Raw genomic sequence first — 57,671 nt, forward strand, 5'->3', positions numbered from 1 at the left:
CCGTGAACTGGGAGAAAGCCTGGCCTGCGGTAATGATTGCTTTCCTGGCGGGCTTACCGCTGCTGCTGATTGCCGGTCTGATCCGCTGGCGTTTGAAATGGCTGAAACAGTACCAGGCGAAGCTGGCCTCGGAAGTGGGGCAACTGCGTAACGACAGCCAGCTCCATACGCCAAAAGCGATTCTGATCGATCTCATTCGCGCGCTGCCGGTGTGCCTGATTATTCTGGCCGTGGGCCTGATCCTGCTCACGATGCAGCTTAACGTCAGCGATCTGCTCTGGGCGTTCAGTAAAAAACTGGCGCTGTTCTGGCTGGTATTTGGCGTGTGCTGGAAGGTGCTCGAAAAAGACGGCGTGGCGGTGCGTCACTTCAACATGCCTGCGCAGCTGACCAGCCACTGGCGTCGCCAGATTGTGCGCGTCAGCCTGGCGCTCCTGCCGCTGCACTTCTGGTCGGTAGTCTCCGAGCTTTCCCCGCTGCATCTGATGGATGATGTGCTGGGTCAACTGGTCATTCTGCTCAACCTGCTGCTGATTGCGATCCTGATGTGGCCGATGTGCCGCGACAGCTGGCGTGATAAAGAGTCCCACAATATCCGTCTGGCCACCGTGACGGTGCTGGCGATCATTCCGCTGGCGCTGATGGTGCTTACGGCAACGGGCTACTTCTACACCACGTTGCGCCTGTCCGGGCGCTGGATCGAGACGGTCTATCTGGTGATCGTCTGGAACCTGCTCTATCAGACCGTGCTGCGCGGCTTAAGCGTCGCGGCCCGCCGCATTGCTTACCGTCGTGCCATTGCGCGTCGTCAGCATCAGGTGAAAGAGGGGGCTGAAGGCGCGGAGCCGCAGGAAGAGCCGACCATCGCGCTGGAGCAGGTTAACCAGCAGACGCTGCGTATCACCATGCTGGTGATGATCGCGCTGTTCGCGGTGATGTTCTGGGCGATCTGGTCTGATTTAATTACCGTCTTCGCCTATCTCGACAGTATTACCCTCTGGCAGTACAACGGTACCGAAGCCGGCGCGGCGGTGATGAAAAGCGTCACCATGGGCAGCCTGCTGTTTGCGCTGGTGTCGTCGGTGGTGGCCTGGGCGCTGATTCGTAACCTGCCGGGTCTGCTGGAAGTGCTGGTGCTCTCAAGGCTGAACCTGCGCCAGGGGGCGTCTTACGCCATCACCACCATCCTGAATTACGTCATCATTATCGTCGGGGCGATGACGGTATTCGGCTCGCTGGGCGTCTCGTGGGATAAACTGCAGTGGCTGGCGGCGGCCCTCTCGGTCGGTCTTGGTTTTGGCCTGCAGGAGATCTTCGGTAACTTTGTCTCCGGCCTGATTATCCTCTTCGAACGTCCGGTGCGTATCGGCGATACCGTTACCATCGGTACGTTCTCCGGGACCGTCAGCAAGATCCGAATTCGTGCGACCACCATCACTGACTTCGATCGTAAAGAGGTGATCATCCCGAACAAAGCGTTCGTGACCGAGCGTCTGATCAACTGGTCGCTCTCGGATACCACCACGCGCGTGGTGATTCGCCTCGGCGTGGCCTACGGTTCCGATCTGGATAAAGTGAAAGAGGTATTGCTTAAAGCCGCTAAATCGCATCCAAAAGTCATGCACGATCCTGCGCCAGACGTCTTCTTCACCACCTTCGGGCCAAGCACGTTGGATCACGAGCTGCGTTTATACGTGCGTGAACTGCGCGATCGCAGCTACACCGTTGATGAACTGAACCGCGCGATCGACCGCCTGTGCCGTGAAAACAACATTAACATCGCCTTCAACCAGCTTGAGGTTCACCTGCATAATGAGAAAGGTGATGAGCATACGGAAGTGAAGCGCGACATTAAGGGCGACGACCCGACTCCGGCTTAATCTATTTTCCCTCTCCCACAGGGAGAGGGTTAGGGTGAGGGGGAAGTTTCCCCTCAAAATCCCGCCGCACAATCTCCAGCGCTTTAAGCACCGTCTCGGCGGGGATCTCATGATTCTCCAGCAGCATAATTAAATCGACGGCCAGCTTGACCTCGTCGGGTGCATTTTCCAGTGACATAGATGTGGCTCCAGTTAACGGGTCAGGCGTGCAATCACGCGTTCAATCTCATCCAGCGCCTGACGGCAGCGGACGATGCGGCCTTCCAGCGCGCTAATCTCGCGCATCAATAGCTGCTGCTCTTCCAGCGTTTCGCTATTGTTCAGGCGGGCTTCGCGCTCGCGCTTCATCTCAAACAGACGCCGCTCAAACTCCTGATTCTCCAGCCGCTTGCGCTGCCATTTTCCCAGCCCAGGTGAGGCGCTGTCCCACGCCCGTAGCGGCCAGGCGGCGATTTCGCGGTGCAGGGCGGTGATCTGCTCGGTAAGATGCTCCGCAAGCCACACCACCTGTTCCTGCTGTTCACTCTCAACCGCGTGGCGAAGCTCATCGAGGTTGGTCTGCATCTCAGCAAGGTAATCCTGAATGACGGTGCTGCGGGTGCGGAAAAGCTGCCGGTCAAAGCGCGGTTTCAGCGTGGCGTGTCCCATCAGCGGCGTGGCCAGCGCCCGCAGAGCGATCAGCTGATTTTGCAGCTTCTCAAGAAGCAGTGCTGTTTTCAATGCGCTCTCCAGTGGTAAAGTAGCCGTTCAGTTTGATAACGATTCGCATTATGCAGCGTACTATTTTAATCATCATTGGCTGGCTCGCGGTAGTGCTGGGTACGCTAGGTGTGGTTTTGCCCTTGCTGCCGACCACCCCGTTTATCCTGCTGGCCGCCTGGTGCTTCGCCCGCTCGTCGCCGCGTTTTCACCACTGGCTGCTGTACCGCTCGTGGTTTGGCGGCTACCTGCGGCACTGGCAAAAACACCGGGCCATGCCGCCCGGGGCCAAGCCGCGCGCCATTGCCTTTATCCTGATCACCTTCGCCATTTCGTTATGGCTGGTGAACATGATGTGGGTGCGTATTCTGCTGCTGGCGATCCTGGCCTGCCTGCTGATCTTCATGTGGCGGATCCCCGTGGTTGATGAAAAGCAACAAAAGCACTGAAGCCTCATCATGGCGGTTGCAATTATGGCGCGCAGCCAGTAAATTCGACCGTTTTCGAGCACAGGTGCGCCTGGTCAAAGGTTAAACAACTGTTACTTTGACCGACTCGTCGCGCGCCGTGAGTAACACTGTTTCATTTAGGCACAAACCGATGACCGCAACTGCACAGCAGCTTGAATATCTGAAAAATAGCATCAAAAGCATCCAGGACTATCCAAAGCCTGGCATTCTTTTCCGTGATGTCACCAGCTTGCTGGAAGACCCGAAAGCGTACGCGCTCAGCATTGAACTGCTGGTCGAACGTTATAAAAACGCCGGGATCACCAAAGTAGTAGGTACCGAAGCCCGCGGCTTCCTGTTTGGCGCACCGGTTGCGCTGGCGATGGGCGTGGGTTTTGTGCCGGTGCGTAAGCCGCGCAAACTGCCGCGTGAAACCATCGCGGAGAGCTACGAGCTGGAGTACGGCACCGATCAGCTGGAAATCCACGTTGACGCGATCAAGCCCGGCGACAAAGTGCTGGTGGTGGACGATCTGCTGGCAACCGGCGGCACTATCGAAGCGACCGTCAAGCTGATCCGCCGTCTGGGTGGTGAAGTGACCGACGCGGCCTTCATCATCAACCTGTTCGATCTTGGCGGTGAACAGCGCCTGGAAAAACAGGGCATTACCAGCTACAGCCTGGTGCCTTTCCCGGGTCATTAATCCCGGTTTTCACAACCTCGCTCAATGGGTGAGGTTGTGATAGCATTCCCCTCCATAAATTCACCTTCCAGCGTTGCAGAGCCTGCCCATGAGTTATCAGGTGTTAGCCCGTAAATGGCGACCTCAAACCTTTGCTGACGTTGTCGGTCAGGAACATGTGCTGACGGCCCTGGCGAACGGCTTGTCGCTAGGTCGCATCCATCACGCCTATCTTTTTTCCGGCACCCGCGGCGTCGGTAAGACTTCTATTGCCCGTCTGCTGGCTAAAGGTCTCAACTGCGAAACCGGGATCACCGCCACCCCGTGCGGCGTGTGTGACAACTGCCGCGAGATCGAGCAGGGGCGTTTTGTCGATCTGATCGAGATCGACGCCGCCTCGCGTACCAAGGTGGAAGACACCCGCGATCTGCTCGACAACGTGCAGTACGCCCCGGCGCGCGGCCGCTTCAAGGTCTACCTGATCGATGAAGTGCACATGCTGTCGCGCCACAGCTTTAACGCCCTGCTGAAAACGCTGGAAGAGCCGCCCGCGCACGTTAAATTCCTGCTGGCGACCACCGATCCGCAAAAGCTGCCGGTTACCATCCTGTCGCGCTGCCTGCAGTTCCACCTGAAGGCGCTGGACGTTGAGCAGATCCGCGCGCAGCTTGAGCATATCCTTGATGAAGAGAAGATCGTTCACGAGCCGCGCGCCCTGCAGCTGCTGGCCCGCGCGGCTGACGGCAGCCTGCGTGATGCGCTAAGCCTGACCGACCAGGCGATTGCCAGCGGTGACGGCAAGCTCTCGACCGAAGCGGTCAGCACCATGCTCGGCACGCTGGATGACGATCAGGCGCTGTCGCTCATCGAAGCGATGATTGCCGCCAACGGCGAGCGCGTGATGTCGCTGGTGAACGCGGCCGCTGCCCGCGGTATTGAGTGGGAAGCGCTGCTGGTTGAGATGCTCAGCCTGCTGCACCGCGTGGCGATGCTGCAGCTGTCTCCGTCGGCCATCAGTGCGGACATGGCCGCCATTGAACAGCGGATGCGTGAACTGGCCCGCACCGTGCCGCCTGCCGACGTGCAGCTGTATTACCAGACGCTGCTGATTGGCCGCAAAGAGTTACCGTTCGCGCCGGACCCCAGGATGGGCGTCGAAATGACGCTGCTGCGCGCGCTGGCGTTCCATCCGCGCATGCCGTTGCCGGAACCGGAAGCGCCGCGGCAGTCTTTTGCGCCGGTTGCTCCGACCGCGGTAATGTCACCGCAGCAGGTGCCACCGCAGCCGACGCCGCCGCCACAGCAAAACGTACCGCTGTCGGATGCCACCAGTTCGGTGCTTGCCGCACGCAGCCAGCTGCAGCGTGCGCAGGGAGTAACCAAACCAAAAAAGAGTGAACCGGCAGCGCCAGGAAGAGCGCGGCCGGTGAACAACGCCGCGCTTGAACGACTGGCCTCGGTAACGGAGCGCGTACAGTCGCGTCCGGCACCGTCCGCGCTCGAGCAGAAAGCCCCGGTGAAAGAAGAGGCTTACCGCTGGAAGGCGACCACCGTTGTTGAAACGGTCAAGGAAGTGGTCGCCACGCCGAAAGCGCTGAAAAAGGCGCTGGAGCATGAAAAAACGCCGGAGCTTTCCGCGAAGCTCGCCGAAGAGTCCATCGCGCGCGACGCCTGGGCCGCTGAGGTCAGCAAACTCCAGCTGCCGAAGCTGGTGGAGCAGGTCGCGCTGAACGCCTGGAAAGAGCAGGACGGCAATCAGGTGCGTCTGCACCTGCGTCCGGGCCAGCGGCACCTCAATTCCCCTGGCGCGCAAAAGGCGCTGGCCGAGGCGCTTGCTGCTTTACAGGGTTCACCGGTTGAATTGACTATCATTGAAGATGATAATCCGGCAGTGAAAACGCCGCTTGAGTGGCGCCAGGCCATTTATGAAGAGAAGCTCGCGCAGGCGCGCGAGGCAATTATTGCGGATAACAACATTCAGACCCTGCGCCGGTTCTTCGACGCCGATCTGGATGAAGAGAGTATTCGCCCCATTTGATCGTGAGTCTGACTTACGGTTGTAATCCTTAAACGTGAAAGAAGAGAGAAGCCTATGTTTGGTGGAAAAGGCGGTCTGGGTGGCCTGATGAAGCAGGCTCAGCAGATGCAGGAAAAAATGCAGAAGATGCAGGAAGAGATCGCTCAGCTGGAAGTCACGGGTGAATCCGGTGCCGGTCTGGTCAAGGTGACCATTAACGGTGCGCACAACTGCCGTCGCGTTGAAATCGACCCGAGCCTGCTCGAAGACGACAAAGAGATGCTGGAAGATCTGGTTGCAGCCGCGTTTAACGATGCCGCTCGCCGTATCGACGAAACCCAGAAAGAGAAAATGGCCTCTGTTTCCAGCGGTATGCAGCTGCCGCCGGGCTTTAAGATGCCATTCTGATGCAAACCAGTCCGCTGCTCACGCAGTTAATGGAAGCACTGCGCTGCCTGCCGGGCGTTGGCCCGAAGTCGGCGCAGCGCATGGCGTTTACGCTATTGCAGCGCGACCGCAGCGGCGGGATGCGCCTGGCGCAGGCTCTGACCCGCGCCATGTCAGAAATTGGTCACTGTGCGGATTGCCGGACCTTTACCGAGCAGGACGTGTGTAACATCTGTACGAACCCGCGTCGTCAGGAGAACGGCCAGATTTGCGTGGTGGAGAGTCCGGCGGACATCTACGCCATCGAACAAACCGGGCAGTTTTCCGGCCGCTATTTCGTGCTGATGGGGCATCTCTCCCCGCTGGACGGCATTGGCCCGGACGATATCGGTCTTGACCGCCTTGAACAGCGTCTTGAATCCGAAACGATCAAAGAGGTGATCCTCGCCACCAACCCCACGGTGGAAGGGGAGGCAACCGCCAACTACATCGCCGAGCTGTGCGCGCAGTACGGCGTTGACGCCAGCCGCATCGCCCACGGCGTGCCGGTCGGCGGCGAGCTGGAAATGGTCGACGGCACCACGCTGTCGCATTCTCTGGCCGGACGTCACAAGATTATTTTCTGACCAAACGGAGGCCGCGCGCGCGGCCTCCGCTTGAAAATTTCCCCCCGTATCCCCATCTCTCACTCAACGTTTTAAAACCCCATTAAATGGCATTGTTGAGGTCGACATAGATGAAAGGACAAGAAACCCGTGGTTTCCAGTCAGAAGTAAAACAGCTTCTGCACCTGATGATCCATTCCCTGTATTCCAACAAAGAAATTTTCCTGCGTGAGCTGATTTCCAACGCCTCCGATGCGGCGGACAAGCTGCGCTTCCGCGCGCTGTCCAATCCGGATCTGTATGAAGGCGACGGCGAACTGCGCGTGCGCGTCTCTTTCAACAAAGAGAACCGCACCCTGACCATCGCTGATAACGGCATCGGGATGAACCGCGACGAGGTGATCGACCACCTCGGGACCATCGCCAAATCCGGCACCAAAGCGTTCCTGGAGTCCATGGGCTCTGACCAGGCGAAAGACAGCCAGCTGATTGGCCAGTTCGGCGTAGGCTTCTACTCGGCGTTCATCGTGGCGGACAAAGTCACCGTGCGCACCCGCGCGGCGGGTGACAGCGCCGAGAACGGCGTGCTGTGGGAATCCAAAGGGGAAGGCGAATACACCGTTGATGACATCACCAAAGCGGATCGCGGCACCGAAATCACCCTCCACCTGCGCGAAGGCGAAGATGATTTCCTGAACGACTGGCGCGTACGCTCCATCATCAGCAAATATTCCGACCACATCGCGCTGCCGGTAGAGATTGAAAAACAGGAAGAGAAAGACGGTGAAACCGTTGTTTCCTGGGAGAAAATCAACAAGGCGCAGGCGCTGTGGACGCGTAACAAGGCTGAAATCAAAGACGACGAGTACAACGAGTTTTATAAGCACATCGCTCACGACTTTACCGACCCGCTGACCTGGAGCCACAATCGCGTGGAAGGGAAGCAGGAGTACACCAGCCTGCTGTATATCCCGGCACAGGCACCGTGGGACATGTGGAACCGCGATCACAAGCACGGCCTGAAGCTGTACGTGCAGCGCGTCTTCATCATGGACGACGCCGAGCAGTTCATGCCGAACTACCTGCGCTTTGTTCGTGGCCTGATAGACTCCAACGATCTGCCGCTGAACGTCTCCCGTGAAATCCTCCAGGACAGCACCGTTACCCGTAATCTGCGTAACGCTCTGACCAAACGTGCGTTGCAGATGCTGGAAAAACTGGCGAAAGACGACGCGGAAAAATACCAGACCTTCTGGAAACAGTTCGGCCTGGTGCTGAAAGAAGGCCCGGCTGAAGACATGGCGAACGTTGAAACCATCGCCAAACTGCTGCGCTTCGCCTCAACGCACACTGACTCCTCCGCCCAGACCGTGTCGCTGGAAGAGTACGTCTCCCGCATGAAGGAAGGACAGGAGAAGATCTACTACATCACCGCCGACAGCTATGCGGCAGCGAAGAGCAGCCCGCACCTGGAGCTGCTGCGTAAGAAAGGCATCGAAGTGCTGCTGCTTTCTGACCGCATTGACGAGTGGATGATGAACTACCTGACCGAGTTCGACGGTAAGGTGTTCCAGTCCGTTGCCAAAGCCGACGAGTCCATCGACAAGCTGGCGGATGAAGTGGACGAAAGCGCGAAAGAAGCCGAGAAGGCGCTGGAGCCGTTCGTTGAGCGTGTCAAAACCCTGCTGGGCGACCGCGTGAAAGAGGTGCGCTTTACGCACCGTCTGACCGATACTCCGGCGATTGTCACCACCGATGCGGACGAAATGAGCACCCAGATGGCGAAGCTGTTCGCCGCGGCGGGCCAGGCCGTGCCGGAAGTGAAATATATCTTTGAGCTTAATCCGGATCATCCGCTGGTGAAACGCGCGGCGGATACCCAGGATGAAGCTCGCTTTGCCGAGTGGGTTGAACTCCTGCTGGATCAGTCCCTGCTGGCCGAGCGCGGCACCCTGGAAGATCCTAACCTGTTCATTAAACGTGTGAATGCGCTGCTGCTGGCGTAACTGACCACGTCTCCCCTGGTCTTCTCCCTCTCCCCGTGGGAGAGGGCCGGGGTGAGGGCACCAGACCGCACTCTCCCAAATTATCTCCCCCCATTAACCGTTTCAGCCTTCCCGCCTTCCTTGAGCCACGCCCGTTCTGGTGGTATTGTTTAGCGCTTTTGAAAAATTGAAACGACATTTGAGGGGATTTTCGCAATGCGTATTATTCTGCTTGGCGCTCCGGGCGCGGGTAAAGGAACTCAGGCTCAGTTCATCATGGAGAAATACGGTATTCCGCAAATCTCCACCGGTGACATGCTGCGCGCCGCTGTAAAATCTGGCTCCGAGCTGGGTAAACAAGCGAAAGACATCATGGACGCAGGCAAGCTGGTAACCGACGAGCTGGTTATCGCGCTGGTTAAAGAGCGCATTGCGCAGGAAGACTGCCGTAACGGTTTCCTGCTGGACGGCTTCCCGCGCACCATTCCTCAGGCTGACGCCATGAAAGAAGCGGGCATCAACGTGGACTACGTGCTGGAGTTCGACGTACCGGACGAGCTGATCGTTGACCGTATCGTTGGCCGTCGCGTGCACGCTGCCTCTGGCCGCGTTTACCACATCAAATTCAACCCGCCTAAGGTTGAAGGCAAAGACGACGTGACCGGCGAAGAGCTGACCACCCGTAAAGACGATCAGGAAGAGACCGTGCGTAAACGCCTGGTGGAATACCATCAGATGACCGCGCCGCTGATTGGCTACTACACCAAAGAAGCGCAGGCGGGTAACACCAAATACGCCAAAGTTGACGGCACCAAAGCCGTGGCTGACGTACGTGCAGAGCTGGAAAAAATCCTCGGCTAATCACGCGCCTCTCACCCGGGTTTCCGGGTGAGAAATATTCTCATCTTACCTATTACAGCAATGGGTTTCGTTTAAACGCATTTCCGCTACAATTGACAACCTATCAAATGGTTAAGAGGCGTGAATGAGTCAGGCGAAAACCGGCATCCTGCTTGCCAATCTGGGCACCCCAGAAGCACCCACTCCAGCGGCGGTAAAACGCTACCTGCGACAATTTTTAAGCGACACGCGCGTCGTGGATTTTCCGAGACTGCTGTGGTGGCCGCTGCTGCGTGGCGTCATTCTGCCGATTCGCTCTCCGCGCGTTGCCAAACTTTATCAGTCCGTCTGGATGGAAGAGGGCTCGCCGCTGATGGTGTACAGCCGTCGTCAGGAAAAAGCGCTGGCCGCCCGTCTGCCGGATATGCCCGTCGCACTCGGCATGAGCTACGGTAAACCTTCTCTGGAAAGCGCCGTCGACGCGCTGCTGGCACAGGGCGTGGATCATATCGTTGTGCTGGCCTTGTATCCGCAGTACTCCTGCTCGACGGTGGCCGCCGTCTGGGACGAGCTGGCGCGTATTCTGAAGACGCGTCGCCGCATTCCGGGCGTGACCTTTATTCGCGATTATGCGGATAACGATCTCTACATTAAGGCGCTTGCCAACAGCGCCCGAGCATCGTTTGAAAAGCACGGCGAACCGGATCTGCTGCTGCTCTCCTATCACGGTATTCCGCAACGTTTCGCCAATGAAGGGGATGATTACCCCCAGCGCTGCCGCGATACCACCCGCGAGCTGGTCTCCGCCCTTGGCCTGCCGCCGGAGAAGGTGATGATGACCTTCCAGTCGCGCTTTGGCCGCGAGCCGTGGCTGACGCCGTACACCGATGAAACCCTCAAAATGCTCGGCGAGAAGGGCGTGAAGCACATTCAGGTGATGTCGCCGGGCTTCTCGGCGGACTGCCTTGAAACGCTGGAGGAGATCGCGGTGCAAAACCGGGAATTTTTCCTTGAGGCCGGCGGCGAAAAGTATGAGTACATTCCGGCGCTTAACGACTCGCCTGAGCATATCGACATGATGGTCTCGCTGGTGACGAACAGCCGCTGATCGCACTCCGGGCCGGGTTTGTGCTACCATTCCCGGCCCATATTCTTCGTACAGTTCAGACCATGAAATTTCCCGGTAAACGCAAATCCAAACACTACTTTCCCGTCGATGCCCGCGATCCGCTTCTGCAGCAAATCCAGCCTGAAAATGAAACCAGCGCGGCCTGGGTTGTCGGTATCGACCAGACGCTGGTGGACATTGAAGCGAAAGTGGATGATGAGTTTGTCGCCCGTTACGGTCTGAGCGCCGGTCACTCGCTGGTGATTGAGGACGACGTTGCCGAAGCGCTGTACCAGGAGCTGGTGCGCGAAAATCTGATTACCCATCAGTTCGCTGGCGGCACCATCGGCAACACCATGCACAACTACTCGGTGCTGGCAGATGACCGCTCGGTGCTGCTCGGCGTGATGTGCAGCAATATCGAAATCGGTGGCTACGCCTACCGCTACCTGTGTAACACCTCCAGCCGCACCGATCTTAACTATCTCCAGGGCGTAGACGGGCCGATTGGCCGCTGCTTTACGCTGATCGGCGAATCCGGCGAGCGTACCTTTGCCATCAGCCCGGGCCACATGAACAAGCTGCGCGCGGAAAGCATTCCCGAAGAGGTGATCGCGGGCGCGTCTGCGCTGGTGCTGACCTCCTACCTGGTGCGCTGCAAGCCGGGCGAGCCGATGCCTGAGGCGACCATGAAGGCGATTGAGTACGCGAAAAAGTACGACGTGCCCGTCGTTCTGACGCTGGGCACCAAATTCGTGATTGCCGATAACCCGGAGTGGTGGCAGACCTTCCTGAAAGAGCACGTCTCCATTCTGGCGATGAACGAAGAAGAGGCCGAGGCGCTTACCGGTGAAAGCGATCCGCTACTGGCGTCCGACAAAGCGTTGGATTGGGTGGATCTGGTGCTCTGCACCGCGGGTCCGGTTGGGCTGTATATGGCGGGGTTCACGGAAGAAGAGAGCAAGCGCAAAACCCAGCACCCGCTGCTGCCGGGGGCGATTGCGGAGTTCAACCAGTACGAGTTCAGCCGCGGCATGCGCCACAAAGACTGCGTGAATCCGCTGCGTATCTACTCCCACATTGCGCCGTATATGGGCGGGCCGGAGAAGATCATGAACACTAACGGCGCGGGCGACGGCGCGCTGGCCGCGCTGCTGCATGACATTACCGCGAACGCCTATCACAAAACTAACGTGCCGAACTCCAGCAAGCACAAGTTCAGCTGGCTGACCTATTCGTCGCTGGCGCAGGTGTGCAAGTACGCGAACCGCGTGAGCTACCAGGTGCTGAACCAGCATTCTCCACGCTTAACGCGTGGACTGCCGGAACGAGAAGACAGCCTCGAAGAGGCGTACTGGGACAGGTAAAAGCAAAACGGCAACCTGTGGTTGCCGTTTTTAGTATTTGTTCCCTCTCCCTGTGGAGAGGGCCAGGGTGAGGGCATCAGGCCGCAGCAAACTTACCCCGTAACCGCCTCTTCAACTGGCGGCTTCGTCAGCAGCGTCAGCATGGTGTTCGCAATCTCACGCTCGCCCATCACCACCTGATTCGCGCCGCGCTCGGTAATGTACTCCACCTCGTCGTCATAGTGCGCTCGGGCAATGATCTCAATACCGGGGCACTTCTCACGCGCGGAGGCCACAATCTCACCCGCTTCATAACCGTTTGGAATGGTCAGCAGCAGCCAGCGGGCGCAGTCCAGATGCGCCAGCTCCATGATCTCTTCGTTCGCCGCATTGCCCAGCACCGCACGAATCCCGCGCTCGCGAAGCTCATCCACGCGGGTGCGTGACGTCTCAATCACCACCAGCGGGATCCCCTGCGCCATCAGCTTCTCGCCGAGCAGGCTGCCGACGCGGCCAAAGCCCACCAGCAGGGCGTGATTACAAATATCCACCGGGATCTGCTTCTCTTCTTCCGTTGCCTCTTCCAGCGTCTGCTCTTCGAGGGTTTCGGTCTTCTCGAGGTATTTTTCCAGCAGGGCAAACAATACCGGGTTTAGCATGATGGAGAGGATTGCCCCCGCCAGCACCAGATTTTGCCCCGCCTGTGGCAGCAGGTTCAGGGCCATGCCCAGACCGGCCAGAATAAAGGCGAACTCGCCAATCTGCGCCAGGCTGGCGGCAATGGTCAGCGCCGTGCGCGGGGAGTGGCCGAACATTCGCACCAGGAAGAAAGCCGCGAGCGACTTACCAAAAATAATGATCGCCAGCGTGCCCAGCACGGCCAGCGGCTGCTGGATCAGTACCAGCGGATCGAACAGCATCCCGACGGAGACGAAGAACAGCACGGCAAACGCATCGCGCAGCGGCAGCGTGTCGTGCGCCGCACGGTGGCTCAGCTCGGATTCGTTCAGCACCATCCCGGCGAAGAACGCCCCCAGGGCAAAGGAGACATCAAACAGCTCAACGGCACCGAAGGCGATGCCCAGCGCCAGCGCCAGCACGGAGAGGGTAAACAGCTCGCGGGAGCCGGTCGCCGCGCTGCGGGACATGATCCACGGCACCAGACGGCGGCCCACCAGCATCATGATGGCGATAAAGGCCACCACCTTACCGATGGTGATGCTCATATCCAGCGCCAGCGAGGCGAAGCCGATGTTCTCTTTTTCCATCATCCCGGCGACGGCGGGCAGCAGCACCAGCGTCAACACCATCACCAGATCTTCTACAATCAGCCAGCCAATCGCGATTTGCCCGCGCTGGCTGTCTATCAACTGCCTCTCTTCAAGCGCGCGCAGCAGCACCACGGTACTGGCGGTGGAGAGGCACAGCCCAAAGACGATGCCGGTCATCAGCGACCAGCCCAGCACTGCCGAAAGCGCCATGCCCAGCAGCGTCGCCACCCCTATCTGGGCGATCGCTCCGGGTATGGCGATCGACTTTACCGCCATCAGGTCCTTCAGCGAAAAATGCAGACCGACGCCAAACATCAGCAGGATCACGCCCAGTTCCGCCAGCTCTGGCGCCAGTTTGGTATCCGCCACGAAGCCTGGCGTGAAAGGCCCCGCCAGTACACCCGCTAACAAATAGCCGACAAGAGGAGAAATACGCAGCTTATTGGCAATCATGCCAAGGATGAAAGCGAGCACAAGTCCACCAACTATGGTGGTAATAAGCGGTGTGGCGTGGTGCATTCCGTCTCCTTTCGTGGTGAGTGTTCCATTTTTGGCGTGAATACCAAAAAGCCAGGTAATAGTTTATGACAATTTTTGCCCTTATGTTTATGAATAATTGTTGAAGTTTGAATAAAACGGCAATATGCGATTAAAAAGGCGCATATTGATAAATTCAGAGTGGGGATGAAGAGGAAACCCTTATCGCATAAGGGGGGAGGGTAGCCAAAGCATAACTTTAGCTACCCGTAAATCACGCTTTATGACGATTATCAGGCAGGAATATGGTCAACATCCCAAGAAGCGGCAGGAAAGCGCAAATTTTGTAAACCAGGAAGATGCTGGTGTGATCCGCAACCATCCCTAATACGGCTGCGCCAAGGCCGCCCATCCCAAAGGCGAAACCGAAAAAGAGCCCGGAAACCATACCTATACGGCCCGGCAGCAGCTCCTGAGCATAGACCAGGATGGCGGAAAACGCGGAGGCGAGGATAAAACCGATTATCACGGTTAAAATCCCGGTCCATTCCAGACTTGCGTACGGCAAAATAAGGGTAAACGGCGCCACCCCGAGGATAGAGCCCCAAATGACATATTTACGGCCAATTTTATCCCCCACCGGCCCGCCAATGACCGTTCCTGCGGCCACCGCGAAGAGGAAAGCAAACAGGTGAAACTGCGCGTTTTGTACCGATAATCCGAATTTTTGCATTAGATAAAAGGTGTAATAGCTGCTAATGCTCGCCATATAGAAGTATTTGGAGAAAATCAGCACCAGCAGCACGGAAACCGCAAGAATGACCTTATTACGAGGCAGGGGATTGATAACCTTCGCTTTAGGTTTCCCCTTGTTCACGCGATGCTGGGCGGCGTACCAGCGGCTGATTTGTGCCAGCACGACAATGGCGAGCAGGGCGGCCAGCACAAACCAGGCCACATTGCCTTTGCCATACGGGGCGATAATCACCGCCGCCAGCAGCGGGCCGAGGGAGCTACCGAAGTTGCCCCCTACCTGGAAGAGTGACTGCGCCAGCCCGTGACGGCCACCGGAGGCCATACGCGCCACGCGGGACGATTCCGGATGGAAGACGGACGAGCCGGTTCCCACCAGCGCGGCGGCGAGCAGAACCGCTTCAAAACTGCCTGCCATGGCCAGCAGCACCAGCCCGCTTAAGGTAAAGCACATGCCTATCGGCAGCGACCACGGCATCGGGTATTTATCCGTCCAGTAACCCACCACCGGCTGCAGCAGCGACGAGGCCAGCTGGAAGGTCAGGGTGATCATCCCGATCTGTACGAAGGTTAACGAAAACTCGGACTGCAGCAGCGGGTAGATCGCCAGAATCAACGACTGGATCATGTCGTTGAGCAGGTGCGAGAGGCTGATTGCGCCTAAAACTTTAAAAGAGGTGCGCGACGCCGGCGCGCCCGGAGCGGGCTGGGTTGATTCACTGATTGCCATAAATACCACGTCAATTTGTTATTAGAGATGCAGGGAGTAATTATTATCCGACTAACATACTCGTCCGTGACATTTGAAGAAAGTCGCAATTCTGAAAACTTATTTGTCTATTCTTGTTAGTCACTGTAATTTTTGCCTTTGTCTATTGGTCAGGGAGAGAGAAGATGAAGTTAATGAAGCGGGGCGTCGCGCTGGCGCTTATTGCCGCATGGGGCCTGGCAAGCCTGCCCGCGCAGGCGTATGAAAAAGATAAAACCTATAAAATCACCATTCTGCATACCAACGATCATCACGGTCATTTCTGGCGCAGTGAATACGGCGAGTATGGTCTGTCGGCGCAAAAAACGCTGGTGGACGGCATTCGCAAAGAGGTGGCGGCCCAGGGCGGCAGCGTGCTGTTGCTCTCAGGCGGGGATATTAATACCGGCGTGCCGGAATCGGATTTACAGGATGCTGAACCCGATTTCCGCGGCATGAATTTAATCGGTTACGACGCGATGGCCGTCGGCAACCACGAGTTTGATAATCCGCTGAGCGTGCTGCGCCAGCAGGAGAAATGGTCCAAATTCCCGTTCCTCTCCGCCAATATTTACCAGAAAAGCACCGGCGAACGTCTGTTTAAACCGTGGGCGCTGTTTAAGCGTCAGGATCTCAAAATTGCGGTCATCGGCTTAACCACCGACGATACGGCAAAAATCGGTAACCCTGAGTTCTTCACCGATATCGAATTCCGCAAACCGGCAGACGAAGCGAAGCTGGTGATTCAGGAGCTGCAGCAGAACGAAAAGCCGGACGTGATTATCGCCACTACCCACATGGGACACTACGATAACGGCGAGCACGGCTCCAATGCGCCCGGCGACGTGGAGATGGCGCGCAGCCTGCCAGCGGGCTCGCTGGCGATGATTGTGGGCGGTCACTCGCAGGATCCGGTGTGCATGGCGTCGGAGAACAAAAAGCAGGTGGACTACGTGCCGGGCACGCCGTGTGCGCCAGATCGTCAGAACGGGATCTGGATTGTGCAGGCCCACGAGTGGGGTAAATACGTGGGGCGGGCGGACTTTGAGTTTCGTAACGGTGAGATGAAGCTGGTGCGCTATCAGCTCATCCCGGTGAACCTGAAGAAGAAAGTCACCTACCCGGACGGGAAAAGCGAGCGCGTACTTTACACGCCAGAGATTGCTGAAAACCAGCAGATGCTCTCCCTGCTGACGCCGTTCCAGAACAAAGGCAAGGCGCAGCTGGAGGTGAAAATCGGCACGCTGAACGGTCGTCTGGAAGGGGACCGCAGTAAAGTCCGCTTCGTGCAGACCAACATGGGCCATCTGGTGCTGGCGGCGCAGATGGCGCGCACGAATGCGGACTTCGGCGTGATGAGCGGCGGCGGCATTCGTGACTCCATCGAAGGCGGAAACATCACCTATAAAGACGTGCTGAAGGTGCAGCCGTTCGGCAACGTGGTGGTGTATGCGGATATGAGCGGGAGAGAGGTCGTTGACTACCTGACCGCCGTGGCGCAGATGAAGCCGGACTCGGGTGCCTATCCGCAGTTTGCCAACGTCAGCTTTGTGGCGAAGGACGGCAAGCTCAACGATCTGAAAATCAAAGGCGAGCCGGTCGATCCGGCGAAAACCTACCGTCTGGCGACGTTAAGCTTTAACGCCACCGGCGGCGACGGCTATCCGCACATCGATAATAAACCGGGCTACGTAAACACCGGTTTTATTGATGCGGAAGTGCTGAAGCAGTACATCGAGCAGAATTCGCCGATTGACGTGAATGCCTATGAGCCGAAAGGTGAGGTGAGCTGGCAGTAGTGTTGTGCGGCCTGATGTCCTCACTCCAACCCTCTCCCACCGGGAGAGGGCGCGAACACAAAAAACGGTAACGCCTGTTACCGTTTTGCTTTTACCTCGTAGCCGCCACCCGGCTTTTTTACTCCCGGCGGGCAATATCCGCAAACTTCGCGTCCAGCATTTTCGCCAGATCGCCCGCGGCCAGTTCAATATCCAGCCCGCGTTTACCGCCCGAAATATAGATCGTCTCAAATTCCTGCGAAGGCGCATCGATCAGCGTCGGCAGGCGTTTTTTCTGTCCGAGCGGGCTGATCCCGCCCACCAGATAGCCCGTGGTGCGTTGCGCAACCATCGGGTCCGCCATATCGACCTTTTTCGCCCCCAGCGCTTTCGCTACCTTTTTGAGATCGAGCTGTCCGGCAACGGGCGTTACCGCCACGGCGAGGTGTTTCATATCGCCATTCACCGCCACCAGCAGCGTTTTATAGACCTGGTCAGCGTTCAGCCCCAGCTTGCGCACCACTTCATCACCAAAGTTGGTTTCGTTCGGATCGTGATCGTAGGTATGGATCCGGAAAGAAATATTGTTTTTTTCGAGTAATTTAACGGCGGGAGTCATAGCTATCCTTCTTACGACAGACAATTCATGCAGCCAGCATACGCCTGACGTTTGTCTAAAAAATAGCACCATCTTGCGCAATAGTGTTGGCAGTGATGGTCACTTTGAGCGACAATCGGCTCAGCCGAAGGTCACTTCGGTATAATAAAAACGATGAAATTCCTCTTTGACGGGCCAATAGAGATATTGGCCATTTTTTTATTTCAACAGCGACGGCAAATTCCCTTCGCCGTATAAATGCAGCGCCCCGACCGCGACCACGTACTCCCCCGCAGGTAAAGCATGCAGCGTCTCTCGCCAGGCTTTGTTGCGCGCATTCATCAGCACATCATAAAGCGATTCACTGAACGTCGACGGTAGCGCCAGCTTACCGTCCGCGGGCGGCGCATCCAGCCACCAGCCAATCATGGTTTGCAGCAGACGCGCGTTGGTGTGCCAGTGGGTCAGGGTATCATCCAGCAGCATCAGACCGTCGTCAGGAAGCTGGCGCAGGAGCGCAATCTGGCTGTCCGTCCCTTCAAGCTCGATGATGGGCATACGGCGCGCCCGCGCCACGTTCAGCAGCTGGTAATCAATGCCGTAGTCACCGCGCAGGCCCAGACGCTGCGCCTGCGTGGCCTGCAGCACCATTGCAATTTGCCACAGCGGCAGGGTGTCAATCATGGAGAGCGACACGCCGGTTTCTGCCGCCAAGCGCCTCAGCTCCGCGAGCTGGTCGTCGTTCAGGCGCTCCGCCAGCGGGAGATCGCTTTCAAGCCCGGCAAACGGCGACTCGTGGCCGGAAATGTCCGCCTCGACGACCAGCGCGTCGGCGCGCTTCAGGCGTTTTATCAGACCGGATGGCAGAGGAGACATTCCCTGCGTGCCCATATGGATGCTGCCGACCAGGTGCAGGTGTTGCCCGCCGGGAAGCGAAATATCCAGGCCGGGCCAGGCATAGCGGCGGGGGAAGAGGGCGCGAAACGATGCTTTTATACGATTAAACAGACTCATACGCGCTCCATGACCGGAAAGGGTCATGCTAGCGCGTACGAGAACAAGGTTCAATCCTTCGGTTTAAACCGCAGCAGACGGTTGGCATTGCTCACCACGGTAATGGAGGAGAGTGCCATCGCCGCACCCGCAACCACCGGGTTCAGCAGGGTGCCGGTCAGCGGCCACAAAATGCCGGCAGCAACCGGAATACCGAGAGAGTTATAGACGAACGCCCCGAGCAGGTTCTGCTTCATGTTGCGCAACGTAGCTTTCGAAATGGCCAGGGCGTCGGCCACGCCCATCAGGCTGTGGCGCATCAGCGTGATGGCCGCGGTTTCGATGGCGACATCGCTCCCGCCACCCATGGCTATCCCTACGTCCGCCTGGGCCAGCGCCGGGGCGTCGTTGATGCCGTCGCCCACCATCGCCACCTGGCGACCCTGACTTTGCAGGTTCTTGATGGCATCCGCTTTGCCGTCCGGCAGCACGCCCGCAATCACCTCATCAATACCGGCCTCTTTTGCGATGGCGTTGGCGGTGGTCGGGTTATCCCCGGTCAGCATCACCAGGCGATAGCCCGCGCGGTGCAGGCGCTGTAAGGCATCCACGCTGTCCTGGCGAAGCGGATCGCGCACGGCCAGCAGCGCGGCGGCTTTGCCATCCACCGCCAGCAGAACCGGGGTGGCGCCCCGAGACGCCTGTGCTTTCAGCTCTTCTTCCAGCGCGGACGTATCAACACCGTTTTCATTCAGCAATGCCTGATTACCCAGCAGCAGCGCGTGGCCGTCGGCTTCACCGCTGACGCCAAGCCCGCGCAGGGTACGGAAATTGCTGACCTGCGGCAGGGCTGCATCGCCCGCTTTGTCGAGAATGGCGCGGGCCAGCGGGTGGCTGGAACCTTGCTCCAGCGCGGCGGCAAGGCGCAGCGCATCCTCTTGCGCAATGCCTGCGGTGCTCACGGCCACTACCTGCGGTTTGCCTTCGGTCAGCGTACCGGTTTTATCAAAGACAATCGTATCCAGGGTGCTCGCCCGCTGCAGGGCATCCGCATCACGGACCAGCACGCCAAACTCGGCGGCACGGCCCACGCCGGAGATAATCGACATCGGCGTCGCCAGGCCAAGAGCGCACGGACAGGCGATGATCAGCACCGTGGTGGCGATGACCAGGGTGTAGACAATCTGCGGTGCCGGGCCGAAGAAATACCAGATCGCCGCGCTCAGCAGAGCAATGCCGACCACTACCGGCACAAAAATGGCCGAGATTTTGTCAGCAAGCTGGCCAATCTCCGGCTTGCTGCTCTGGGCCTGGCGGACCATGCGGATAATACGCGACAGCGTGGTGTGGCTACCGACGGCACTGGCGCGGAACAGCACGCTGCCGTCCTGCACTACCGTACCGGCATGAACCGCATCGCCCTGTGATTTTTGTTGGGGGATCGGCTCCCCGGTCAACATCGCTTCATCCAGCCAGGCGTCGCCCTGGGTGATTAAACCGTCGACTGGCACCCGGTCGCCGGGGGTCAGGCGCAGCGTCATGCCCGGCTGTACCTCCGCCAGCGGGACGCTTTTTTCCCCATCGTCCGTGACCACGCGGGCCGTCGGCGGGGTTAAATCGAGCAAGCGTTCCAGCGCTTTCGAGGAGCGCTGACGGGCGCGCGCTTCCAGCATGTGGCCCAGGTTAATCAGGCCGATAATCATGGCGCTGGCTTCATAATAGAGATGGCGGGCTTCCATCGGGAACCACTGGGGCCAGACGTTCACACTCATGGAGTACAGCCACGCCGCGCCGGTACCGAGCGCAACCAGCGTATCCATCGTCGCCGTGCGGTTTTTCAGGCTCTTCAAGGCGCTGGTATAAAAATGCCCACCTGCAAAGACCATGACCGCAAGGGTAATTAAACCAATCACCAGCCATAGCGTGCGGTTGTCTGCGGTGACCATCATGTTGTCACCCATCATGCCCCACACCATCACCGGAATACCGACCAGCAGGGCGACTATCGCCTGCCAGCGGAAGCGCTTCATGGTGGCAATAGCCGTTTCCTGCTGGCGTTCGCGGCGCTCGGCATCATCTTCGATGGCTTCCGCCCCGTAGCCCGCTTTTTCCACGGCCTGCACTAAATCTGCGGCGGAGGCACTGCCCATCACCAGCGCAGTACGCTCCGCAAGGTTGACCCGTGCCTGTGCGACGCCCGGTACCGCCTGCAGGGCGTTCTGCACGCGGGAGACGCAGCTGGCGCAGCTCATGCCGTTGATCAGCAGCTGTTGGCTGTCATCAATATCATCTGCTGCCGGAAGCTCAGGAGTGGCCGCTGTCAGCGCTTCCGACGGGGATGATGACTCTGCCAGCGGGTTAGCCTTTGGGTGGCTTAACTCCGCCCCATAACCGGCCTGTTTAATAGTATCAATCAGCGCGTCCGCGCTGGCGCTGCCGGTCACGGCGGCATGGTCGATAGTCACTTCAGCGCTTTCAACGTCAGGACGCTGTTCCAGGCTTTCTTTAACGCGTTTGACGCAGTGGCCGCAGGAGAGGCCGTCCAGCGTCAGGTCGATAGTGTGAGACATAACAAAACTCCCGTATAATATATTGGTCAGTTGTTGACCGGAGTAACGCTTTTCGCTAACTGTTATGAAGGTTAAACCTTCCATCAAGGGGAAGGTCAAGGGGGAAATGTGAATATCAGTGACGTGGCAAAAAAAACCGGCTTAACCAGCAAGGCGATCCGCTTTTATGAAGAGAAGGGGCTGGTAACGCCACCGCTGCGCAGTGAAAACGGCTACCGCAGCTACACGCAGCTGCATCTCGATGAGCTGACGCTGCTGCGCCAGGCAAGACAGGTGGGGTTTAACCTGGAAGAGTGCGGCGAGCTGGTTAACCTGTTTAACGATCCGAAGCGCCACAGCGCGGACGTGAAAAAACGCACGCTGGAAAAAGTGGCGGAGATCGAGCGCCACATCATCGAGCTACAGGCGATGCGCGAACAGCTGCTGCAGCTGGCGGAATCCTGTCCGGGTGATGACAGCGCCGACTGCCCGATTATTGATAATCTTGCCGGCTGCTGCCATCGCAAAACCCACGTCTAGCAGGCTTTTACCCGCAGCGTAATCCCTTCCACCGCAATGACCTCAACCTGCGTTCCGGCACTGAGGTCGTCGTCGGCCACCACCGGCCACGAGCTGTCGCCCACGCGCATGTGCCCGCGCCCGTTCACCAGCGCGGCGTCAAGCGTAAAGCGCTTGCCGACAATCTGCTGTCCGCGCTGGTTGAGATGCGCGTCCAGCGGTTTCTGCTCTTTGACCTGACGGTTAAGCCAGCGCCACCACAGCCAGGCGGCAACCAGCGTCAGCACGGCAAACAGCGCGCCCTGCCACGCCCAGCCCAGAGGAAGGATCCAGACCAGCAGGCCCGTAATGACAGCGGCAACACCGCTCCAGAGCAGGTAGCCGTTGCCGCCAAGCATCTCCGCCGCCAGCAATAAGCCACCGAGGCTTAGCCAGAAGGCATGAGGATGTGCAACGATGAGCTCAATCATTTTTTACGCTCGTTTCCGCTGTCTTTGATCAGTTCGGCGATCCCTGCGATAGAGCCCATCAGGCTGCTGGCGTCCAGGGGCATCATCACCACTTTGCTGTTGTTCGCGGAGCCGATCTCTTTCAGCGCATCGGTATATTTTTGCGCCACGAAGTAGTTCACGGCCTGGATATCACCGGCGGCAATCGCCTCGGAGACCATCTGTGTCGCACGGGCTTCCGCTTCTGCGGAACGTTCACGCGCTTCCGCCTGTAAGAACGCGGACTGACGGTCGCCTTCGGCTTTCAGGATCTGCGACTGTTTTTCCCCTTCCGCTTTGAGGATCTCCGCCTGACGGACCCCTTCGGCTTCCAGAATATAGGCACGCTTGGTACGCTCGGCCTTCATCTGCGCGTTCATGGAGGCGATCAGCTCTGCCGGTGGGCGCACGTCGCGGATCTCAATACGGGTGACTTTGATCCCCCACGGGTTCGTTGCCTCATCAACAATGTGCAGCAGGCGGGTATTGATGCTGTCGCGCTGGGAGAGCATTTCGTCCAGCTCCATCGAGCCGAGCACGGTACGGATGTTGGTCATCGTCAGGTTGACGATCGCCAGCTCCAGGTTGCTCACCTCATAGGCCGCTTTCGGCGCATCAATCACCTGAATAAAGCAGACGGCATCAATGGTAACGTTGGCGTTATCTTTGGAGATCACTTCCTGAGAGGGGATATCCAGCACCTGCTCCATCATGTTGATCTTGCGACCAATCCGGTCCATGAACGGCACAATCAGGCTTAGGCCGGGCTGCAGCGTGTTGGTATAGCGGCCGAAGCGCTCTACGGTCCACTGGTAACCCTGAGGGACAATTTTGACACCTGCGCCCACGATAACCAGCGCGACGAATATAAGGACGGGAACAACGATGAGCATAAAAACCTCCTGTTTTGCATGCTTTGATGAGAAAAAGCGCGTGTTTACTATTCGTAAGTATATCGGCTAATGGGCTAAAATTCGCCCCGTCCGACGGGCGGGGCAGAGCGTTAGTGGTAGCTGTAGGTAAAGTCAGCGATCAGCGCATCGTCACCCGCATCGGCGATGGCTTTCGACAGGCCGTGATAGAAGGTCTCCAGCCCAATCTCTTCGACCTGGCGCAGCTGCTCGCGGATCGGCGCGCAGAACAGTTCCGCATTGCCCGCGCCCACGCGCTTGTTGTTCGGCGGAAGCTGACCGGTGATCCCTTTAAACCAGGTGCGTACCGCGCCCTTCAGAGAGGTGGGTGCGTCGTTGACGGCGTCGTGTCCCGTCAGAATTTGCAGCGTCGGGAACTGGTCTGCACAGACTGCCGTTTTCATACGCGCATAAAACTGGCTGAAGAGTTCGAAAGACTGCAGATCGGTGACTTTGGGTTTGGTCGTTTTGCCCTGAACGTTGCCGGTCTTTTTCGCCGCGGGCTGCGCGGGCGCCAGCTTATTGAGCTGCAGATCGAACAGCAGGTTCGCGTGTTCGCGTCGTTTGCTTACGTCCGGGAAGCGTTCGATAAACGCGCGGATAAATTCCGGCGTCATCAAGTCCGCAAAATCATGGTTGACCAGCCACTGGCCGCGGGCAAACTCACCGGGAGACTGGAACCAGGCCGGAACCTTGCCCGGCTCGAACTCTTTGACATTCCCTCTGCCGTCGATTTCAACGAAGCGAGTGCCGTTATCAAACGCAAAGCGGCAATTCTTCAGCTGAATGACCGGCTTCATCTTCAGCAGGCCCTTAACGAACCGGACAAGCTCTCCCCCGAACACATAAGCCGTAACGGATTCTGAAGCAATGGCAGCAAGCAGCTGATCGATGGTTTTCACGCCGGGTTCAAGTTCAGAAAACTCATAAAAAGTGTGAATATTAGACATTCTTGTACTTCCTTATTGTGTTGCGGGCAGAGCTTAACACCACTTTAACGAATGTTCTAAACCAGGGATACGGAAGTGTCGCTAAGGTCACGGCGTAAACTGTAAAGCGAAAGTGTAAAGCATGTCTAATGAATGCACGGTAAACACAATCGGAAGTCTTGGTGGCGAAAGGGGGCGCTAAAACGCGTTGTGACGAACGTGCGGCACGGATTATGCTAATAACGCTCAGGAGTTACTGGAAAAAATATGAACAACGAAAATGCAGTTTTGCAGATAAAGGACGTCGGCTTTCGTGTCGCAAATAACACGATCCTTCAGCACGTCGGGTTTAACCTTTCTCCCGGTGAGTTCAAGCTGATAACGGGGCCGTCAGGCTGCGGTAAAAGCACCTTACTGAAGATTGTGGCCTCACTGCTGAGCCCAACGGAGGGAACCATTCTGTTTGAAGGGCAGGATATTGCGTCACTTTCCCCGGAAAGCTATCGCCAGCAGGTCTCTTATTGCGTCCAAACGCCCGTGCTTTTTGGCGACACGGTTTTTGATAACCTGATTTTTCCGTGGCAAATCCGCAATAAAACGCCGGAGCCGGAAAAATTCATCGACGATCTGGCCCGTTTTGGCCTGGCGAAGGAGACGCTGACCAAATCCATCAGTGAGCTCTCGGGCGGCGAAAAGCAGCGCGTCTCGCTGATCCGTAATCTGCAGTTCTTACCGAAGGTATTGCTGCTGGATGAGATCACCAGCGCGCTCGATGATGCCAACAAACGCAACGTCAACGAGCTTATTCATCGTTACGCCCGCGAGCAGAATATTGCCGTGCTGTGGGTGACGCACGACTCAAACGAAATTACCCATGCGGATGACGTGATTACGCTCCAGCCGCACGGCGGGAAAATGCAGGAGGCCAACCGTGGGTGAGCATAACATTACCAATGAATCTCTGGCGTTTTCGATGGTGCTGGTGCTGATTGCTATCGTCGTCAGCTACCGGGAAAAGCTGGGCCTGGAAAAAGATATTGTCTGGAGTATCTGCCGCGCGGTGGTTCAGCTCATCATCGTCGGCTATGTGCTGAAGTATATTTTCAACGTCAACCACGCGGTGCTGACGCTGCTGATGGTGCTCTTCATCTGCTTTAACGCGGCGTGGAACGCGCAGAAACGCAGTAAATATATTGATAAGGCGTTTATCTCGTCATTTATCGCGATTACCACCGGGACGGCGCTCACCCTGGCGGTGCTGGTACTCTCTGGCTCGATTGAGTTTACGCCGATGCAGGTGATCCCTATCTCCGGGATGATTGCGGGAAACGCCATGGTGGCCGTTGGCCTGTGCTACAACAACCTCGGCCAGCGTTTCAGCAGTGAACAGCAGCAGCTGCAGGAGAAGTTAAGCCTGGGGGCGACGCCAAAAGTGGCTTCAGCGCGGCTGATTCGTGAGAGCATTCGCTCATCACTGATCCCGACCGTGGATTCTGCCAAAACGGTGGGGCTGGTGAGCCTGCCGGGCATGATGTCGGGGCTGATCTTTGCCGGTATCGATCCGGTAAAAGCGATTAAGTATCAGATCATGGTGACGTTTATGCTGCTTTCCACGGCGAGCCTGTCAACCATCATTGCCTGCTATCTGACCTATCGGAAGTTCTACAACCCGCGCCACCAGCTGGTGGTGACGCCGTTGAAAAAGACGGGGTAATATCGGTTTTTTGTAGGCCCGGTAAGCGTTAGCGCCACCGGGCATTTTTTGTTAGTAGAGCAGCGCGTACAACTGACGACGATACTTCGACGCCAGCGCGTCTCCGGTGCCCAGCGCGGCCAGGATCTCCTGGAACATCTTGCGCGCCTGACCGTCTGCGGCAGCCAGATCTTTCTGCAGGTGGCTGAACAGCAGCTCCAGCGCCTCTTCGTTACGTCCCACCTGATGCAGCTGGAGCGCCAGCTGGCTTGCCAGCGCGGCATCCGCCGGGTTGTCGGCCACCTGCTGCTGCAGCTGCTGAATTTCCGGAGTGTCCGCCGCCTGCTTTAGCAGCTCAATCTGCGCCACCAGCCCCTGATAGCGAGTATCCTGATCCTGCATTGGTACCGTCTTGAGCACGGCTTCCGCGTCTTCTGAACGGTGCAGGGCGATCTGCGTTTCCGCCAGCAGCAGGCCGATCTGGCTGTCCTGGTTCGACAGCTGCCACGCCTCTTTCAGCAGCGGCAGCGCCTCGTCGTATTTGCCTTCCTGCATCAGCACCATCGCTTCCTGCGCTTTCAGCTCTTCTTCGCGCGGCAGCACTTTATCCAGCAGGGCGCGAATCGCCTCTTCCGGCTGGGGGCCCTGGAAGCCATCGACAGGCTGGCCGTTCTGGAACAGATAAACGGTTGGAATGGCGCGCAGACCAAACTGCGACGCCACCATCGGCTCGGCGTCACAGTCCAGTTTCGCCAGAATGAACTGACCGTTGTACTGCGCGGCAAGGCTTTCCAGCACCGGCGTCAGCTGCAGACAGTGCTGGCTGCGCTCAGACCAGAAGTAGAACAGTACCGGTTTAGCCATCGACTGTTCGAGGACCTGTTGCAGGTTTGCTTCTGTAATATTGACGATATTCTGTACGGACATGCGGCTTTCTCTTTTGTCGGTTTACTCTTTACATGGGGATGAGCGTCGTCGCTTCAACTCAGCCGTGCAAAATTTTGTCCATTATCCTGCCCGGCAGCAGGCGCTTTAACCAGCCGACGGCATGGGTGACCAGCGTCACCGGATAGCGCATTTTGGGATGCTCGCTCTCAAAAGCATGGCGCACTTTGGCAACCACCGCCTCTGGCCCGAGGGTAAAACGTGCGGCGATGCCGGGATTTTCGACCGGCTTGTCCGCCTGGGTCTGGTTCACGTTTTCGGTAAAGCGGGTGCGGATCGGCCCGGGTTCAATCAGGCTGACCTTGATGCCGCTGTGGCGCAGCTCCATGCGCAGGGCGTCGGACCAGGCTTCCAGCGCATATTTGCTGGCGGCGTAGGCGCCGCGGCCCGGGGTGGAAATCAGCCCCATCACTGACGATGTCATCACGATGCGCCCTTCGCCGTGCGGCAGCATGGCCGGGAGCAGACGCATGGTGAGCTGATGGACGCCAAAGAAATTGGTTGAAAACTGCTTCTCCAGCGTTTCGCGCGAGAGCGTATCCAGCGGGCCATACACGCCGTAACCGGCATTATTAAAGAGACCGTACAGACGGCCTTCGGTCAGGGCCATCACCTCGTCGGCGGCGCGTTCAACGCTCTCCGGCGAGTCCATATCCAGCTGTATGCCGGTAAAGCCCAGCCCGTTCATGCGCTCGACATCGTCAGGCTTGCGGCACGCTGCCAGCACCCTAAATCCCTGGCGCTTAAGTTCAAGCGCGCTCTCAAGGCCGATTCCGCTGGAACATCCTGTAATTAAGACCGATTTTTGCATAACTTTACCTGTCAGGAACTCCGCTGAATTACGAGTCATGTTTAACTAAAGGAGCCAGCCGCGTTGCCATCCAGTCGGCAATAAACGGCTGCGCATCGCGATTGGGGTGGATACCGTCGTCCTGCATCCACTGAGGTTTGAGATAGACCTCTTCCATGAAAAATGGCAGGAGCGGAATATCAAACTCTTTGGCAAGCTTAGGGTAGATCGCGCTAAAGGCCTCATTATACCGACGACCGTAGTTGGCGGGCAGGCGAATTTGCATCAGCAGCGGCTGGGCGTTTGCCGCCTTGATGTCCCGCAAAATGGTGCGCAGCGTTTGCTCGGTTTGCTGCGGCTGGAAGCCACGCAGGCCGTCATTACCGCCAAGCTCAACCAGCACCCAGCGCGGCTGATGCTGCTTGAGCAGCGCAGGCAGGCGCGACAGACCCTGCTGCGAGGTATCGCCGCTGATGCTGCCGTTGATAACGGTCGTCTTGCTTTGCCATTTGTCATTGAGCAGAGCCGGCCAGGCCGCGCTGGCCGCCATGCGGTAGCCCGCGCTCAGGCTGTCGCCAAGAATCAGTAACGTGTCCGCTGCCGCCGCGCGGAAGGTCATCAGCATCAAAAACAGGAAGGGCAAATGCCAGCGGAAAACAGTGTTGAAGTTCATCGTCTTAAGAAGTCCGTCGGTCAGGGGGAGCAGGAGCTTTCAATCCTTACCGGAGTTGAACTCGTTGTCAAACGCGCCGAAACCATCGCGCTGATTGGCGAATCCGGTTCCGGCAAGTCTACGCTGCTGGCGATTCTGGCCGGTCTGGACGACGGCAGCAGCGGCGAAGTCCACCTGGTCGGGCAACCGCTGCACCAGCTTGATGAAGAGGCGCGAGCCGCGCTGCGCGCGCGGCATATCGGTTTTGTCTTTCAGTCTTTTATGCTGATCCCGACCCTGAACGCGCTGGAAAACGTCGAGCTCCCGGCGCTGCTGCGCGGCGAAAAGAGTCGCGAAAGCCGCACGCATGCGAAGGCGCTGCTGGAACAGCTCGGCCTGGGCAAGCGCCTCGACCATCTTCCGGCACAGCTTTCTGGTGGCGAGCAGCAGCGCGTGGCGCTGGCGCGGGCGTTTAACGGCCGCCCGGAAGTGCTGTTTGCCGATGAACCCACCGGCAACCTTGACCGTAAAACCGGGGATAAAATTGCTGATCTGCTGTTTTCGCTTAACCGCGAACATGGCACCACGCTGATCCTCGTGACCCACGATCCGCAGCTGGCCGCCCGCTGCGACCGCCGCCTGCGGCTGGTGAACGGTATTCTTCAGGAGGAAGCATGATCGCCCGCTGGTTCTGGCGCGAATGGCGCTCGCCCTCGCTGCTGATTGTCTGGCTGGCGTTAAGCCTGGCGGTGGCCTGCGTGCTGGCGCTCGGCAGCGTCAGTGACCGTATGGAAAAAGGGCTCAGCCAGCAGAGCCGCGAATTTATGGCCGGGGACCGGGCGCTGCAAAGCTCGCGTCCTGTGCCGCCTGGCTGGATTGAGGAAGCGCGCAAGGAAGGGCTAAAGGTGGGGGAGCAGCTCACCTTCCAGACCATGACCTTCGCGGGGGACACCCCGCAGCTCGCCAGCGTGAAGGCCGTGGATGACATCTACCCGATGTACGGGGAATTACAAACCAGCCCGCCGGGGCTAAAGCCGACGCCCGGCACGGTGCTGCTGGCATCGCGCCTGATGGCACTTCTCAACCTGAAACCCGGCGACAGTATTGACGTTGGCGATGCCACGCTGAAAATCGCCGGGGAAGTGGTGCAGGAGCCCGACTCCGGCTTTAACCCGTTCCAGCTCGCGCCGCGCCTGCTGATGAACACCGCCGATGTCGCGAAAACCAACGCCGTCCAGCCGGGAAGCCGCGTCACCTGGCGCTACAAGTTTGGCGGCACGTCCGCGCAGCTGGAGGCGTATGAAAAATGGCTTCTGCCGCAGCTCAAGCCGGAACACCGCTGGTACGGGCTGGAGCAGGACGAAGGGGCGCTCGGCAAATCCCTCGAACGTTCCCAACAGTTCCTGCTGCTGTCGGCGCTGTTAACCCTGCTGCTGGCGGTGGCGGCGGTTGCCGTGGCGATGGGGCACTACTGCCGCAGCCGCTACGACCTGGTGGCGATCCTTAAAACCCTCGGCGCGGGGCGGGCGCAGCTGCGCAAGCTGATCGTCGGTCAGTGGCTGATGCTGCTGGCCCTCTCTGCGCTCACCGGCGGAATAATAGGCCTGCTGTTTGAAAAACTGCTGATGGTGATGCTGAAACCGGTGCTGCCGGCCGCTTTGCCCCCGGCAAGCCTCTGGCCGTGGCTGTGGGCGATGGGCGCGATGACGGTGATCTCGGTGCTGGTGGGGCTGCGCCCGTACCGCCTGCTGCTCGCCACGCAGCCGCTGCGGGTGCTGCGCAATGATGTGGTGGCGAACGTCTGGCCGCTGAAGTTCTATCTTCCGGCGATTATTGCTGTTGCGGTCGGGCTGCTGGCCTGGCTGATGGGCGGCAGCACCCTGCTGTGGGCCGTGCTGGCCGGCGCGGTGGTACTGGCGCTGCTGTGCGGCGTGCTGGGCTGGATACTGCTCAACGTCCTGAAAAGGCTGACGGTAAAATCCCTGCCTGTGCGGCTGGCGGTCAACCGCCTGCTGCATCAGCCCTGGTCAACGCTCAGCCAGCTGTCGGCCTTTTCGCTGTCGTTTATGTTGCTGGCGCTGCTTCTCGTGCTTCGCGGAGATCTGCTGGATCGCTGGCAGCAGCAGCTTCCGCCGGAAAGCCCGAACTATTTCCTGATCAACATCGCACCGGAACAGGTGACGCCGCTGAAGGGCTTCCTGTCGGAGCATCACATTATTCCCGAGTCGTTCTATCCCATCGTCCGTGCGCGTCTGACGCAGATCAACGGCCAGTCAACCGAGGGGAACAAGGACGAGTCGCTTAACCGCGAACTCAACCTGACCTGGCAGGAGAAACGTCCCGACCATAACCCGATTACCGCCGGTAGCTGGCCGCCGAAAGCGGGAGAGGTGTCGATGGAAGAGGGGCTGGCGACGCGCCTGAACGTGAAGCTCGGGGACAGCGTGACCTTCACCGGTGATACCCAGGATTTTACCGCCAAAGTCACCAGCCTCCGTAAAGTGGACTGGGAAAGCCTGCGGCCAAACTTCTTCTTCATCTTCCCGCCGGGCGCGCTGGACGGGCAGCCGCAGAGCTGGCTGACCAGCTTCCGCTGGGAAAACGGCAACGGCATGCTGACGCAGCTTAACCGGGAGTTCCCGACGGTGAGCCTGCTGGATATTGGCGCGATCCTCAAACAGGTCGGGCAGGTGCTGGAGCAGGTGAGCCGCGCGCTGGAGGTGATGGTGGTGCTGGTGACAATCTGCGGCATATTGCTGCTGCTGGCGCAGGTGCAGGTGGGCATGCGCCAGCGTCATCAGGAACTGATAGTCTACCGCACGCTCGGCGCGAGTAAGCGGCTGCTGCGGGCGACGCTCTGGAGCGAGTTTGCGCTGCTTGGGCTGGTGGCGGGTCTGGTCGCGGCGATTGGCGCGGAGACGGCGTTGGCGGTGCTGCAGACAAAGGTCTTCGACTTCCCGTGGGAGCCTGACTGGCGTCTCTGGCTAGTACTCCCTCTCTGCGGCGCGGTGCTGCTCTCCCTCTGCGGGGGCTGGCTCGGGGCGCGATTGTTAAAGGGCAAGGCCCTGTTCCGGCAGTTTGTGAATTGATTTGGCATGGTAATAATTACGCACCGGTTTTTATGCCGGTGCGTAATGCTTAAATAGCACAAAGTGATAATGCCAACGCATTTAGTAGCACAAAACATTAAAAACCCGCCCACACAGCCCGAAAATTTCCGGTTAATATTCACCGGCTAAATATTTAGCAGCGTGTCTATTAAGGAAAAATAATGACTATAAAAAAATCAGCGCTGGCGGCAACGATCGGCGCGGCAGTGGCATTGACTACTTTTGCATCTCAGGCAGAAATCACCGTACTTAAGCAGGATCCTCAGGCGGGTAACCCGCTGAGCCGCCTGAACTTCACCGTTGGCGGCAGCATTCGTCCGCAATTCCAGAACATGACCGGCGATGACGGCAAAAACGGCTACAAGCGTAACGGCTTTGACGGCGGTACCCGCTTCCGTTTCGCGGCAGACTACTACCTGTTCGATGACATCAGCTGGATCAGCTACTACGAGCTTGGTGTGAACATTCCGGCGCAGTTTAACTGGGATAACCACTACGCCGACGGCGCGCACGACACCTCACGCCGTATGCTCTACACCGGCCTGAAGAGCGATACCTGGGGTACGCTGACCTTCGGCCAGCAGAACAGCGTTTACTACGATGTGGTGGGCGCGAAAACCGATATCTGGGACTACGACATGATCGGCCAGGCGCCGGGTAACGGGATCAACGGCGACTACGACGGTTCTTACCGTTCACGCCAGATGCTGAAATATAAGAAAACCGTGGGCGATGCGGACATCTATGCATCCTACCTGTTTGAAGACAGCGAATACCTGCCGGGCAACGGCCTGCGCTACAAGCGGAAAGGTGGCGGCTCACTGGGTATCGATTACCACCTGACCACCGATCTGACCTGGGGCGCTGCGTGGAACTACACCCGTGCGGACATGCGTAATCCGGACAACGGCGACAGCAAATCCTACGACCAGAATATTGTCGGTACTGCGCTGAGCTGGACGCCGGACAACTGGACCTTCTCCGCTGGCGGCGGCTGGTACCAGAACTTCCTGACCACCAAAAAAGTGTCTGTTAACGACTACTTTGCGGGCGACGCGTGGGGTATTGAATACTTCGCAGGGTACAAATTCCCAATCGGTCAGTACGCGGTGAAATCCATCCAGCCTTACTTCATGGGTGACCGCATCGAGTACGTGAACGGCCGTAACTACCAGCGCATCGACAACGGCGTGGGTATCAGCTTCCAGCTGGATTACGGTTTCCGCGTGGATTACGAACACGTGTTCACCTCCAGCACCGACAACCTGGGCGACATGAACCTGGTGCGTCTGCGTTACGACTTCTAAGCGGTCTTGTAGGTTGCGGGCTGATGCCCTCACCCTGACCCTCTCCCACCGGGAGAGGGAACAAACATTAAAAACGGCAACCAGGTTGCCGTTTTGCTTTTACCTCGCCACCCGGCTTTCTTTTAGCGGTTAAGCCAGTCAGCGACCTCGCCGTACGTCCCGCGATAGACAATCTTCTCCGCCTTTTTCTCCAGCTGATAGCCGTACATCGGGTCGTAATAGTCCTTCAGCAGCGGTACAAGCCAACTGAAGTGCGCGTCGGTGCTGCCCGTTCGCTGTTGTTCGGCAAGTGCCGCGTCCAGTAGCGCCGTAAATTCCGCAAAACGCTGTAGCCCAAGCCGACGGCGAATGGCAAACAGGCCGTGGTGCAGGTACTCGCTGTACTCCTTCCAGCCCGCCTCCTCACCGTACGCGGCAGTAAAATCCGCCCACATGTGGTCAAAATACTCTTCGCGCAGGCGCTCAAGACGGGTTTCAAACGGGTCTTCGACGACAACGATAGGGGCGTCAACCATGCGGTCGCGCAGGCACTCCGGCAGGTGGTTGGAGCCAATCATCCGGCCCTCGTCCTCCAGCACCCAGCGCGCGGCGTCTTTTTTCAAAAGCTCAACCGAAAGGTGATTCTCAAAGCTCGCCTGGGAAAGCTGCGGCGTAAGCGTGCGGCCAAACGACGAGCCGCGATGGTGCGCCAGCCCTTCCAGATCGATGCCCTGCGCGTGCTGCTTCACCAGCAGCGTTTTACCGTTGCCGGTACAGCCGCCAATAAGCACCATCGGCTTTTGCGACTGCTCAATGGTGACCTGAATTGCCGTCTGGCGCAGGGCCTTATAGCCGCCGCGGATCAGCGGGTAGTCGATGCCAGCCTCTTTCAGCCAGGCCTGAGAGATATGCGAGCGCTGACCGCCGCGCGCGCAGCAGAGATAGCCCTCGGGGTGCGCAAGGCTGGCTTCACGCCAGGCGTTAATGCGCGACTCCCGCGTCTCGCCGCTCACCAGGCTATGGCCGAGCGCCAGCGCGGCGTCGGGTCCCTGGCGCTTATAGCAGGTACCGACGGCGGCACGCTCGTCGTCGTTCATTAAGGGCAGGTTGAGTGCGGCGGGCATCGCACCCTGGGCAAATTCGATCGGCGCGCGAACGTCGATTAAAGGGGTATCAGACGCGAGGATCGCGCGATAGTCCGTTCCATCGTTCATGGTGATTCCAGAAGAAAACTCAGCAGCAATGGGCGGGGATTGTACGCCGGGGAAGGGGAAGGTCAACTCCCCGGCGCAGATGTCTTACTTGAGCTTTGACTGTGCCCAGACAATTCCGCTCGCGTATTCTGGCGGCAGGAGAGGAACGATCGCCTCCAGGGTGGCGCTCAGGCGGTCGGTATCGCTGTCGTTCAGGTTGAGATGACCCACTTTACGACCCGCGCGAACCTCTTTGTCATACCAGTGCAGATGCACCAGCGGCAGCTTCAGCCAGTCGTAGTTCAGATCGGTCCCGATCAGGTTTATCATCACCGACGGGCTGTTAACGACGGGCTGTGGCAGCGGCAGGTCGGTGATGGCACGCAGGTGCAGTTCGAACTGGCTGATGGAGGCGCCGTTTTGCGTCCAGTGGCCGCTGTTGTGCACGCGCGGCGCCAGCTCGTTGATCAGCAGGCCCGACGGCGTGATGAAGCACTCCATCGCCATCACGCCCACGTAGCCCAGCTCGTGCATGATGGCGGAGAGCATCTCTTCCGCCTGCGCCTGCTGGTCGGCATTGGCGTGCGGGAAGGCGACGCTGGTGCGCAGAATGCCGTCCTGATGCAGGTTATGCGTCAGCGGGTAAAACACCGTGCGGCCATCGTGCCCGCGTGCGCCAACCAGCGACACTTCGCCGCTGAAGTTGATGCCCTGCTCAACGATGCACTCGCCGTAGCAGTCGTCCGGCAGCTCGGCGGTGTCGCCTGCGCGCAGGCGCCACTGGCCGCGGCCGTCGTAGCCACCCACGCGGCGCTTCACAATCGCCAGCTCGCCCAGCATGGCGAAGATGTCGTTCCACTCGCTTTTATCAGACAACAGCTGCCACGGGGCGGTTGCGAGGCCCAGCTTGTCGAACAGCTGCTTCTGCGTCAGACGGTCGGCAATGATCGGGAACACGTCGCGGTTCACAAAGGCGTTATGGCGCGCCAGCTCGCGGGTCAGGGCGGTTTCCGGCCAGCGTTCAATTTCGGCGGTGATTACGCTCTGATGGAACGGCACCGCTTCCGGCTCGGCGTCCAACCCGACGGGCCAGACGGCAATCCCCAACGGTTCGCCAGCCTGACGCAGCATGCGGCCCAGCTGGCCGTTGCCGAGGACGCAAACCTGCTTCATGCCGCACCCCGCGGGTCCGGATTATCCAGCACCTCGTCGGTCTGGGCTTTACGCCACTCCGCCAGGCGTTGGTGTAAATCTTTGTCGTGCGTTGCAAGAATTTGCGCGGCCAGCAGGGCGGCGTTCGCCGCGCCCGCTTTGCCAATTGCCAGCGTACCGACAGGAATACCGCGCGGCATCTGGACGATGGAGTAGAGGCTATCGACACCGCTTAACGCGGCGCTTTGAACAGGGACGCCCAGAACCGGCACCAGCGTTTTGGCGGCAATCATGCCCGGCAGATGTGCTGCGCCGCCCGCACCGGCAATAATCACCTCATACCCGTTCTCTTCGGCGCTTTCGGCGAAGCTGAACAGTTTGTCCGGCGTACGGTGTGCGGAAACCACTTCAACGTGGTGCGGAACATTCAGGATTTCAAAGATTTCGGCGGCGAACTGCATGGTAGCCCAGTCGCTTTTGGACCCCATCACGATGGCGACACGCGCCGGATTATTGCGGGAAGACATGCGTCTTAAAACTCCTGTGGTGCGAAACACACTGCTTTCGAGGGCACAGAGAATAGCATGTTATACGGGCAAGGAAAACGGTTGCGTGGCTGAGAAACAAGCGAAACGACGAGAAAACGTTAAAACGGAAAAGCGATCAGTTCGACACCGTCGGGAGTGACTTTGACCATCGAACCCTCAGTATGCCATGCGCCCAATACCACGCGATGGGCCGGTTCACCGTTGGCGCTCAGAGAATGCACGTCAGGGCGATGGGTATGACCGTGGATCAGCCACTGAACGCCATGCTTTTCCATCACGCTCACCACTGCTTGCGGGTTGACGTCCATGATGGTCAGGGATTTGCTGCTGTTGGCGGCTTTGCTGCCCGCACGCATTCTGGCGGCGATGCGGTTGCGGATAAACAGCGGCAGGGCAAGGAACACCTTCTGGATCCACGGGGTGTGGACCTTAGCGCGAAACGCCAGGTAGCCGGTATCGTCGGTGCAGAGTGTGTCGCCGTGCATGATCAGTACCTTGCGGCCATAGAGATCGAGCACCTGTTCTTCCGGCAGCAGCGTCATACCGCTTTCGCGGGCGTAGCGCTTGCCGAGCAAGAAATCACGGTTGCCGTGAATGAAGTAGCAGGGGACGCCGGAATCTACCAGCGTTTTAATGGCGGCAGCCATTTCACGATGCAGCGGGTTAGGATCGTCGTCGCCAATCCAGGCTTCAAACAGATCGCCCAGGATGTACAGCGCATCGGCGCTTTTCGCTTCACCGCGTAAAAAACGCAGAAAACCGGCGGTTATCGCCGGTTCTTCTGTTTGCAGATGCAGATCCGCAATAAAGAGTGTCGCCACGAATTACTCGCTGACGGTCACGCTTGTAATCACAACGTCTTCTTTAGGAACATCCTGGTGCATGCCGCTGCGGCCGGTAGAGACGGCTTTGATCTTATCGACCACGTCCATACCTTCAACCACTTCTGCGAACACGCAGTAGCCCCAGCCCTGCAGGCTTTCGCCGGAGAAGTTCAGGAAGTCGTTGTCCGCTACGTTGATGAAGAACTGCGCGGTGGCAGAGTGTGGTGCCTGAGTACGGGCCATTGCCAGCGTACCGCGGGTGTTTTTCAGGCCGTTGTTCGCTTCGTTTTTGATCGCCTCTTTGGTCTCTTTCTGGCGCATGCCAGGCTCGAAACCGCCGCCCTGGATCATAAAGCCGTTGATCACGCGGTGGAAAATAGTGTTGTTGTAGAAACCTTCGCGGCAGTAGTCCAGGAAGTTTTTAACTGTTTCAGGCGCTTTGTCATCAAAGGTCTTGATTACGATATCGCCATGATTAGTGTGGAAAGTAACCATTTTTGCATCCTGTTCCGTTATTGTGGTACGTCGACCCGCCTTCGGGTCATATATAGGGGCTTGTTATAGCATAACCACAGGACGCGATCACCTTGCATTGTGTGCTGATCCTATTCCGAATTATGGGTATTATATGGAACAAACAACTCACACACGTGTTTACATGGAATCTTCGATGTTAAAAATCTTTAATACAATGACGCGCCAGAAAGAGGAATTTAAACCTATCCATGCCGGGGAAGTCGGCATGTACGTGTGTGGTATTACGGTTTACGATCTCTGTCATATCGGCCATGGCCGCACCTTTGTCGCGTTCGACGTGGTCTCTCGCTACCTGCGCTTCCTGGGCTATAACCTGAAGTACGTGCGTAACATCACCGACATCGACGACAAAATCATCAAGCGCGCTAATGAAAACGGCGAAAGCTTTGTTGCGCTGGTGGATCGCATGATTGTTGAGATGCACAAAGATTTTGACGCCTTAAATATTCTGCGTCCGGACAGCGAGCCGCGTGCGACCCACCATATCCACGAAATTATCGAGATCACCGAAAAGCTGATCGAACGCGGTCATGCGTACGTAGCGGAAAACGGCGACGTGATGTTCTCCGTGCCGACGGACCCAACCTACGGCGCGCTTTCCCGTCAGGATCTGGACCAGCTGCAGGCCGGCGCGCGCGTGGACGTGGTGGACGTGAAGCGTAACCCGATGGACTTCGTGCTATGGAAGATGTCCAAAGAGGGTGAACCAAGCTGGCCATCCCCGTGGGGCGAAGGCCGTCCGGGCTGGCACATTGAATGTTCCGCGATGAACTGCAAGCAGCTGGGCAATCACTTCGACATTCACGGCGGCGGTTCGGATCTGATGTTCCCGCACCACGAAAACGAAATTGCGCAGTCCACCTGCGCCCACGGCGGCGAGTACGTTAACTACTGGATGCACTCCGGGATGGTGATGGTTGACCGCGAGAAGATGTCGAAATCGCTGGGCAACTTCTTCACCGTGCGCGACGTGCTGAAGTATTACGATGCGGAAACCGTGCGCTACTTCCTGATGTCTGGCCACTATCGTAGCCAGCTGAACTACAGCGAAGAGAACCTGAAGCAGGCGCGCTCGGCGCTGGAGCGTCTGTACACCGCGCTGCGTGGCACCGATAAATCTGTGCCTGCGGCGGGCGGCGAAGCGTTCGAAGCGCGCTTCGTTGAGGTGATGAACGATGACTTCAACACCCCGGAAGCCTACTCCGTACTGTTCGACATGGCGCGCGAAGTGAACCGCCTGAAGTCAGAGGACATGGCGGCGGCGAATGCGCTGGCATCTCATCTGCGTAAGCTCTCTTCCGTGCTCGGCCTGCTGGAGCAGGAGCCGGACGCGTTCCTGCAGAGCGGTGCGCAGGCGGACGACGGTGAAGTGGCGGAAATTGAAGCGCTGATAAAAGCGCGTCTGGAAGCGCGTCAGGCCAAAGACTGGGCGGCGGCGGATGCGGCGCGTAACCGTCTGACCGAGATGGGGATCATTCTGGAAGACGGCCCGCAGGGGACGACCTGGCGTCGTAAGTAAGTCTGTAACGCCCGGTGGCGCTAACGCTTACCGGCCCTACGGTTAAAAGTAGGCCGGGTAAGGCGCAGCCGCCACCCGGCTTTTTTTACCTTCTTTTCCACCACAACATCCCCATCAGCACCACCCCCGGCAGCCACACCCACAGCAGTTCCGAGATAATGACCTCATGCCCGTACGGCGTGGCGTAGCGCGACAGCGCAAACGGCGCGACCTTAATCACCTGCCACGGCGCAAAGAAGCGCTCGTCTGACCACGGCCACAGCCAGCCGACGCCTTTTCCGCCGGTGGTAACGGAATCCAGCAGGCTGTGCGACAGCAGTGAAACGGTTAAGAACAGCCAGCAGCGCGTCAGGCTGGCCCGGAACCATCGTCGGCCAATCAGCACGCAGAGTATCGGTACCGCAAAGGCAAACAGCAGCGAATGGGTAAAGCCGCGGTGGCCGAAAATATTCCCGTAGGCGACGCCGAATTTGAACGCCAGCACGTCGGCGTCCGGCAGCATGGCGAGCACGATCCCGGCAAACAGAAGGCGGGGAGGGATGACTTTCGTTCCCAGACCTAAGCCCAGGCAAAGGGGAACAGCAGCGTGAGTGATAACGGTAGGCATTGCAATTATCCATGGCAAATCACGGCAATATAGCAGCGAATCCGCTGCAGCAAACCTGTGTCAAATTCTGATTTTACGCCGACTCGCGGGCGATAAGCTGCCCGGACAGCGTAATGCGCTGGGTTTGCAGATCCGGCTCCTTCAGCTTGCGGATAATCAGCCCCGCCGCCTGTCGTCCTGTTTCATCGCTGGCCGAAGAGACGTAGGTGAAGGAAGGGGAGGTGAGGTTGACGTGGAGCATATCTTCAAAACCGATCAGCGCCACCTGCTGGGTCAGGAACACGTCTTTCCCCACGGTGCGACCCACCTGGTGAATGCCGGAAATGGAGCCGATCATCGCATCCGGGGAGTGGCAAAGCAGGGCGGTGATGGAGCTGTTTTTTTCCAGCAGCTGGCGCGTTGCCATCGCGGCGGCCTGGGTGTCGTCGCTGCAGGCCGGTGAATAATCATCGCGCCAGACCAGCCCGTTTTGCGTCATCGCGCTGCGAAAGCCGAGCAGGCGCTGCTCGCGAATAAGACAGCCCTCGCGCCCGCCAATGTAGGCGATCGTGCGGTGTCCGCGTTCGATAAGATAGCGTGCGGCCAGGTTCGCCGCCTGGCGATTATCGCGCATGACCAGATTGCATTTTTCGTCCAGCAGAGACTGCGAGACCGCCACCAGCGGCAGCGGGCACTGGCGGATCTGCTCCGGTAAAGCGGCGTTACGGGTGTCAGACGCCAGATAAATAACGCCCGCGACGCCCTGCTGCTTAAACGACAGCAGGGTCCGTTCCAGATGTTCCTGGTCGTTCAGCGGCTGGCCGAGAAACACCATATAACCCTGCTTCTCCAGTTCCTGTACGATGCTCGCCATCACCTTGATGGAAAAGCTGTCGCTGAAGTCGCGCAGGATCAGGCCGATAAGATTGGAGGTGTTGGCGCGGAGGTTGGCAGCGGCAACGTTATGAACATAGCCCAGCGTCGTGATGGCGGCATTGACCTTCTCGATCGTCGCCTCTGAGATTTTCCCTTTCTGACGTAGCACCAGCGACACGGTAGAGACCGAGACGCCCGCGTGCTTTGCGACATCAATGATGCTGACTTTCTTCAAAACCGCTCCCTGAAATTTACCGATTATCAGCCGGATAAGACACGTCTCCCAGCGTACAGGAGACGTGTCGTTCAGGCATCTTATTATTTGCCGATCATGGTGGACATGGTCTGGGCGATAAACTGTGCTCTGGCACCGAAAATCACCTGGATCCCGTTGTCGCCGACGAAGACCACGCCGCGCGCGCCAAGCCCGTTCAGTCCGTCCCTGTCCACCGCATCGCTCTTCGCCACTTCCAGACGCAGGCGGGTGATGCAGGAGCCGACGGAGTCAATGTTCTGCGCGCCGCCCAGCAGGCCGATGATTTCGGTGGCAAGTTCGGAATCGGACTTGTCATTCGCGCTGGCGGTCACCTCCGTACGGCCCGGCGTTTTCACGTCGAAGCGACGGATCACGAAGCGGAACGTGAAGTAGTAAATCAGCGCCATCGGAATGCCGATGATAATGGCACTCAGGAAGTTGGTCTGATAGCCGTTAAACGACGGCAGGATCCCGAACGACAGGTAGTCGATAAAGCCCGCCGAGAACGATTTGGCGATATGCGCGTGCAGCAGGTACATAGTCATGTACGCCAGGCCCGCCATGATGGCGTTGAAGACGTACAGAATCGGCGCCACGAAGATAAAGGTGAACTCTACCGGCTCGGTGATCCCCGTCAGGAAGCAGGTGAGGGCAGCGGAGAAGAGAATACCGGCCGCGATTTTCTTATTCTTCGTATGCGCTTCGTGGTACATCGCCAGGCATGCCGCGGGCAGCGCGAACAGCATCAGCGGGAACTCGCCCTGCATGAACTTACCGGCGTTCTGGTAGGTGTCGCTGCTGAAGGATTTCACCCCCTCTTCGAGCATTTTGAACCAGATGGTCTGGTCGCCGTGGATCACCTGGCCCGCCTGGGTGGTGTAATCCCCGAACGAATACCAGAAGGACGGATACCAGATGTGGTGCAGGCCGAGCGGGATCAGCGCGCGCTCCACCAGCCCGAAGATAAAGGTCGATGCCGCCTGGTTATCACCGTTTACGATCACGGAGAGCGCGTCGATACCGGCCTGAATATGCTGCCAGACGTACGGTAGCAGCAGCCCCATCAGGAAAGAGAGGAACGCCGTGGCGATCGCCACAAAGCGCTTCCCGGAGAAGAAGCCGAGGAACTCCGGCAGCTGCATGGTGTGGAAGCGGTTGTAGCACCAGGCTGCGAGAATGCCGCAGATAAGCCCGCCGAAGACGCCCATCTGCAGCGTCGGGATGCCGACCACCATGGCATATTTTCCGCCCTGTGAGGCCATTTCCGGCGTAATGCTCAGCACGGTGCTGATGGTGATGTTGGTGACAAACACCGACACCGCCGCCGAGAGCGCTGCAATGCCGGATTCCGAGGCCAGACCGACAGCAGAGCCGATGGCAAACAGCATCGGCAGGTTATCAAAGATAACCCCGCCAGCGTTCATCATCAGCGGCAGGTGGAACTTATCGCCGAAGGCCAGCAGGAGGCCCGCAGCGGGAAGCAGTGAAATTGGCAGCATTAAGGCGCGACCAATCATCGATAACTTAGACAGCGATTTAACAAATCCTGATATCAGACTCATGCTGATTTCCCCCGAGTAGCGCTTTTTAAGCGCTGTTATTGTAAGTAGAACGTTTTAGTAGAACGTTCTACTTATCGTGGGGAAAGAGTGAAAAACGCGCAACTGAAATCTCACCTTTCAACAGATGAAATAGTGATTATTTGAAGTTGATCGATAAATAACCGTGATGGGTGTGAGGGGATAGAGATAGAAATTGCCGGATGGCGGCTTCGCCTTACCCGGCCTACAAACGGAGACAGTACGTAGGCCCGGTAAGCGCAGCGCCACCGGGCAACAAACGGCTTACGCCGTCACGGTCACGCTCTGCCCTTCAAAACTCACGGTCTGGCCGGCGACAATCTTGCAGCGCTTGCGGGTTTCCACCACGCCGTCTACTTTCACCTGCCCGTCGGCGATAACGATTTTCGCCTGCGCGCCGCTTTCGCTCCAGCCTTCGAGCTTGAGCAGATCGCACAGCTCAACGTGCGGGTGTTTGCCTAATGAAAATGTGGCCATCTTATGCTTCCTCTACATCGTGGTACTCTTCGCATGCCTGCAAAGTATTCTGAATCAGCGTTGCTACAGTCATCGGGCCAACGCCGCCCGGCACTGGCGTAATGTAAGAGGCGCGAGCCGCCGCATCTTCGTACACCACGTCGCCGACCACTTTGCCGTTTTCCAGACGGTTAATCCCGACGTCCACGACAATCGCGCCCTCTTTGATCCACTCGCCCGGAATAAAGCCCGGCTTGCCGACCGCGACGATCAGCAGATCGGCGTTTTCAACGTGGTGACGCAGGTTTTTGGTAAAGCGGTGGGTCACGGTGGTGGTGCAGCCTGCCAGCAGCAGCTCCATGCTCATCGGACGGCCCACGATATTGGACGCGCCGATGACCACGGCGTTCAGGCCGTAGGTGTCGATGTTATAACGCTCCAGCAGCGTCACGATGCCGCGCGGGGTGCACGGGCGCAGACGCGGCGCGCGCTGGCACAGGCGGCCCACGTTGTACGGATGGAAACCGTCGACGTCTTTATCTGGCGCGATACGCTCCAGCACCTTCACGTTGTCGATGCCCGCAGGCAGCGGCAGCTGAACCAGAATGCCGTCGATCTCTTTATCGGCATTCAGGGTGTCAATAAGTTCCAGCAGTTCCGCTTCGCTGGTGGTTTCCGGCAAATCGTAAGAGCGGGAGACGAACCCCACCTCTTCACACGCTTTGCGTTTGCTGCCGACATAAATCTGTGATGCCGGGTTGCTGCCAACCAGCACAACGGCCAGCCCGGGAGCGCGTTTTCCGGCGGCTTTACGCGCCTTCACTTTTTCCGCGACCTCAGAGCGCACCTGCTGCGCAATCGTTTTACCGTCAATAATCTTTGCTGCCATCAGAGAGAAGATTCCGTCTGTAACGTTTGAAAGGGGGGATTGCCTGTATTTTGTCAGAAGCGAGCGCCGCTGTCAGTCACCCTTTACGAGTTTTCATCCGTGAGGCGTAAAAACCCTTCTTAAGGGATGGTCAATTTCTTAGACGGGATTAGGATGTGACCTGGCGAAATGGCAGTGTTTTGACATATTTAAAAATTACATCCTGAGCTACTTTGTCTCCTCCGAAATAAGTTTTCAATTATGCAATTGAACGTATTTCTTATTCCCGATTTTTCGCGGGAAGGGTTATTTACATTTTAAAGGAATAGACATGAAACTCAGCAACATTGCTTCTTCTGTTATTGCAACACTGGCCCTGGTCGCGGGTGCCGCTAATGCAGCCGATCCCGTTACGCCGGTTACCGTAAATGGCGGTACCGTGCATTTTAAAGGTGAACTGGTTAATGCTGCTTGTTCAGTAAATACCGATTCTTCCGAGCAGACGGTTAATCTCGGTCAGTATCGTACCGCGAAATTCACCAAAGTGGGCGACACCACCTCTAATATTCCGTTCAACATTGAACTGAATGACTGCGATCCGCTGGTTGCGAAAACCGCTGCCGTTGCTTTCACCGGCCAGATCGACGCGACCGACAAAACCCTGCTGGCCGTAACGTCCGGTAACAACGACAACACCGCGAAAGGCGTGGGTATCGAGATCCTCGACAGCAAATCCAGCGTGCTGACCCCGGACGGTGCCACCTTCTCTGCCGCGAAAGACCTGATTAAAGGGACTAACACCCTGCAATTCACCGCGCGCTACAAATCAACGGCTGCAACCACCGAGCCAGGCCAGGCGAACGCTGACGCCACCTTCGTAATGAAATACGAATAATACCCTCGCACAGGGATGTTCAGGCCTCAGGGACGAGGCCCGTCATACGCTACTGCCAGGAACGAAGGATGACAAGGACTGGAACACTACTGCTGTTAACCCTTGCGATGGCCTGCCCGGCATCGGCGCATACCGTGGTGATCGAAGGCGGCAAGGTGCATCTTCGTGGGGAGCTGGTAAACGGCGGCTGCGCCGTGGCGCCCGACAGCCAGAATATGCGCATCGACATGGGGCAGTACCGAACCAATTCATTTTCCGGTGTGGGCAGCTTTTCAACGGTTAATGTGCCGTTCACCGTGCGGCTGCTGGACTGCAGCGTGGATGTCTCCCGCATCGTGGGGATCCAGTTTCAGGGCGTGACGCCCGCGGAAGATCCGCAGGTTTTTCTGGCGACATCGCGGCCAGGTGAAACGCCTGTCAGCAGCGGCGTAGGGCTGGCGCTTTTTGATGAGCAGCAGCGTCAGATTATCCCGAATGCGACGGCCGTCAGCTGGTTGCCCGTGAATACCAGCGAGCTCGCATTTCATTTTAGCGCCCGCTATCGCGCTATTTCCGAACACCTCGTGCCAGGCAATATTCAGTCGGATGTCTGGTTTACGTTGATTTATCCATAACACCTGCGAACACATTATTAAAGGTACGGTTTTGATGAATATGCTAATTAAACCAGGACTGCTTTTATCGTTTATTTTAATGATGGTTTCTGCTTGCGCGAATGCTTCCGGCGGTATTGCGCTGGGGGCCACGCGCGTTATTTATCCGGCGGATGCGAAGCAAACGTCGCTGGCGATCACGAACAGCAATAAACAAGAACGCTACTTAATTAACGCGTGGATCGAAAATGCCAGCGGGCAAAAGGAAAAAACCTTTGCCGTCACGCCGCCGCTGTTCGTTAGCGAGCCGGACAGCGAAAACACGCTGCGTATTATTTACGCCGGGCCCGCGCTGCCCGCCGATCGCGAATCGCTCTTTTACATGAACGTGAAGGCGATCCCGTCAGTGAACAAAGCGAAAACGGAAAATAATAACGTGCTGCAGCTGGCGATCCTTTCGCGCATCAAGCTGTTTGTGCGCCCGAATAACCTGGCGATGCAGCCGGATGAGGCGCTTTCCCAGCTGCGCTTTGAGCGCGTGGGGAACCATCTCAAAGTCAGCAACGCCTCGCCCTATTACATCACTCTGGTCAACCTGAAGCTGGGCGGTCAGACGCTGGAAAACCTGATGGTCGCGCCGAAAAACTCGGCTCAGCAGGTGCTGCCCGCCGGGGCCGGCGGTACGCTCTCCTGGCAGAGCGTGAATGACTACGGCGCCATTACACCGGCGCGCAGCGTCAACCTGTGAGCAGAGTCAGGGCGATGAAAAACCACCAGGGACGTTACTGCCCGGTTGCACTGGCGCTGATGGCCGCGCTCTGGCCGCAGGCTGGCTGGAGCGAAAGCTACTTCAACCCGGCCTTCTTATCCGACGACACCGCCAGCGTGGCGGATTTGTCGCGTTTTGAACAGGGGCACCAGCAGGCACCCGGCATCTATCGCGTGGATATCTGGCGTAACGATGAGTTTATCGGCACCCAGGACGTGCGTTTTGAACAGGCCGAGAACACGCCGCCGGTGGCGGGCGGCCTGTCGCCGTGCATTACGCGCGCGATGCTCGATCGCTTTGGCGTCAACGTTGCCGCATTTCCCGAGCTGGCGAAGGTGCAGGGTGAAACGTGCGTTCCATTGACCACGGCCATTCCCGGCAGCGAAACGGTATTTAACTTTGCTTCACAGCGCCTGAACGTCAGCCTGCCGCAGGTGGCAATGCAAAACAGCGCGCGCGGCTATATTCCGCCTGAACAGTGGGATGAAGGCATTCCCGCCGCGCTGGTGAACTACAGCTTTACGGGCAACCGGGGAAGCGAAGACGACAGCTATTACCTGAACCTGCAGAGCGGGCTGAACTATGGCGCCTGGCGTTTACGCAACAACGGCGCATGGCGCTACACGCAAAATAACGGGAAGCGGCGCAGCGAGTGGCAGAATATTGGCACCTGGGCGCAGCGCACCGTTATCCCACTGAAAAGTGAGCTGGTGCTGGGCGACAGCAACACCGGGAATGACGTTTTCGACAGCGTCGGTTTTCGCGGCGGGCGGCTCTATTCGTCTGACAGCATGTACCCCGACAGCCTGCAGGGTTACGCGCCGACCGTGCGCGGTATTGCCCGTACGCCTGCCAAAGTGGTGGTTCGCCAGAACGGCTACGTTATCTATCAAAGCTACGTCCAGCCCGGCGCGTTCGCCATCACCGATCTTAACCCGACCTCCTCCAGCGGTGACCTTGACGTCACGGTGGAAGAGAAAGACGGCAGCCAGCAGCGCTACACCGTGCCGTACTCCACCGTGCCGCTCCTGCAGCGTGAAGGGCGCTGGAAATATGACCTCGTGGCGGGGGATTACCGCAGCGGTAACAGCGACCAGGATACACCGTTCTTCGCCCAGGGCACCCTGATTACCGGCCTTGCTAACGGCTTTACGCTCTATGGCGGTACCCAGCTGGCGTCACGCTATACCGCAGTGGCCGTCGGTGCCGGGAAAAACCTCGGTGACTGGGGCGCAGTTTCCGTCGATATCACCCACGCCCGCAGCCAACTCGCGGACGACAGCAAACATGAAGGTCAGTCCCTGCGTTTTCTGTATGCAAAATCGCTGAACGGGTTTGGCACCAACTTCCAGCTGCTGGGCTACCGCTACTCAACGAAGGGGTTTTACACCCTGGACGACGTGGCCTGGCGCTCAATGGAGGGCTACCAGTATGCCGATAGCCAGGACGATAACGATGTGCCGGACGTGCAGAGCTATCACAACCTGACGTGGAATAAAAAAGGCCGCTTCCAGCTCAACATTTCCCAGTCGCTGGGGGATTACGGCTCGGTCTATATCTCCGGGAGTGAGCAAACCTACTGGGGGACGGACGAAACGAACCTCTGGTATCAGCTGGGCTACGCGGGGGGCGTTAAGGGGATCAACTACTCCCTGTCATGGTCGTGGAACAAATCCGTCGGGATCGACGGTACCGACCGGATCGCGTCGTTTAACGTCTCCGTGCCGTTTAGCCTCTTTACCCGCCAGGGCTATCGCCGGGACAGCGCGATCGATCGCGCCTATGCCACCGCATCCGCCAGCCGAAACAGCGATGGCGACACGAGCTGGCAAACCGGCGTCAGCGGCACGCTGCTTGAGGACCGCAACCTGAACTACAGCGTGACCCAGGGACACGCCAGCACCAACGGCTCAAGCGGAAGCGCCAGCGCCAACTGGCAGGCAACCTACGGCACGCTGGGCGTGGGCTACAACTATTCCCGCGATCAGCACGATCTCAACTGGCAGCTCTCCGGTGGGGTAGTTGGCCATTCAGACGGAGTGACCTTCAGCCAGCCGCTGGGCGATACCAACGTGCTGATTAAGGCGCCGGGGGCATCAGGCGTCAGCGTGGAAAACCAGACCGGCGTGAAGACCGACTGGCGAGGCTACGCGGTCATGCCGTATGCCACCGTCTACCGCTATAACCGCGTGGCGCTGGATACCAATACCATGAGCAACAACACCGACATCGAAAACAACGTGAGCAGCGTGGTGCCGACCAAAGGCGCGCTGGTCCGCGCCAGCTTTGATACCCGCATTGGCGTGCGCGCCCTGCTGACGGTAACGCGCGGCAACCAGCCGGTGCCGTTCGGCGCCGTGGTGCGCGAAACCCAGAGCGGCGTGACCAGCATGGTGGGGGATGACGGGCAAATTTACCTGAGTGGGCTGCCGCTGGAAGGCGAACTGCTGGTCCAGTGGGGTAACGGGGCGCAGTCCCAGTGCCGTGCGCCTTACAGCTTGCCTGAAAAGAGCCTGCAACAGGCGATCACACTTAAGGGGATCCGCTGTGATTAAAATCCATATCTTTGCCTTGTCGCTTCTGGCAATCCTGCCCGCGACAAACGCGTTAGCCACCGTGTGCGTCAATGAAAAGGGCGTGCCGACGGAGGTGCATTACGACCTGACGGATAAATTCAACAGCTCGAATAACCAGGTTGGGCAGGTTGTCACCCTCAGCGAGAAATCGCAGTGGGTGGGGGTAAACGCCGTCTGCCCGAAGGGCACCGTCGGGAATACCACCAAGCGCAGCTACGTGACGGATTACCCGATCACCGGGACCAGCGATGGCTATCAGTATCTGAAGCTTAACGACTATCTGGACGGGGCGATGAAGATCACGGACAGCTATGCTGGCGCGTTTTATCCACCCAAAAACTATATCCAGATGGGGAGCCATCCGAACGTTTCAAAAAACAAACCGTTTGGCGTGCAGGATTCCAGCCTTATTTTCCGTCTTAAGGTGACCCGACGCTTTATCAATATGGTGGTGATCCCGCGTGCCACCATGTTCCGCGTTTACGTCACCACCACCTCCTCCGATCCGTTGACCACGCCGGTCTACACCATCAGCTACAGCGGAACCATTCAGGTGCCGCAGAGCTGCGCCATCAACGCCGGCAATGTGGTTGAATTTGATTTCGGCGACATTGGCGCCTCCCTGTTCAGCAAGGCGGGCGTGGGTAACAAGCCGGAGGGCGTCTCATCGCAAAGTAAAACCATCGCGATTAAATGCACCAACGTGGAGGCAAACGCCATGCTGACGATGCGCGTCGAGGCTGAAAAGGTCTCCAATAATGTGGTGGTGTCGGATAACCCGGATGTGGGGTTTATCATTGCCAACGAGAGCGGTGCGCCGCTCACGCCTAACAACCTGACGAGCAAAATTCCGTTCCGCCTGGACGACAGCGCGCAGGCGCAGGTGGGGATCCGGGTCTGGCCGGTGAGCGTGACGGGCAACAAGCCAGCGGAAGGACGCTTTACCTCGCGCGGATATTTGCGTGTGGATTACGACTAAGGAGCAGACATGCGAAACGGGATCCGTTTTATCACCGTGGCGCTCTTTGCGCTTTGCACCCAGGCTCAGGCGGAAACCGCATTGGGCGAAATTAATATTCGGCTCTACGGCAATATCGTCGATTTTACCTGCGTGGCAGAGGGTAACGATAGCGACAAAACGGTCACGCTGGGCACCTGGCCCACGAAGCAGCTCAACACCACGGGGAGCCGCACGCAGCCTATGCCCTTCACGCTGAAGCTGACCGGCTGTCCGCCCGGGGCGGCGTCCATTACGTTCTCGGGTAAGGCAGACGGGAGCAATAGCGGGTTGCTGGCACTGAATGATGCCAGTACAGCGAGCCACGTCGCCGTCGAGATCAGGGATGCGGATAAAACGCGTCTGGCGCTTCAGCAGGCCAGCCAGCCGGTCACGGTTGATGCACAGGGGAATGCGACCCTATCATTTTATGCCAATTATATTGCCACGGCCGATAACCCTCAGCCCGGACGGGCTGATGCGGATGCTACCTTCATGATTAATTATAATTAGCGCTGACCGCACTCCCTGCAGCTCGGATAAACTGCAGGGAGTGAATTCAGGTTATAGCAGCTCGTGCGCTTTGGCGTAATCTATTAATTCCACGATGCTTTGTACGCCAAGCTTGGAATAAATATTGGATTTGTGCGCACTGATGGTCTTATTGCTTAACAGTAACTGTTCAGCAATCTCCTTATTGGATAATCCATTCGCCAGATAACGTAATACCGTGACCTCGCGATTCGATAATGGCATATCCGCTGCCATCCCTTTTCCCGAACCCATATGGTTTATAAAATTCAGCGTTTCCGACGGGAAAAAAGAATAACCCATCAGAATCATCTCTACGGCGTTGTAGATCTCACCCAAATCTTTTCGTTTACTGACGAAGCCGTTGGCCCCGGCGCGAATCGCACGACCCGCGTAAAATAACTCTGATTTAGAGGAGAGGAACAGAATCTTGATGTCTTTGTTTAAGTTTCTGATTCTCTTCAGTAAAGCGAAGGCATCTGTGCCCGTAAGTTCGATGTCAAGGATCACCAAATCGATAGGATGATTACGAATACAGTCAAGAACTTCATGGCTATCGCCAGACTTAAGCTTGACTGTGATATTTTTATTTTTCTGTAGCAGGACCTCTATCGACATTCTGACGATAGGATGTTCGTCCATAATGATAACGGATGCCGGTTTCATTTTTAATGCCTCAGATTGTTAAAAGCGTTATGTAGAGTTTTGTAAAACTCTCGAAATGCCGGAAGGATATAAAGTGCAGATCCCTATACCGTAGTATTTCCCTGGAAAGAGCGAAAGCATCCTTGTTTACGTAATGAAAAGAACAGTGCCTCAGCGCGGTCATCTCATTTGGCTGGTGTTGGCAAAAAGATTTTTCTTATTCAGATTTGGTACGCATCTTATTATACAGAGTAAGTTTTTTCCGAAAACCCTGTAAATTAGTCTCCGCTTATTGGTTTGTATTATCTTCTGGATCTTAATGGCTATGTTTTTAAATTTAGCGGAAATATCCTGTTATCCCATTTACCGCATCTTTTCATCTTTATGTAATAACAAAAAATAACAGATGTCTCTTTATGTTGCGTAATTGTTAATAAAAAAGGCCGTCGATTCGGCGGGCGACCCAGGGTCAAAGAGGCGAAAAAGTGCCCTTGCAAGGTGTCAAACCTTCATCTGAAAGTGCTTAAGGCGCATCAACGTCACGTCATCATCGCGCAGGAGAACATGCTATCCACTTTGCTTTCCGCTCCTGGAGAGTGAAGCGAAGCTGCTTGTTTTTACATCATTATCATCTTATTAACGCCTTCTGCATTCACTTAACGGATGGAGGAAAGTGCTGCCTTTGGCTCATTCTGTGACATTTCACATGGTTCCGAAGCATAAATTAGGAATAGTTATAAAATCGAATACATTGTTAAAATTTAACCATTTCATAACATGCGTGGTAAGTAAATTCCTAAAGCGCTTTAGGAAATAAGAAGTTAGTGCGTAAGTTAAAACGTGCAGTCAGAGAGGTTATTAAGAAGGTGTAACAATTCCTGGCGATGGCTCAGCCCCAGCTTAAGCAGGATGCAGCTGAGACGATAGATAATGCGGCTATAGGGGCGATTCTGCAGAAGGGCAATCTGACGCAGCGTCTTACCGCGGGCAAGCTCCTGCAAAATGGGCCATTCATTGCGGGAAAACCAGTCTTTATCGGACCCCTGCGGTGGGCGCGCATCCATCAGGCTGTGTTGAAGCCCTGCCGCGTTCATCTGACGTTCCAGCACGTGAAAAGGCCCCGCCGCTTTGCAGAAGAGGCGGGTATCATAATTATCTGCCCGGACCAGTAGCCACGGCGTCAGGAAGGGGGGATACAGGCTATGCCTTCTTAATTGATCCAGTTGATCAATCAGCCCGGTGGAACGGCTTTCTACATCCACCACCAGACGCGCTGAAGGCCATTGTGCCTGAGCGCCGAGCGCATCATCCAGTGAGATATAGTCGCAACAGCTGCTCAGGGGAAACTGTCCATTGAGAAAACCGGTGCGCAGAAAATGATCCTCCGTGACCAGAATGATAAACGGAGCGTCGGTTTTTCGGGGCTGGCTGATGGACTGGCTCAAAAACTCGAGCCGGTCGAAAAAGGGGGGAGCAAAAGGTGAGTGCGTAAATCCCAGTGCATCACTTCCTGTACGCCGCCGCCGGTAACGGCGCACTGTCATTCGCATGGTCTCCCTCCTGGAAATGGCTCTTTAATCCTCCGGCCATGTCCAGGACGGCCAGTAATATCCCTGGCCGAGATCTGCGCCTGCCTGCAGTGCCCAGGTGCGATCGCGTTCAGTCTCAATACCTTCGATGAGCACGCTCCCGGCCAGCTGAAAGCAACGTGAAACCAGCTGCCTCAGCGCGGGTGTAGCGCGTAAACGCCAGAATGCGCCCTTATCAATTTTGATGCCGTTCAACGGTAATCGACAAAATAAAAACGGCTGAATGACCGTTTCGTCGATGTCATCCAGCCATATACTGTGCCCCTGTTCCCGGAGTTTCGACAGGTTTTGAATGACGCGCTGCTTCTGTGCGGCAGAGAACGCCAGAAAGGCAGAGAGGTCAACAATCTCGATATTCAGCGACGTGTTTTTCAGATTGATGAGCCGCTGAAAGGACGCTGGCTCTGTCAGAACGGTTATCGGCAGATTAATAAAAAGGTTATTACCGTGCGGCGTCTTTTTTAGTGCGGCAAGCTGCGCTTCAAGCAGCGTCATTGACCAGCCTGCCGACTGATGGCGGAAAAAATCCTCGCTGTGCTGCGTTTCGGACAGCATGCTAAGCACCTCCACGCCAACCTGACGCTGAGAGGTGAGGGCGACGACAGGCTCCAGTTTGATGCCGACGATGTCCTGAGAAATAAACTGTAACCGGGGGGGCGTATCTAACGGGTTTTGCGCTGTCACTCCATTGTCCTGTTGTCTGTCAGCCTCCAGGCGGCCGGGAAACCTCGCTCTAGTGTGACGAGCCGACGAGCAGGAAAACAGCAGGCGTTACTTAAATGCAACTAAGCCTTTTCGCAGCGCTAAATTTTACGATGAAACAGTGAGAAATGTTGAGAAAATAGCCGTATTTACAATCGGCTAGCGGTAATTGCCCCCGAAAACGGAAAAGGCATTGACTCACCTGACATTGACCGTATAATTCTTCGCGTTTCACCACCGCGAAGTTCACTCTTCTCAGTGCGCCCTTAGCTCAGTTGGATAGAGCAACGGCCTTCTAAGCCGTAGGTCGTAGGTTCGAATCCTACAGGGCGTGCCATTTAGAAACAGGCACTTACGCCAGTTTCAAACCAGCCTGATTTTCTCCTTCTGTCGTATTTGCGTCATGTTTGCCAAAATGGCATCAATTTTCCGTGCGTGTTCACTTAAATGGTTCAGCGCAAGGTGAGCATCCCCTTTTATCACGCATTAACTTGAGCAGGATCCTGCAGAGATTTGCGCTTGCCAAAGCATAGATAATGCGTATAGTTCTCATTTGCATTGCAACCAATATATTCTAAGGCCCGTCCACGGGCTATTTTTGCGCGCACTTTCAAACGAGTTAACGATGAACAACACCAAAATGCACAAAACGCTGCTGGCGCTCGCCATTGGCGCGGTTACACATTCCGCCTGGGCGGCAGAGGATAAAAAAGAAGACACCATCGTTGTGCAGTCTGCACCTGCCGGCGACTTTAAACCCGGTGGCGACCAGCTGGTGCCGGCCTTCCTTGACGGGCAGGTGGCGAACGGCGGGCGAATGGGGATGCTCGGCCAGCAGAACGCCATGGACGTGCCGTTCAATATCATCAGCTACACCTCAAAACTGGTGGAAGATCAGCAGGCGAAAACCATTGCTGACGTGGTCGCCAACGACGCGGGCGTTCAGTTTGTGCAGGGTTACGGCAACAGCGCGGAAACCTTCCGCATTCGCGGCCTGAAGTTTGACGGCGACGACATGACCTTCGGTGGCCTCTCCGGCGTGCTGCCGCGTCAGGTGGTGGATGCCCAGATGGTTGACCGCATTGAGATCTTCAAAGGGGCCAACTCCCTGATGAACGGCGCGGCAAGCTCGGGCGTGGGCGGGATGATTAACCTTGAGCCAAAGCATGCCGGGGAAACGCCGCAGGCGAAAGTGGGCGTGGACTACACCTCGGATTCCCAGATTGGCACCACGCTGGATGCGGGGCGTCGCTTTGGCGATAACGACCAGTTCGGCGCGCGCGTGAACCTCGTGCATCGTGAAGGGGAAACCGGCGTACCGAACGACCGCCGCCGCACCACGCTGCTCTCCACCGGCCTGGACTATAAAGGCGACCGCTTCCGCACCTCGCTGGATCTGGGCTATCAGAAGAAAACCTTCCACGGCAGCCCGACCAGCGTCAACATCTCGGCGGTGGACTTCGTGCCTGAACCACCGAAGAACGATCGTAACTTCTCGCAGAAGTGGGCCTACAGCGATATCGAAAACGAGTTCGGGATGTGGCGCAGCGAGTATGACATCACCGATAGCTGGACGGCCTATACCGGCCTGGGCGCGCAGCACGCGCATGAAGAAGGGATCTACAGCGCGCCGAAGCTGGTGGACAAGAGCGGTAACGCAACGGTCAGCCGTCTGGATACCAACCGCATCAGCGATTCCGTCAGCGGGATGGCGGGCATTCGCGGCAACTTCAACACCGGCTTCGTCTCGCACAAGGTCAACGTCGGGTACTCCGCAATGACCAAAAACGAAAAAATCGCGTGGAAAATGTCGGCGGCGAAGGATAACCCGACCACCAACATCTACCACAACACCGGCGTGGATATGCCGGACAGCACCAACTTCAACGGCTCCGGCGGTAAATACAGCGATCCGCTGACCAGCGGGCGCACCCGCACCCAGGGCTGGCTGCTGAGCGATACCCTGGGCGTGCTTGATGACAAGCTGCTGTTCACCGCAGGCGCGCGCCATCAGAAAGTGGTCGTTCGCGGGTATAACAAAATTACTGGCGCAGAGAACGACGCGGACGGCTTCGACGGCAGCCGCTGGATGCCAACCTACGGCGTGGTTTACAAACCGTGGGAAGAAATTTCCCTCTACGCCAACCACACCGAAGCGCTGCAGCCGGGCAAAACCGCACCTAACACCGCCACCAACTACGGCCAGAGCACCGGCATCGTTCACTCTAAGCAGAACGAAGTGGGCGTGAAGGCGGACTTCGGGCGCGTGGGCGGCTCTCTGGCGCTGTTTGAGATTAAAATGCCCTCGGCGATCCTCGATGCTAACAATCACTACGGCCTGGATGCGGAGCAGCGTAACCGTGGCGTGGAGCTGAACGTCTTCGGCGAGCCGATGCTCGGGATGCGTCTGAACGCCAGCGCCACCTGGCTGCAGGCGGAGCTAACCAAAACCAAAAACGGCGTGAACCAGGGCAACGATGCGATCGGTATTCCGAACTTCTACGCCGTGCTGGGCGCGGAGTACGACATCAAGCCGGTTGACGGCCTGACAGCGACCGCGCGCGTGAACCACTCCGGCACGCAGTATGCCGATCTCGCGAACAGCAAAAAGCTGGATAGCTACACCACGCTGGATCTGGGCATGCGCTATCGCTTCGCGGTGAACCGCAACGCAAACCAGATGACCGTGCGCGCGGGCATCGACAACGTGACCAATGAGAACTACTGGGCCAGCGTGGACGATTCCGGTACCTACATCACTCAGGGCGAACCGCGTACCTTTAAGGTCTCGGTTGGCTACGAGTTCTAAGCGTTCCACCTCGTTATCCGGGGCACGGATGCCCCCATCCTTCCGTCATCGTGTTATAAAATTGTAATAAAAGCTTCTTACACTGGTCGCCAACTCTTTACCTCTTGGCCAATGACAGGAAGCCGCTATGGGCAGACCCCTCAAATCCGTTTTTAAAAAAGAACATCGCGACGACATCGCTAACCGCAGCGCAAACCCGGTATTCTCCGAGGTGGCGGAGGTGTTCCTCTCCCGCCGCCGTTTTCTCCAGATGGGGGCCGTTGCGGGGGCCGCCGTATCATTCCCGTTTCTGATCAAACCTGAGAACGCCATTGCCGCGGTATCGAAGCCTTCCGCGCTGGCAAAAGCGGTTTCCCTGGGCTTTACCAGCATCGACGTCTCCACCGAAGATACGGTCAGGGTGCCGGAAGGCTATATTGCCCGCCCGTTCTATCGCTGGGGTGACCCGTCGGGGATCAAAAACAACATGCCGGCCTTTAAGCCGGACGCCAGCAACACCACGGACGAACAGGCCGTGCAGGCGGGCATGCACCACGACGGCATGGCGTGGTTTAGCCTGCCGCAGGGGGAGCAAAACCCGGAGCATGGCCTGCTGGCGATGAACCATGAATACATCGACAACGGGATGCTGTTTACCGACGGTACGGCGAACTGGAGCCTCGACAAGGCCCGCAAGGGGCAGAACGCGATGGGCGTCTCGGTGGTGGAAGTGAAAAAAGCGGGCAGCGACTGGCAGGTGGTACGCCCGTCTTCATATGCCCGCCGTATCACCGTCAATACGCCGATGCAGCTTACCGGCCCGGCGCGGCATCAGGACTTAATGAAAACCGCCGCCGACCCGCAGGGGGAACGCGTGCTGGGCACCATGCAAAACTGCGCTAACGGCCACACGCCGTGGGGCACCTATCTCACCTGCGAGGAAAACTGGTCGGATATTTTTGTCAAAAAAGCCGATCTCAATCCGCTGGAAAAACGCTACGGCATCAGCGACAGCGATGAATCCTACCGCTGGAACGAGGTGGACGAGCGGTTCAGCGTGGATAAAACCCCTAACGAACCCAACCGTTTCGGCTGGGTCGTGGAGATCGATCCCTACAACCCCACCTCCACACCGCGCAAGCACACCGCCCTGGGCCGCTTCAAGCATGAGGGGGCAGCCGTCACGCTCGCCGCCGATAACCGCGTGGTGGTCTACATGGGGGACGATCAGAAGTTTGAGTACATCTATAAGTTTGTCTCGGACAAAAAATACGATCCCGCGAATCGTGAAGCCAATATGCAGCTGCTGACCTCCGGCACGCTGTACGTCGCCAGGTTCAACGAGGACGGGAGCGGAGACTGGCTGCCGCTGATCTTCGGGCAAAATGGCCTGGATAAGAGTAAAGGGTTTGAAAACCAGGGCGATCTGCTGATTAAAACCCGCCTGGCGGCCGACGCGGTGGGGGCGACCAAAATGGATCGCCCCGAATGGATAGCCGTCGATCCGCACGCCAGCGGCAGCGTCTACTGTACGCTCACCAACAACAGCGATCGCGGGAAAGAGGGGAAAGCGCCGGTGGATGCTGCCAACCCGCGCGCCAACAACGTGTTTGGGCATATCATGCACTGGCACGAAGACGGCGCGGACCCTGCTGCCACACGCTTTAAGTGGGATATTCTGGTCATGGCCGGACGCACCGACGGCGACGATCCGAAGGCCAAAGGCTCCATGCAGGGCGCGGCATTCGGCAGCCCGGACGGACTCTCTTTCGATCATCAGGGCGTCCTGTGGATCCAGACCGACGTCTCCTCCAGCACCATCAATAAGAAAGCGTATGAGGGGATGGGCAATAACCAGATGGTGGCGACCATTCCGGGCACCAACGAGTATCGCCGTTTCCTGACCGGGCCGCGCGGGTGTGAGATCACCGGCATTGCGTTTACGCCGGACAACCGCACGCTGTTTATCAACATTCAGCACCCAGGGGAGGGCGGGGATGATATTACCGACCCGGCCAATCCGCGCGCCGTCTCTAACTGGCCGGACGCCAGCCCGAACGGACGCCCGCGATCGTCGACGGTGGTGATCGTGAAAGCGGACGGCGGAATTATCGGGTCGTGACGTTTATCCGCCGGGCGCACGCGCTGGCCCGGCGTTAAGCTTGCTACCACCAGCATGAAGTGTTAAAACGTGCCCCTTCTAAAAAAGAGACAGGGGTAGGGCGTGAAAGACGCGTCATCCGCTTCAGGCCATGGTCGCGCTGAAGCCTCGTCGGATCAGAATCCGACGCTGCAACGTGGTTTGCAAAATCGACATATTCAGTTAATTGCCCTCGGCGGCGCAATCGGTACCGGGCTGTTTCTCGGCATCGGCCCCGCCATTCAGATGGCCGGCCCGGCGGTTCTGCTGGGTTACGCTATCGCCGGGATCATCGCCTTCCTGATCATGCGCCAGCTCGGCGAGATGGTCGTTGAAGAGCCGGTGTCAGGCTCCTTCGCGCACTTTGCCTATAAATACTGGGGCCCGTTCGCAGGCTTCCTCTCCGGCTGGAACTACTGGGTGATGTTCGTGCTGGTGGGGATGGCGGAGCTGACCGCCGCAGGCATCTACATGCAGTACTGGCTGCCGGACGTGCCCACGTGGATCTGGGCGGCGGCCTTCTTCATCATCATTAACGCCGTTAACCTCGTCAACGTGCGCCT

At 57.7% G+C, this 57,671-nt stretch carries 53 protein-coding genes, 1 tRNA gene, 1 pseudogene and 1 other annotated feature (2 of these 56 cut by a window edge); of the genes and pseudogenes, 28 read left to right on the top strand and 27 right to left on the bottom strand.

Translation table 11 applies throughout. The features are described from left to right. Positions 1-1,880, top strand: partial view of a mechanosensitive channel MscK gene (mscK, locus tag APT89_RS17915; protein ID WP_041911059.1) — the 3' portion only. The gene continues 1,468 nt to the left of window position 1, outside the view; 1,880 of the gene's 3,348 nt are visible here — the last part of the coding sequence; its start codon lies beyond the left edge, outside the window; the stop codon is at positions 1,878-1,880. 1 nt (position 1,881) lies between these two features. On the opposite strand, the gene rsmS is transcribed toward mscK, so the two are convergent. Both rsmS and priC read right to left on the bottom strand, forming a co-directional pair. Beyond that, positions 1,882-2,058 (bottom strand): pleiotropic regulatory protein RsmS, encoded by a 177-nt coding sequence (gene rsmS / locus APT89_RS17920; RefSeq protein ID WP_045631461.1) that lies wholly within the window; start codon positions 2,056-2,058, stop codon positions 1,882-1,884. A 14-nt stretch (positions 2,059-2,072) separates the two neighbouring features. After that, positions 2,073-2,600 (bottom strand): primosomal replication protein N'', encoded by a 528-nt coding sequence (gene priC, locus APT89_RS17925; protein WP_060573169.1) that lies wholly within the window; start codon positions 2,598-2,600, stop codon positions 2,073-2,075. Between the two features lie 50 nt (positions 2,601-2,650). On the opposite strand from priC, the gene APT89_RS17930 reads away from it, so the two are divergent. The 9 genes from APT89_RS17930 (at position 2,651) to APT89_RS17970 (ending at position 12,019) form a co-directional block, all read left to right on the top strand. Next, a complete protein-coding gene (locus APT89_RS17930; protein ID WP_041911057.1) occupies positions 2,651-3,028 on the top strand; it encodes a DUF454 family protein in 378 nt (125 codons plus the stop codon). A gap of 151 nt (positions 3,029-3,179) precedes the next feature. Then, positions 3,180-3,731, top strand: a complete 552-nt coding sequence (apt, locus tag APT89_RS17935) for an adenine phosphoribosyltransferase (protein ID WP_000127359.1) — start codon at positions 3,180-3,182, stop codon at positions 3,729-3,731. 88 nt (positions 3,732-3,819) lie between these two features. Beyond that, positions 3,820-5,748 carry a DNA polymerase III subunit gamma/tau gene (dnaX, locus tag APT89_RS17940; RefSeq protein ID WP_045631459.1) on the top strand — a complete coding sequence of 643 codons (1,929 nt, stop codon included), beginning with the start codon at positions 3,820-3,822 and terminating at the stop codon, positions 5,746-5,748. Further along, positions 5,078-5,142, top strand: a sequence feature (DnaX frameshifting element). It overlaps the preceding gene by 65 nt. A 54-nt stretch (positions 5,749-5,802) precedes the next feature. Beyond that, a complete protein-coding gene (locus APT89_RS17945) occupies positions 5,803-6,135 on the top strand; it encodes a YbaB/EbfC family nucleoid-associated protein (protein WP_003858972.1) in 333 nt (110 codons plus the stop codon). Continuing rightward, complete coding sequence (gene recR / locus APT89_RS17950) at positions 6,135-6,740, top strand: recombination mediator RecR (protein ID WP_006809843.1); 606 nt, start codon at positions 6,135-6,137, stop codon at positions 6,738-6,740. Before APT89_RS17945 ends, recR begins: the two co-directional genes overlap by 1 nt. A 110-nt stretch (positions 6,741-6,850) precedes the next feature. Then, positions 6,851-8,725 (top strand): molecular chaperone HtpG, encoded by a 1,875-nt coding sequence (htpG, locus tag APT89_RS17955; RefSeq protein ID WP_041911055.1) that lies wholly within the window; start codon positions 6,851-6,853, stop codon positions 8,723-8,725. Between the two features lie 195 nt (positions 8,726-8,920). Further along, positions 8,921-9,565, top strand: a complete 645-nt coding sequence (gene adk, locus APT89_RS17960) for an adenylate kinase (protein WP_006809841.1) — start codon at positions 8,921-8,923, stop codon at positions 9,563-9,565. 124 nt (positions 9,566-9,689) lie between these two features. After that, the gene (gene hemH, locus APT89_RS17965; protein ID WP_041911054.1) at positions 9,690-10,652 is read left to right on the top strand and encodes a ferrochelatase; all 963 of its coding nucleotides are present in this window, start codon (positions 9,690-9,692) and stop codon (positions 10,650-10,652) included. Positions 10,653-10,714: 62 nt separating this feature from the next. Beyond that, entirely contained in the window at positions 10,715-12,019 is a 1,305-nt protein-coding gene (locus APT89_RS17970; RefSeq protein WP_045260696.1) for an inosine/guanosine kinase, read from the top strand. Between the two features lie 92 nt (positions 12,020-12,111). On the opposite strand, the gene ybaL is transcribed toward APT89_RS17970, so the two are convergent. Both ybaL and APT89_RS17980 read right to left on the bottom strand, forming a co-directional pair. Further along, positions 12,112-13,788, bottom strand: a complete 1,677-nt coding sequence (gene ybaL / locus APT89_RS17975; protein WP_041911052.1) for a YbaL family putative K(+) efflux transporter — start codon at positions 13,786-13,788, stop codon at positions 12,112-12,114. A gap of 232 nt (positions 13,789-14,020) precedes the next feature. Next, the gene (locus APT89_RS17980) at positions 14,021-15,229 is read right to left on the bottom strand and encodes an MFS transporter (protein ID WP_028012201.1); all 1,209 of its coding nucleotides are present in this window, start codon (positions 15,227-15,229) and stop codon (positions 14,021-14,023) included. 164 nt (positions 15,230-15,393) lie between these two features. On the opposite strand from APT89_RS17980, the gene ushA reads away from it, so the two are divergent. After that, complete coding sequence (gene ushA / locus APT89_RS17985; protein ID WP_060573171.1) at positions 15,394-17,046, top strand: bifunctional UDP-sugar hydrolase/5'-nucleotidase UshA; 1,653 nt, start codon at positions 15,394-15,396, stop codon at positions 17,044-17,046. A gap of 118 nt (positions 17,047-17,164) precedes the next feature. Here ushA and ybaK read toward each other — a convergent pair whose 3' ends face one another. From ybaK to copA, 3 genes are all read right to left on the bottom strand, one after another. After that, entirely contained in the window at positions 17,165-17,644 is a 480-nt protein-coding gene (ybaK, locus tag APT89_RS17990) for a Cys-tRNA(Pro)/Cys-tRNA(Cys) deacylase YbaK (RefSeq protein WP_008499307.1), read from the bottom strand. A 198-nt stretch (positions 17,645-17,842) separates the two neighbouring features. Further along, positions 17,843-18,637, bottom strand: coding sequence for a TraB/GumN family protein (locus APT89_RS17995; protein ID WP_060573173.1), 795 nt, complete (start codon positions 18,635-18,637; stop codon positions 17,843-17,845). A 50-nt stretch (positions 18,638-18,687) separates the two neighbouring features. Next, complete coding sequence (gene copA, locus APT89_RS18000; protein ID WP_060573175.1) at positions 18,688-21,186, bottom strand: copper-exporting P-type ATPase CopA; 2,499 nt, start codon at positions 21,184-21,186, stop codon at positions 18,688-18,690. 108 nt (positions 21,187-21,294) lie between these two features. Between copA and cueR the strand changes: the two genes are divergently transcribed. Next, positions 21,295-21,705 carry a Cu(I)-responsive transcriptional regulator gene (gene cueR, locus APT89_RS18005; RefSeq protein ID WP_028012206.1) on the top strand — a complete coding sequence of 137 codons (411 nt, stop codon included), beginning with the start codon at positions 21,295-21,297 and terminating at the stop codon, positions 21,703-21,705. Here cueR and APT89_RS18010 read toward each other — a convergent pair. From APT89_RS18010 to APT89_RS18020, 3 genes are all read right to left on the bottom strand, one after another. Then, positions 21,702-22,154: an NfeD family protein gene (locus APT89_RS18010; protein WP_028012207.1), complete on the bottom strand. Its 453-nt coding sequence runs from the start codon at positions 22,152-22,154 to the stop codon at positions 21,702-21,704. The genes cueR and APT89_RS18010 overlap by 4 nt on opposite strands. Then, positions 22,151-23,065, bottom strand: a complete 915-nt coding sequence (locus tag APT89_RS18015; protein ID WP_008499312.1) for an SPFH domain-containing protein — start codon at positions 23,063-23,065, stop codon at positions 22,151-22,153. Before APT89_RS18015 ends, APT89_RS18010 begins: the two co-directional genes overlap by 4 nt. 110 nt (positions 23,066-23,175) lie before the next feature. Continuing rightward, on the bottom strand, positions 23,176-24,033 hold the full coding sequence (locus APT89_RS18020; protein WP_041911048.1) for a hypothetical protein: 858 nt from the start codon (positions 24,031-24,033) through the stop codon (positions 23,176-23,178). A gap of 246 nt (positions 24,034-24,279) precedes the next feature. Between APT89_RS18020 and fetA the strand changes: the two genes are divergently transcribed. Together fetA and fetB are read left to right on the top strand one after the other, a co-directional pair. Beyond that, positions 24,280-24,951, top strand: a complete 672-nt coding sequence (gene fetA / locus APT89_RS18025; protein ID WP_060573177.1) for an iron efflux ABC transporter ATP-binding subunit FetA — start codon at positions 24,280-24,282, stop codon at positions 24,949-24,951. After that, positions 24,944-25,726, top strand: coding sequence for an iron efflux ABC transporter permease subunit FetB (fetB, locus tag APT89_RS18030; protein WP_041911046.1), 783 nt, complete (start codon positions 24,944-24,946; stop codon positions 25,724-25,726). Before fetA ends, fetB begins: the two co-directional genes overlap by 8 nt. 51 nt (positions 25,727-25,777) lie before the next feature. Here fetB and APT89_RS18035 read toward each other — a convergent pair whose 3' ends face one another. From APT89_RS18035 to tesA, 3 genes are read right to left on the bottom strand one after another with little or no spacing between them, the layout of a single operon-like run. Next, the gene (locus tag APT89_RS18035; RefSeq protein WP_041911045.1) at positions 25,778-26,632 is read right to left on the bottom strand and encodes a co-chaperone YbbN; all 855 of its coding nucleotides are present in this window, start codon (positions 26,630-26,632) and stop codon (positions 25,778-25,780) included. Between the two features lie 58 nt (positions 26,633-26,690). Next, positions 26,691-27,500 (bottom strand): SDR family oxidoreductase, encoded by an 810-nt coding sequence (locus APT89_RS18040; protein ID WP_120787303.1) that lies wholly within the window; start codon positions 27,498-27,500, stop codon positions 26,691-26,693. After that, the gene (gene tesA / locus APT89_RS18045; protein ID WP_028012213.1) at positions 27,490-28,113 is read right to left on the bottom strand and encodes a multifunctional acyl-CoA thioesterase I/protease I/lysophospholipase L1; all 624 of its coding nucleotides are present in this window, start codon (positions 28,111-28,113) and stop codon (positions 27,490-27,492) included. The genes APT89_RS18040 and tesA overlap by 11 nt, the downstream gene beginning before the upstream one ends. Here tesA and ybbA point away from each other — a divergent pair. The 3 genes from ybbA (at position 28,084) to APT89_RS18060 (ending at position 32,509) form a co-directional block, all read left to right on the top strand. Next, entirely contained in the window at positions 28,084-28,770 is a 687-nt protein-coding gene (ybbA, locus tag APT89_RS18050) for a putative ABC transporter ATP-binding protein YbbA (protein ID WP_041912055.1), read from the top strand. The genes tesA and ybbA overlap by 30 nt on opposite strands. After that, the gene (ybbP, locus tag APT89_RS18055; RefSeq protein WP_060573181.1) at positions 28,767-31,181 is read left to right on the top strand and encodes a putative ABC transporter permease subunit YbbP; all 2,415 of its coding nucleotides are present in this window, start codon (positions 28,767-28,769) and stop codon (positions 31,179-31,181) included. Before ybbA ends, ybbP begins: the two co-directional genes overlap by 4 nt. 182 nt (positions 31,182-31,363) lie before the next feature. Further along, positions 31,364-32,509 (top strand): porin, encoded by a 1,146-nt coding sequence (locus tag APT89_RS18060; protein ID WP_047367634.1) that lies wholly within the window; start codon positions 31,364-31,366, stop codon positions 32,507-32,509. A gap of 122 nt (positions 32,510-32,631) precedes the next feature. On the opposite strand, the gene mnmH is transcribed toward APT89_RS18060, so the two are convergent. The 5 genes from mnmH to ppiB all read right to left on the bottom strand — a co-directional run bounded on the left by mnmH (position 32,632) and on the right by ppiB (position 36,700). Then, positions 32,632-33,702, bottom strand: coding sequence for a tRNA 2-selenouridine(34) synthase MnmH (mnmH, locus tag APT89_RS18065; protein WP_060573183.1), 1,071 nt, complete (start codon positions 33,700-33,702; stop codon positions 32,632-32,634). A gap of 84 nt (positions 33,703-33,786) precedes the next feature. Further along, positions 33,787-34,854 (bottom strand): 5-(carboxyamino)imidazole ribonucleotide synthase, encoded by a 1,068-nt coding sequence (gene purK, locus APT89_RS18070; RefSeq protein WP_060573185.1) that lies wholly within the window; start codon positions 34,852-34,854, stop codon positions 33,787-33,789. Beyond that, entirely contained in the window at positions 34,851-35,360 is a 510-nt protein-coding gene (purE, locus tag APT89_RS18075; protein WP_006809824.1) for a 5-(carboxyamino)imidazole ribonucleotide mutase, read from the bottom strand. Before purE ends, purK begins: the two co-directional genes overlap by 4 nt. Before the next feature lie 119 nt (positions 35,361-35,479). After that, positions 35,480-36,202: a UDP-2,3-diacylglucosamine diphosphatase gene (gene lpxH / locus APT89_RS18080; protein ID WP_041911038.1), complete on the bottom strand. Its 723-nt coding sequence runs from the start codon at positions 36,200-36,202 to the stop codon at positions 35,480-35,482. A gap of 3 nt (positions 36,203-36,205) precedes the next feature. After that, positions 36,206-36,700, bottom strand: coding sequence for a peptidylprolyl isomerase B (gene ppiB, locus APT89_RS18085; RefSeq protein WP_000256009.1), 495 nt, complete (start codon positions 36,698-36,700; stop codon positions 36,206-36,208). Between the two features lie 175 nt (positions 36,701-36,875). Here ppiB and cysS point away from each other — a divergent pair, with 175 nt between their 5' ends. Next, positions 36,876-38,261: a cysteine--tRNA ligase gene (cysS, locus tag APT89_RS18090; protein WP_041911037.1), complete on the top strand. Its 1,386-nt coding sequence runs from the start codon at positions 36,876-36,878 to the stop codon at positions 38,259-38,261. Positions 38,262-38,346: 85 nt separating this feature from the next. Here the strand turns inward: cysS and APT89_RS18095 are convergent, their stop codons facing one another. From APT89_RS18095 to folD, 5 genes are all read right to left on the bottom strand, one after another. Then, on the bottom strand, positions 38,347-38,868 hold the full coding sequence (locus tag APT89_RS18095; RefSeq protein ID WP_028012221.1) for a metal-dependent hydrolase: 522 nt from the start codon (positions 38,866-38,868) through the stop codon (positions 38,347-38,349). Positions 38,869-38,941: 73 nt separating this feature from the next. Continuing rightward, positions 38,942-39,958, bottom strand: coding sequence for a Mal regulon transcriptional regulator MalI (malI, locus tag APT89_RS18100; protein WP_028012222.1), 1,017 nt, complete (start codon positions 39,956-39,958; stop codon positions 38,942-38,944). A gap of 83 nt (positions 39,959-40,041) precedes the next feature. Next, complete coding sequence (locus tag APT89_RS18105; RefSeq protein WP_028012223.1) at positions 40,042-41,541, bottom strand: PTS transporter subunit EIIC; 1,500 nt, start codon at positions 41,539-41,541, stop codon at positions 40,042-40,044. Between the two features lie 282 nt (positions 41,542-41,823). Then, positions 41,824-42,036 (bottom strand): ribosome-associated protein YbcJ, encoded by a 213-nt coding sequence (ybcJ, locus tag APT89_RS18110; protein ID WP_028012224.1) that lies wholly within the window; start codon positions 42,034-42,036, stop codon positions 41,824-41,826. A 1-nt stretch (position 42,037) separates the two neighbouring features. Then, positions 42,038-42,904, bottom strand: a complete 867-nt coding sequence (folD, locus tag APT89_RS18115; protein ID WP_028012225.1) for a bifunctional methylenetetrahydrofolate dehydrogenase/methenyltetrahydrofolate cyclohydrolase FolD — start codon at positions 42,902-42,904, stop codon at positions 42,038-42,040. A 310-nt stretch (positions 42,905-43,214) separates the two neighbouring features. Here folD and fimA point away from each other — a divergent pair, with 310 nt between their 5' ends. The 6 genes from fimA (at position 43,215) to sfmF (ending at position 49,226) form a co-directional block, all read left to right on the top strand. Beyond that, positions 43,215-43,778 (top strand): type 1 fimbrial major subunit FimA, encoded by a 564-nt coding sequence (gene fimA, locus APT89_RS18120; RefSeq protein WP_028012226.1) that lies wholly within the window; start codon positions 43,215-43,217, stop codon positions 43,776-43,778. A gap of 68 nt (positions 43,779-43,846) precedes the next feature. Continuing rightward, entirely contained in the window at positions 43,847-44,392 is a 546-nt protein-coding gene (gene fimI / locus APT89_RS18125; RefSeq protein ID WP_028012227.1) for a type 1 fimbrial protein subunit FimI, read from the top strand. A gap of 34 nt (positions 44,393-44,426) precedes the next feature. Next, on the top strand, positions 44,427-45,119 hold the full coding sequence (gene fimC / locus APT89_RS18130) for a type 1 fimbria chaperone FimC (RefSeq protein ID WP_028012228.1): 693 nt from the start codon (positions 44,427-44,429) through the stop codon (positions 45,117-45,119). 14 nt (positions 45,120-45,133) lie between these two features. Then, the gene (locus APT89_RS18135; RefSeq protein WP_041911034.1) at positions 45,134-47,695 is read left to right on the top strand and encodes a fimbrial biogenesis usher protein; all 2,562 of its coding nucleotides are present in this window, start codon (positions 45,134-45,136) and stop codon (positions 47,693-47,695) included. Next, the gene (gene fimH, locus APT89_RS18140) at positions 47,688-48,695 is read left to right on the top strand and encodes a type 1 fimbria D-mannose specific adhesin FimH (RefSeq protein WP_045631416.1); all 1,008 of its coding nucleotides are present in this window, start codon (positions 47,688-47,690) and stop codon (positions 48,693-48,695) included. Before APT89_RS18135 ends, fimH begins: the two co-directional genes overlap by 8 nt. A 9-nt stretch (positions 48,696-48,704) precedes the next feature. Continuing rightward, positions 48,705-49,226, top strand: coding sequence for a fimbria assembly protein (sfmF, locus tag APT89_RS18145; protein ID WP_028012231.1), 522 nt, complete (start codon positions 48,705-48,707; stop codon positions 49,224-49,226). Between the two features lie 51 nt (positions 49,227-49,277). On the opposite strand, the gene fimZ is transcribed toward sfmF, so the two are convergent. From fimZ to APT89_RS18160, 3 genes are all read right to left on the bottom strand, one after another. Continuing rightward, positions 49,278-49,910 (bottom strand): fimbria biosynthesis transcriptional regulator FimZ, encoded by a 633-nt coding sequence (gene fimZ / locus APT89_RS18150; protein WP_028012232.1) that lies wholly within the window; start codon positions 49,908-49,910, stop codon positions 49,278-49,280. Positions 49,911-50,722: 812 nt separating this feature from the next. Further along, positions 50,723-51,439, bottom strand: coding sequence for a helix-turn-helix transcriptional regulator (locus tag APT89_RS18155; RefSeq protein WP_041911031.1), 717 nt, complete (start codon positions 51,437-51,439; stop codon positions 50,723-50,725). 24 nt (positions 51,440-51,463) lie between these two features. Continuing rightward, positions 51,464-52,162 (bottom strand): EAL domain-containing protein, encoded by a 699-nt coding sequence (locus tag APT89_RS18160; RefSeq protein WP_060573187.1) that lies wholly within the window; start codon positions 52,160-52,162, stop codon positions 51,464-51,466. Between the two features lie 278 nt (positions 52,163-52,440). On the opposite strand from APT89_RS18160, the gene APT89_RS18165 reads away from it, so the two are divergent. After that, a tRNA-Arg gene (locus tag APT89_RS18165) sits at positions 52,441-52,517 on the top strand. Positions 52,518-52,532: 15 nt separating this feature from the next. On the opposite strand, the pseudogene APT89_RS24430 reads toward APT89_RS18165, so the two are convergent. Beyond that, positions 52,533-52,651: pseudogene (locus APT89_RS24430) on the bottom strand (hypothetical protein); the annotation flags it as partial. A gap of 154 nt (positions 52,652-52,805) precedes the next feature. On the opposite strand from APT89_RS24430, the gene APT89_RS18170 reads away from it, so the two are divergent. From APT89_RS18170 to pheP, 3 genes are all read left to right on the top strand, one after another. Beyond that, positions 52,806-54,989, top strand: coding sequence for a TonB-dependent receptor (locus APT89_RS18170; RefSeq protein ID WP_060573189.1), 2,184 nt, complete (start codon positions 52,806-52,808; stop codon positions 54,987-54,989). A gap of 127 nt (positions 54,990-55,116) precedes the next feature. After that, the gene (locus tag APT89_RS18175; RefSeq protein ID WP_060573191.1) at positions 55,117-57,090 is read left to right on the top strand and encodes a PhoX family protein; all 1,974 of its coding nucleotides are present in this window, start codon (positions 55,117-55,119) and stop codon (positions 57,088-57,090) included. A gap of 102 nt (positions 57,091-57,192) precedes the next feature. Beyond that, positions 57,193-57,671, top strand: the 5' end (the start) of a protein-coding gene (pheP, locus tag APT89_RS18180) for a phenylalanine transporter (protein ID WP_060573193.1). 910 nt of this gene lie beyond the right edge of the window; only the first 479 of its 1,389 coding nucleotides appear in the window; its start codon is at positions 57,193-57,195; its stop codon lies beyond the right edge, outside the window.

Origin of the sequence: Enterobacter sp. 50588862, from assembly GCF_001462935.1 — a bacterium.
Lineage (GTDB): Bacteria > Pseudomonadota > Gammaproteobacteria > Enterobacterales > Enterobacteriaceae > Enterobacter > Enterobacter bugandensis.

Coding starts and splice junctions, on each gene's coding strand:
- rsmS (WP_045631461.1), bottom strand. CDS start 2,058: ATGTCACTGGAAAATGCACCCGACGAGGTCAAGCTGGCCGTCGATTTA.
- APT89_RS17930 (WP_041911057.1), top strand. CDS start 2,651: ATGCAGCGTACTATTTTAATCATCATTGGCTGGCTCGCGGTAGTGCTG.
- apt (WP_000127359.1), top strand. CDS start 3,180: ATGACCGCAACTGCACAGCAGCTTGAATATCTGAAAAATAGCATCAAA.
- dnaX (WP_045631459.1), top strand. CDS start 3,820: ATGAGTTATCAGGTGTTAGCCCGTAAATGGCGACCTCAAACCTTTGCT.
- APT89_RS17945 (WP_003858972.1), top strand. CDS start 5,803: ATGTTTGGTGGAAAAGGCGGTCTGGGTGGCCTGATGAAGCAGGCTCAG.
- recR (WP_006809843.1), top strand. CDS start 6,135: ATGCAAACCAGTCCGCTGCTCACGCAGTTAATGGAAGCACTGCGCTGC.
- htpG (WP_041911055.1), top strand. CDS start 6,851: ATGAAAGGACAAGAAACCCGTGGTTTCCAGTCAGAAGTAAAACAGCTT.
- adk (WP_006809841.1), top strand. CDS start 8,921: ATGCGTATTATTCTGCTTGGCGCTCCGGGCGCGGGTAAAGGAACTCAG.
- hemH (WP_041911054.1), top strand. CDS start 9,690: ATGAGTCAGGCGAAAACCGGCATCCTGCTTGCCAATCTGGGCACCCCA.
- APT89_RS17970 (WP_045260696.1), top strand. CDS start 10,715: ATGAAATTTCCCGGTAAACGCAAATCCAAACACTACTTTCCCGTCGAT.
- ybaL (WP_041911052.1), bottom strand. CDS start 13,788: ATGCACCACGCCACACCGCTTATTACCACCATAGTTGGTGGACTTGTG.
- APT89_RS17980 (WP_028012201.1), bottom strand. CDS start 15,229: ATGGCAATCAGTGAATCAACCCAGCCCGCTCCGGGCGCGCCGGCGTCG.
- ushA (WP_060573171.1), top strand. CDS start 15,394: ATGAAGTTAATGAAGCGGGGCGTCGCGCTGGCGCTTATTGCCGCATGG.
- ybaK (WP_008499307.1), bottom strand. CDS start 17,644: ATGACTCCCGCCGTTAAATTACTCGAAAAAAACAATATTTCTTTCCGG.
- APT89_RS17995 (WP_060573173.1), bottom strand. CDS start 18,637: ATGAGTCTGTTTAATCGTATAAAAGCATCGTTTCGCGCCCTCTTCCCC.
- copA (WP_060573175.1), bottom strand. CDS start 21,186: ATGTCTCACACTATCGACCTGACGCTGGACGGCCTCTCCTGCGGCCAC.
- APT89_RS18010 (WP_028012207.1), bottom strand. CDS start 22,154: ATGATTGAGCTCATCGTTGCACATCCTCATGCCTTCTGGCTAAGCCTC.
- APT89_RS18015 (WP_008499312.1), bottom strand. CDS start 23,065: ATGCTCATCGTTGTTCCCGTCCTTATATTCGTCGCGCTGGTTATCGTG.
- APT89_RS18020 (WP_041911048.1), bottom strand. CDS start 24,033: ATGTCTAATATTCACACTTTTTATGAGTTTTCTGAACTTGAACCCGGC.
- fetA (WP_060573177.1), top strand. CDS start 24,280: ATGAACAACGAAAATGCAGTTTTGCAGATAAAGGACGTCGGCTTTCGT.
- APT89_RS18035 (WP_041911045.1), bottom strand. CDS start 26,632: ATGTCCGTACAGAATATCGTCAATATTACAGAAGCAAACCTGCAACAG.
- APT89_RS18040 (WP_120787303.1), bottom strand. CDS start 27,500: ATGACTCGTAATTCAGCGGAGTTCCTGACAGGTAAAGTTATGCAAAAA.
- ybbA (WP_041912055.1), top strand. CDS start 28,084: ATGCCAGCGGAAAACAGTGTTGAAGTTCATCGTCTTAAGAAGTCCGTC.
- tesA (WP_028012213.1), bottom strand. CDS start 28,113: ATGAACTTCAACACTGTTTTCCGCTGGCATTTGCCCTTCCTGTTTTTG.
- ybbP (WP_060573181.1), top strand. CDS start 28,767: ATGATCGCCCGCTGGTTCTGGCGCGAATGGCGCTCGCCCTCGCTGCTG.
- APT89_RS18060 (WP_047367634.1), top strand. CDS start 31,364: ATGACTATAAAAAAATCAGCGCTGGCGGCAACGATCGGCGCGGCAGTG.
- mnmH (WP_060573183.1), bottom strand. CDS start 33,702: ATGAACGATGGAACGGACTATCGCGCGATCCTCGCGTCTGATACCCCT.
- purK (WP_060573185.1), bottom strand. CDS start 34,854: ATGAAGCAGGTTTGCGTCCTCGGCAACGGCCAGCTGGGCCGCATGCTG.
- purE (WP_006809824.1), bottom strand. CDS start 35,360: ATGTCTTCCCGCAATAATCCGGCGCGTGTCGCCATCGTGATGGGGTCC.
- ppiB (WP_000256009.1), bottom strand. CDS start 36,700: ATGGTTACTTTCCACACTAATCATGGCGATATCGTAATCAAGACCTTT.
- cysS (WP_041911037.1), top strand. CDS start 36,876: ATGTTAAAAATCTTTAATACAATGACGCGCCAGAAAGAGGAATTTAAA.
- APT89_RS18095 (WP_028012221.1), bottom strand. CDS start 38,868: ATGCCTACCGTTATCACTCACGCTGCTGTTCCCCTTTGCCTGGGCTTA.
- APT89_RS18105 (WP_028012223.1), bottom strand. CDS start 41,541: ATGAGTCTGATATCAGGATTTGTTAAATCGCTGTCTAAGTTATCGATG.
- ybcJ (WP_028012224.1), bottom strand. CDS start 42,036: ATGGCCACATTTTCATTAGGCAAACACCCGCACGTTGAGCTGTGCGAT.
- folD (WP_028012225.1), bottom strand. CDS start 42,904: ATGGCAGCAAAGATTATTGACGGTAAAACGATTGCGCAGCAGGTGCGC.
- fimA (WP_028012226.1), top strand. CDS start 43,215: ATGAAACTCAGCAACATTGCTTCTTCTGTTATTGCAACACTGGCCCTG.
- fimI (WP_028012227.1), top strand. CDS start 43,847: ATGACAAGGACTGGAACACTACTGCTGTTAACCCTTGCGATGGCCTGC.
- fimC (WP_028012228.1), top strand. CDS start 44,427: ATGAATATGCTAATTAAACCAGGACTGCTTTTATCGTTTATTTTAATG.
- APT89_RS18135 (WP_041911034.1), top strand. CDS start 45,134: ATGAAAAACCACCAGGGACGTTACTGCCCGGTTGCACTGGCGCTGATG.
- sfmF (WP_028012231.1), top strand. CDS start 48,705: ATGCGAAACGGGATCCGTTTTATCACCGTGGCGCTCTTTGCGCTTTGC.
- fimZ (WP_028012232.1), bottom strand. CDS start 49,910: ATGAAACCGGCATCCGTTATCATTATGGACGAACATCCTATCGTCAGA.
- APT89_RS18155 (WP_041911031.1), bottom strand. CDS start 51,439: ATGCGAATGACAGTGCGCCGTTACCGGCGGCGGCGTACAGGAAGTGAT.
- APT89_RS18170 (WP_060573189.1), top strand. CDS start 52,806: ATGAACAACACCAAAATGCACAAAACGCTGCTGGCGCTCGCCATTGGC.
- APT89_RS18175 (WP_060573191.1), top strand. CDS start 55,117: ATGGGCAGACCCCTCAAATCCGTTTTTAAAAAAGAACATCGCGACGAC.